We start from the raw sequence: 57,671 nt of genomic DNA, 5'->3' as shown, positions 1-57,671 counted from the left end.
TGCCCTGCGCGGCGCGACTCAGGAGTCCCAGGCTCTCTCCTATCGGTTGCAGACGAATATCGTGGGTCTTCAGCACGAGTTCAGCGCGCCGCCCCGTCTGACGCAGACCCTGCTTGAGTCTGACCACCTCAATGAGCAGAACCTGCGCCTCACGCAGAGATCCGCCATCGTGTGCGGAGGCTGGCCGGGGCATGTCCGCAAGGACACCTACGTGAGCGAGGTCGTCAGTGGCGCCTCCTCCCGACTGCGCGGCTTCGAACGCATCAACATCGTTTCTCGGCTCAGCGTCTCCAACATCGGCGTGGTCGGGCGCGCTGCCGAGCCTGTTGCCGTGGTCTGCGCCGAGCTGATGGCCAACGCGCTGGAGCACTCCCGTGACGACCTCATGGTGGACGTCAGCTTGATCCAGACCGGCAACGGCAGTGTGTGCATCACGATCGATGATGCCGGCAAGGGCATGACTTCAGAAGCGCTCGCTCGCGGCCGAGGTCTGATATCGGGTGAGCAGCAGGAGGTGATGCTCCTCGAGCTCGGTGACCCGCCGTCTATGGGCTTCGCCGCCATCGGCCGCCTCGTGGCCGACTACGGCCTCCACGTCTCCATCGACACTTCCTCTCCCTATGGTGGGGTGCGCGCTGTGGTGTCAGTTCCTGAGAACTTGCTGACCTCGATCGACGAAAACGCCACACCTCCGTCGGTCTTGGCTCCCCAAGCCGCCGTGGCGCCGCAGGCTCACAAGCGGCCCGCCACTGCCGACTCGTCCGCGCACCCACCCGCGCACCCGCCCGCGCCTACCGCCGCGGCGGAGCTGCCGCAGCGCCGCCGCCGTTTCTCAGCGACAGCCACCAATGATGATGACGCCGCCGCAGCGCCCCGCCCCTTGGACCCGGAGGACACCGGTGCCATCTGGAGCGATTTCCAAAGTGGCCTCACCAGCGGCCGGTCCGTCACCGATTCGGAGTAAACACTGTGACCATGCCTGAAGCTCACGAAGAGACCGGCCCGTCCGCCTGGGTCCTGAAACCCATCACCGAAATCCCTGGTGTTCGGCACGCCCTGACTATGACTCTCGATGGGATGGTCCAGGTCACCTCCGAGAACCTCACCAAGGACGAGGCTGACGGCATCGGTGCGATGACTGCCGCGCTGCACTCCGCCTCCCGTGCCGCCACAAACGCTGTTCTGGGAGTCCCTCCGAGCACTCCGCTCAGGACCGTCACCTCGCACAACGATCAGGGCACCTACATGGTCATGCCGGTCGGCGAGGGAACCAACACCCTGATCGCGGCAGCGGGCGATGAGGACATGCCCATGGGGGTGGTCGCGGCGACCATGGCCCGCCAGGCAATGAAACTCGGGGAACAGATCATGTCTGTTCCCGCCCGGACCAGCGACCGGGCGTCATGAGCCGCGGCCAGGAACGGCGACGTCTGCTTCCGGCCTACCTTGCCACCGGAACCAGCCCCGGCACCGGCCTCTCGGGCACCCTCGATTCGCTGGCCGCTCTGCGTGCCAGTGGTCTGCCCCTCGCCAGGTTCCACACGGCGGTGCACCAGCGTGTGGTCGAGCTCGTTACCGACGGATCTCTCAGCGTCGTCGAACTAGCCGGCTATCTCGGCCTCCCGGTCGGTGTGACGCTGGTGCTTTCCGAACAACTTGTCACTGACGGCCAGTTAAAAGCCAGCGTCCCGATTCCGGACGCTCTGCGCGCGTCGAACGATGGCCGACCGTCGAAAGAAGTCCTGGAAGAGGTTCTGAGTGGACTCCACGCTCTCCTTGCCGCCTAGCTCGCCTCCCGTCTACCTGCCTGAGGGAGAACACCGAAGGATCAAGATCCTCGTTGCCGGCCCGCTCGGTATCGGCAAGACGACTGTAGTCAAGTCGCTGTCGCAGATTCCGACACTGCACACCGACGAGGTCATGACGAACGCGGCGGTTGCTACCGACGACCTCGGCCACGATGTCCTGCGTGAAAAAACCACCACCACGGTCGCCATCGACTTCGGCCGTCTGACCCTGCCGGGCGACAAGATCGTTCTGTACCTGTACGGAACTCCCGGGCAGCGCCGCTTCCTTCCTCTGTGGGAAGGCATCGCGTACGGAGCACTCGGTGCCCTCGTCCTGGTCGACACCCGGCGGCTCAAAGACTCCTGGGAAGTGATGGAACTCATCGAGGAGCGCGGTTTGCCGTACGCCGTCGCTGTCAATGTCTTCCCCGACTCACCCAAATACGACCTGGCGCTCATCCGTTCGAAGCTCGACCTCGCCCCACAGACCCCACTTGTCACCTGTGACGCCCGGGAGAAGAACAGCGGCCTCAACGCCCTCATCCAACTGACCGCCCATTCCATAGCCCGTGCCGGAGTCGAAGCCTCGTGACGCTCACACCACCCGAAGCACCCGTGTCCCTGCATGGGGCCGAACACGCCGCGAACCCGCAGCGCAGCTATGAACTGCTGCGCCTGCAGGGGCCGGTCGCAGAAGCCGAGGTGGCCCCCGGTGTCGTGGTCCACCTGGTCACCGACTACCGGGCCGCCCTCGACCTCCTCCAGGACACCGATACGTGGACCAAGGACACCCGGAGCTGGCTGCCGCAGGTGCCGCAGGACAGCCCGATCCGGCCCCTGGTGGAGTGGCGGCCGAGTCTGTTCTTCGCCGACGGCGAGGCACACGCGCACCTGCGACGTGTGATCACGGACAGCTTCGGTCTCCTGGACCCCCATGATGTACGCGTCCTGACATTCCGCTATGCCGACACGCTGCTCCAGGAATTCGCTGATACCGGGACGGTCGACCTCGTCCGCCAATACGCGCAGCAGCTGCCCCTGATGGTCTTCAATGCTCTGTTCGGCATGCCGGACGAGGAGGGCCCGCGGCTTGTGTGGGCGCTCGGGGCGATGATGGACAGCGATCCGGAGACACAGGCAGCGGGCGAGCAGTCGTTCGGCGCCTACCTCGAAACCCTCTACGGGACCAAGGCGGCACAGCGCGGCCACGATTTGACCTCCTGGTTCATCGATCATCCCAATGGGCTGAACCAGGAAGAGGCCGTCAACCAGATCCTCATCACCCTCGGGGCCGGGAACGAGCCACTGGGCAACCTCATCGCCAACACGCTCGTCCGCATGCTCAGCGACGACCGCTATTTCGGCACCCTGACCACCGGGAGCCTGCCCATCCAGCACGCCATCGACGACGCGCTGTGGCACGACGCGCCGCTGGCCAACTACAGCGTCCACGTCCCCAAGAAGGACGTGACCTTCCACGGCACTCGCATCCCCACAGGCTCGCCCGTCATGGTGTCGTACGCCGCTGCCAACACCTGCCCCCACTCGGGCATGCCGACGGACGGCTATCGCTCTGGGAACAAGGCGCACCTGGCCTTCGCTGCAGGGCCCCATGCGTGTCCCGCCCGTGACGTGGCCATGCTGATCGCCACCGCCGCCATCGAGAGGCTCCTGACCTACCTGCCGGACATCGAACTGGACGTTCCCGCCGACAAGCTGACCTACCGCCCTGGAGCTGTCTACCGGACGCTCACCGCACTCCCGGCCCGGTTCACCCCGCTGACGCCCGACGCCGACGGGGCCACCCCCTGGAGCCGGAGCCCCTCCCGCCCCGAGCGGGACACGCCATTGGCCCCGACGTCAGTCAGGACTGAGGCGTAGAAGCCGTATCACCTGCCGTCGATCATCGCGTCGCGGTGGTGCCGACCGGCACCACCGCAACAGCCATGGGGAGAAGACGCGTGCCGGTGCTCCGTCCACCGCGAGAACGGAACCGCGACAACAGGTCTCGAACGAAGGAGGATCAACCGCCGGTGACACAAACACTGCGCACGGAACTGCCCGACCTCTCTTCCCTACAACAGAAGGTGGGAGCGGTTCTGACCGACTTCCTGGACACCAAGGAACATGTTGCGCCAGGAGCCGAGCTGCTCTACCTGACCACCACGCTGCGCAGACTCCTGACCGGCGGAAAACGACTGCGGTCCCTGCTGTGCCTGTACGGATGGCAAGCCGCCGGAGCAACAGGCGATATGACTGCTGCGGTTCGCGCTGCCGCCAGCCTCGAACTTTTCCAGGTGTTCGCCCTGGTTCACGACGACGTGATGGATGACAGCGACATCCGCCGCGGCCAGCCGTCCGCCCACCGTGCACTGGCCACCGCGTATACCGACGGCGGCGGCCCGGGCAGCAGGGCCCAGGCGCACGGTCTGGGCGCGGCCGTCCTCCTCGGAGACCTGGCCCTGGTGTGGTCCGATGAGCTCCTGCGCACAGCGGACCTCAGCCCGGTGCGGCTGGCACAGGTGCTGCCCCTGGTGGCCGAAATGCGGAGCGAGGTCATGTACGGCCAGCTCCTGGACTTGCAGACCACCGGCCGCCTTGTCGGCGACGTGGATACGGCATTGCACGTCATTCGATACAAGACGGCTAAATACACCATAGAGCGGCCCCTGCACATAGGGGCGGCAGTTGCCGGAGCGACCCCGCCCGTACTCGATGCCTGCACCGCCTTCGGCATACCGCTAGGAGAAGCGTTTCAGCTGCGGGACGACCTGCTCGGGGTCTTCGGTGATCCCGCCAAGACAGGCAAACCAGTACTGGATGACCTGCGCGAGAGCAAGGCCACCGTCCTGATGGCACTCGCGGTCCAGCGAGCCTCCACGGCCGAACTGAAAACGCTGCGCGAGTTCGTCGGCCGAAGCGACCTCAAAGAGGAGCACGCCGCCGCGGTCCGCACGATCCTGAACTCCACCGGCGCCCGGCAGACCGTGGAGGAAATGATCGCCACGCGACGGGCGGCCGCCCTCGCCGCCTTGGACAACGCTCCGTTCCCGGGAAGTGTCACAGCCTCCCTGCGCCGGCTCGCCCTGGACGCAACGGCCCGGCAGACATAGTGCGTCGCCGCACACCGCTAGTCAGAACCCCGAGAAGGAAGTCGCCCCATGAGCATCAGCACGCCCATCGGTACGTCCTACGCCGAACGAGCCACCAGTCTGGTGTCCAGGGCCGACCAGGACAGTTGGGGAAGCGTCGGTCCCTCCCTGTACGAGACGGCCCGCGTCCTGTCGGCGGCGCCGTGGCTGCCCGGGGAGCCACGGCGGATCACATACCTGCTGGAACAGCAGGCGCCTGACGGCAGTTGGGGGGAGGGGCCGCTGCCCTACCGGCTCCTGCCGACACTCAGCGCGGTGGAGGCCGCGCTGGCGGTCCTGCGAAGGGGCACCACGTCCGCAGAGGTCACCGGCCGGCTCACAGCCGCGGCGAACAGGGGCCTCGACGTACTGCGCGCACTGCCACCGGTATGCCCGTGGCCGGACACGGCTGCAGCAGAAATACTCGTACCCAGCCTGGTAGCCGAGATCAACGAGAAGTCGGGCTCCCAGACCACCGGCGAGGACCTGCCGGGTATCGGTAGCTTCCGGCTGCCGGTTCCGGGCGGCTTCCACGAGTCGGCACCTGCTTATGTGGCCAGACGGTACGAGTCGCAGGGCAGCCTGCCCGTGAAGTTTCACCACACGTTTGAAGGCATAAACAGCTACATACCGTCGGCTCTCGTCCCTGACGTCGAAGGCCTGCTGGGCAGCTCGCCGGCCGCCACCGCGGCACGGGCAACACGGTCACCTGCCACTACTGCTCAGGCCGTCGCCGACCTCACTGCAGTGGCGCAGCGCTACGACGGTCTCTTCCCTGAGGCCGCACCCCTCCAGGTGGTCGAACGGCTATGGGCCGCCGCCGCGCTGGCGCGCGCCGACCTGCCCGCCGCCGCCCTTCCCACAATCCGTGGGTGGGCCGAGGAGATCTACGATCTTCAAGGCGTGCGCGGTGCGCCCGGCCTCATGACCGATGCCGACGACACCGCTATGTCGGTGCTGGTTGCCTCGCTCGTCGGCCTGCCGTACGGCCCCGTACCGCTGGACCTGTTCCACAACGGCAGCCACTACGACTGCTACATCGGCGAGGACACCGGATCGGTCACCGCGAACGCCCATGCCCTCCGGGCCCTCGTGACTTACCTGCGGCACTGCCCGACGAAAGAGGCCACATACGGCCCCCGAGCGGCAAAGCTGTGTGACTGGCTGATTGGCCAGCAGCAACCGGAGGGACACTGGACCGACAAGTGGCATGCCTCCCCTTATTACGCCACCGAGCGGTGCGTCACTGCGCTCGCGCAGTACGGCGGCCACCACGCGTCCAGGGCCGTCCAGAGGGCCGCCGTGTGGACCACCGACACTCAGCGCGCCGACGGCTCCTGGGGCGTGTGGGGCAGCACCGTCGAAGAGACCGCATACGCCGTAAAAATCCTGCTGAGCGCCGCCACCCCCGCACCGCAGCCGCAGCGCACCCGGGCCCTGGATCTAGCTGAAACGTATCTGCACGCCGCCTCGCACCCCAGCCACCAGCACCCCGCCCTGTGGCACGACAAAACCCTGTATGCGCCCACCACAGTGATCGAAGCGGAGGTGCTCGCTGCGCGGGAGATGCTGCGGGCACGTCGCGCAGCCGCATGTACAGAAGCAGACGCAGCCGCATGTACAGAAACAGATGTGGAAAGGACGGACGCGTGACTCCTGACATAGATGTGACTGCCGGCACGGACGTTCCGCCGACCGCTCCGGGGCGGCTGCCGCTTATCGGACACGTTGTGCCCCTGCTCAAGGACCGCCTGGAGTTCGTCGAACGCCTGCGCACATACGGGCCGATCGTCCGTATGTCGGTCGGCCTCAAGAAGGTGACCGTGGTCAACTCTCATGAGCTGATCCACGAGATGCTCACCAGCAAGTCCGGCTCCTTCTCCAAGGGGTTGCTGGGCGAGAAGCTCAAGCTTTTCGGTCAGTCGGCCCTGCCGGTCGCGGAAGGCGAGCCCCACCTGCGTCGGCGCCGTCTGCTCCAGCCCGCCTTCCACCGCGAGCGGATCAGCGGGTACGTCAACACGATGCGGGAAACGGTGGAGCCGTCCATCACGGGCTGGAGTGAGGGGGAACTGCTCGACCTGAAGACCGAAATGGGGCTCATGGCCCAGGACGTGGCCATGTCGGTGTTGTGTTCCTTCCGCGCGGAGCAAGAGCGGGCTCGCGCGATCCTCGACGCCGTCGACACGGTCTTCACGGCCGCCATCTGGCGCACCATGGTGCCCGTGTCCTCGCTGGAACGGCTGCCCACCCGCAGCAACCGGCGGCTCAAGGCCGCCCGCAGCCTGCTGCGCAGCGAGGTGGCGGACATCATCGCGGAGCGCCGGTCGGCCCCCGACGCCCACGACGACCTCGTGACACTGCTCCTGGAGGCCCGGGACGAAACCGGTGCGCCACTGCCCGACAACGAGATCCTGTCGGAGATCATCGGGCTGCTGGCCGCGGGCTCCGAGACGACGGGAGTCATGCTGGCCTGGCTGTTCCACGAGCTGGGCCGCGACCCCGAGCTGGAGCGCAGGCTGCACGAGGAGGTCGACTCCGTGGTCGGAGAGGGCCCGATAACCGCCGAGCACGTCCCCCAGCTCGCCTTCACCCGCAGGCTGGTCAGTGAGACCCTGCGCCTGCACCACGCCGGCTGGCTGGTGACCCGGCAGGCCACCAAGCCCGTGCGCCTCGGGCAGGTCAGCCTGCCGGCGGGTGAGCAGGTGTTGTGGAGTCCCTACGCACTGCATCGGGACCCTGTCCTGTACCCCGACCCGCTGCGCTTCGACCCCGACCGCTGGCTGCCGGAGCGCCCCCAGCCGCCGCGAGGAGCCTTCATCCCCTTCGGGTCAGGAAAACGCATGTGCATCGGCGACGCGTTCGCCTGGACGGAGGCGATCGTCATCACGGCGTTCATCGCGTCCCGCTGGCGACTGCGGCCCGTTCCCGGCGCCACCGTGAAGCCGATCGGGCTGCTCACCGTGCACCCGTCGGACCCCCGTATGGTCGCCGAAACCAGGCAGCGGGCCGTCGCGGGGACAGCCGTATGAGCCACACCCACAGCTGGGACGCGCGTACCCTGCCGATGCCCGACCTCCGAGGCTCTTTCCCCGGCCCCTTCTCCACCAGCCCGCATGCCGACGCCATCGAGGAGCAGACCGCCCACTGGCTCCGGACCTTCCCCTTGATCAGTTCACCCGGCGAGGCGAAGGCCCTCTGCAACATCACGGCCCAGGGGGTAGCTCGTGTCCTGCCCACGGCGGACCGTGACGGCGTGTTCCTCTGCGCCGATCTCTTTCTCTGGCTCACCGCATTCGACGACGTACATGGCGAGGCGGTAGGAGGCCGTGACACCGCCCGTCTGGTCCGCCGCATCAGTCGCTGTGTCCACCTTCTGACCGGTCACGACGAGCCGACGGCCGATGACGACGCCTACATCGCCGCCCTGCGGGAGCTCCTGCACCGGTTCCGGGAACGGGCCACGCCCACGCAGTACCTGCGGCTCACCGCGCACCTGCGGGACAACCTCTTCGGCATCCTCTGGGAGGCCCATCACCTCGACAGGCCCGACCAGGTCACACTGAGCGACTATTGCGCGATGCGCCCACACACCGTCTTCGTCCGGACCGTGATGACGACCGCGGAAGTCGCGCTCGGGTACGAACTTACCGAGGACCAGCGAGCCTCGGCAGCCGTGCGGGAACTAGAGAAAGCCATTGCCGACCTTGCCGGGTGGATCAACGACCTTGCCTCGTACGCGAAGGAGACACATCGCGGCGGCCCGACCCCTCTGAGCCTGCCAACACTGCTGATCCGACACCACGAGTGCGACCTCGAAAGGGCGTTCCGCATGGCCTCCCGCATGTGTGAAGACCAAGCCTCCACCGCACGCCTTCGAATCACCGAACTCGCCGTCAACAGCAAGAACGCACTTGCGGATCACGCTCGCGCCATGGAAGCCGTCGCAGCCTCCTACGTGTGGCACATAGGGCACGCCCGCTACGAGCGTTAGCCGCGCCCCCTGTGCCCTCGGGCCGCCGTACTGCATCGTCATCGGGCGCCGTGGTGTGCCGCGTACGCCAGGTCCGGTAGTACGCGCGGTCCCAGCGGCACACCGGCGTCACCGCGCCCCGCCGACTGGTGGCGAGGACCGGCCCCTGTGAGCCCTCGTATCGCTCGTACGCCATCGGCGCGCTGTTCTTCCTGAGCTGCCTGCTGAGCGGTGAAGTCCGCGACTCCTCCACCCCGTGAACGGGGTGGCTTCTCGCTATACCTGGTTGGCGTTGCGACGGACCAGCCCGGCCCGTAGAACGTTGGTTGCTCCGACGATGTCGGCGTGGGCCGTGTGGCCGCAGCCGACGCAGTGGAAGGTCTCCTGTGTGGGCCGGTTCTCCTTGGCGGTGTGTCCGCATTCGGGGCACCGCCGGGAGGTGTGGCGGGGGTCCACGGCGATCACTTCCCGTCCGGCGCTTCCGGACCAGGGCGTGCTGGAACGTTCCTGGGCCGGCCCGGAACAGGTGACGGGGGCGCGGCGCGGGCGGGTCGTCGCGGAGGATGCCGCCGGGGATGTGGCCCGACGCGGGGACGGGCGGGTGTGGTTCGGGGAGGTCAGCCACACCCCGAACGGCAGCGGCACCGGGTATGCCGGGCTGGTCGGGTCCGGGTCTCCCCGTCTGCGGATGGGGCCGGCATGAGGAGGATGTCGGCGTCCGTGTCGGGGGCGGGCCATCCCGGTCCGGCCAGGACGGCGCGCCGCGCTGACGGACCTGCGGGCAGCAGGGCGTCGAGGGCGCGTTGGAACACTTCCGCGATCAGGCCGTCCGGACGATCACCGGCCGGCCTTCTGAGGCTGCCAGTACACGATTGTGTCCGCGCCGAGGCCCACCACCGCTCGACGGCACCGTGGACCCCCGCTGTCGAGCACGAGTTCAAGCGGGCGGAGTGACCGAAGACCACACGCCGAACCACTGCTCGGCGCCCCACGCCTCGTACCTCTCCACCTCGGTGCACCCCAGCTTCGCTGCGAGGCGCATCGAGCGGTCGTTGGCGGTCTGGGTGGTGAGCACCACCGGCTCGCCGGGCAGCGCGTCGGCGAACCAGTCGAGTGCCGCCGTGCACGCCTCGGTGGCGTACCCGTATCCCCACGCCTCCGGCATGAACAGGTAACCGAGTTCGGTCTCCCCGACCTCCGGACGGCGGTAACCCGGACGCTCGGGGGCGCGCCAGTTGAGCTCGATCGTGCCGATCATCGCCCCGTCGAGCTCGACCACGAAGAAGCCAGGGCGCCGCCCGGGTACCTCGGGCACCATGCGTTCGAGCTCGGCACGCGGTCGAGGGCCACCGAGGTAGGTGCCCACCTCTGGCGAGGCATTCAGCTCGATGACCGCCGCACGATCCCGGGACTCGGACTCGCGGAGCACGAGCCGCTCGGTCTTGATCGGGGCAGGTGGCCAGGCGAGGGGTCTGGGGTCGGTCATGCCGGCCAACCCAACCAGCAGGCTCGACAGCGATCAAGACGCGCGAACCGACCAATCCACCGGCCCGGAGCCTCATCCTCACCAACGGGGCCGGGCCCGACAAGCCAAACCTCCCTCCTCACCGATTGGTGTCCACTCCTTGCCCCACCCTGCGCGCATTCGCTCGAACCCACGTCCCCGACCCCGATATCCCGACCGCACACCGGCAAGTTCACCGCGGTGGGCCTTCAGGAATTGCGAACTTGCGGCGGAGACGCCGACACCGGAACGCCGCCACGGCGTGGAGCATCAGGTCCAGCGCGAATGGGTACAGAGCCGTGTACGGATGAACGTGCGGAGGTGCTACGGAGTCTCTTCAAAGTCCCGTCTGCCCGGCGCTGTGTGGTGCGCACGCTCCCTGGGGCATTCCGGGAGGGACGGGCTCCGCGGTACCGCGCCGCGCCACGAACACGAACTCCCCGCCCGGCCGGTCGGGTGCGTCGCGTACGTCCTCGACGACGAAGCCGTGCTCGTGCAAGTCCCTCTCGATCTCCGTACGTTCGCGGAAGCGAAGTGTCGATTCCGAGGTCAGTACGTCCCCGTCCGCAGCGAACACGTGCGTACCCCGGAAGCTCACCAGCGGCAGGCTCACGTCCGTCAGCTCGGCCCAGGTCTCGACGTGGCCGACGCCCGGGAGGTCCGTCATGCGGTACGTGGTCTCGCGCGTCCACTCCGCCCACTCCTCCCACACGCGCTGCGCCGGATCGCGCGTCTCGAAGACAAGCCGACCGCCGGGCCGCAGCGCCTCGTACGCGCCGCGCAGCGTCGTACGCCACGCCTGCGGATCGGCGATCGCCTGGGCAACGTTCCCGGTCATCGTCACCAGGTCAATCTGCATGGGCGGCAGGTCCCCCGCGTCGCCGTCGAGCCAGCGCACCCGCTCCGCGCCCGGCTTGCCACGCGCGACGTCGACGGACGCCCGCGCGGGATCGATCCCGGTGACCGTAATCCCGCGCTCGGCGAGCAGCAGCGCGAACACGCCCGTACCGCACCCGATGTCCAGCACGGACCGCGCGCCGAACTCCTCCGCCATCGCGAGATACGCGTCGAGATCGCTGCGGTCCGGATCGAGTGGGTCGTAGATGGCGGCGAGGCGCGGATGCCCGAAAGTTGCGTCAACCATGGAGGCGAACGTATGTGGCCCCGAGCCCGCGCCGCCACTGCTTTTTCGGGTTACGGCGCCAAGCGGGCGCGGCGAAGTGCGCCGCCCCACGGATGCTCGGCGAACACGTCGGCCATGAACGACGCGACCGGGAAGCCGTCGGCGTGGGCCAGCATTCTTGACGCCTTGACGGGGCCCTGTCAACGCCTGACAATCGAACCCACTTCACGCCCACCTGGAGGACCGTTGACTCACGGCCCATCTCGCCGCGCCGCGCTGCTGGCGGCAGCCGGCGGTGCGCTCGCGCTGCCCGTCATATGTTCCGGACCCGTGCGTGCCGCCACCCCCCTCCCGGCGGGGAGCCGCGAACTTCCCATCGTCACGCACCCTCGCCACGCCGGCGCCGTCTATGGCCCCGACGCAGCGCGCAACGCCCACGCCGAGCCGTTGAACGCCACCGTCAGTTGTGCCCTGGGCCGAGAAGGGCGGAGCTGATGGTCACGTTCGTCACCCGCTCCCAGTGGGGCGCCCGGGCGCCCAAGAGCGTCAGCAGCAACATCACCCCGGCACAGGGCGGCGTGGTCGTCCATCATGTCGACGCCGTGAAGGTGGCCGAGGCCAACCACGCCGACTGCGCCGGCCAGGTGCGGGGCATCCAGAACTTCCACATGGACTCCAACGGCTGGTCGGACATCGCCTACAGTCACCTCGCCTGCGTCCACGGCTACCTTTTCCAGGGCCGCGGCGAGAACGTCCGTACCGCCGCCCAGGGCACCACACAGGGCAATGACGACTGGTACGCGGTCTGTGCGCTGACCGGCGGCACCAGCAGCAACTACGACACCATCACGGCCGGGCTGATAGACGCCGTCCGCTACGGAATCAACCGTCTGCGGGTGTCGGGCGGTGCCGCGCAGGCCATCACCGGCCACCGCGACCACCACGCGACTGACTGCCCGGGCAACCTGTACTCCCGGGTGCTCAGCGGCGAGGTCAACCCCGGTGGCGGGCCCTTGCCTTACCCCGGGGTGAGTTTCCGCCAGCCACCGACCTTCGTGCACGCCAGCGTGGCGACCTGGCAGTACCGGATGAACAGCGTGCACGGCTACTCCCTCACCGTGGACGGCCAGTACGGGCTGGGCTCCGACTCCGCCTGCCGCAGCTTCCAGTCGAGCAAGGGCCTGAGCGTGGACGGCATCGTCGGGCCGGCCACCTGGGGCGCCACGTTTGCCTAGCCAGGACCAGGTGGGGCCGCCACTTCTGACGACGTACGCCCGTAACCAACGACCTTCACGGGGGACACATCACATGCGTTTGCCTCGCGTGCTCACAACCCTGGCGGCGGTCCTCGGCCTGCTCTTCGGCGCGGTCACCGCGCTGCCCGCCCACGCCGATGACGGCGCGGCGGCACCCGCCCAGTGGCGCAGCTACTGGGCGGACGCCTTCAACCCGGGTATCTACACACCCGCGCAGGTCACGTCCCTGGTCAAGGACGCGTTGGACGTCAACGCCAACGCTCTGATCGTCCAGACCGCCCGGCGTTACGACTGCTTCTGCAACAACGCCCTGTACCCGCGCACCGACGCCGCGATTTCCCCGGCGCCCTACGATCCTCTGGAGGAGATAGTCCGGCAGGGGCACGCGGCCGGACTGCAGGTGCACGCCTGGGTGAATGTCAACACCATGTGGAACAGCACTACCCCGCCCCGCTCCCCCGACCATGTCTTCAACCAGCACGGCCCGGGCGTCACCGGCGCCGACCGCTGGCTCAACAAGAAGGCCAACGGGCAGGAACTGGTGGGTGCCAACGCCTATGTCGACCCCGGCCATCCGGCGGCCGTCGACTACATCGTCCGCAGCATCCAGAGCATTGTCCGCAACTACGACGTGGACGGCATCAACCTCGACTACGTCCGCTACCCGGACGGCAGCTCCACCACCACCCACAGCGACTGGGGTTACAACGACGTGTCCGTCGCCCGCTTCCAACAGGCGACGGGCCGCACGGACATACCCCTCCCGTCCGACGCATCCTGGAGTGACTGGCGGCGCAGCCAGGTCACCAATCTGGTGCGCAAGATCTATCTCGGTATCTGGGAGGTCGACCCGCGGGCCCGCTTGTCGATGGACGCCATCACCTACGGGCACGGGCCGCAGGCGGTCGGCGGCTGGCAGGCCACACGTACCTACGCCGAGGTCCTGCAGGACTGGGCGGGGTGGCTGAACGAGGGGATCATGGACACCGCGGTGACCATGAACTACAAGCGCAACTGGAATCCGGACCAGGCGCTGATGTTCTCCGAGTGGTCCGAGTTCCTGGCCGACCACCAGGGCGAGCGGCAGGCGGTCAACGGACCCGCGCTGTACTTGAACGGTGTCGCGGACTCGCTCAGCCAGGTCAGGGAGGCGCTGCGGCCCACCGCGGCAGGCAATACCGCGGCCGGCTGGAGCGGCTACGCGTACGCCAGTCCCAGCGTGGATGTGGCGGCCAACGGCCTGGCGGTCGAGCGGGCCAAGCTGGTGCAGGCGCTGACGCAGGGCAAGGGCGCGCCGTTCAAGGACGAGGCGGCGGTGCCCGGCATGCCGTGGAAGGCGGCGCCCCAGGACGGGCATGTGGCGGGCCGGCTCGCGCTCGGGGGCGGCGGCCCGCTGGACCAGGTGCCGGTGACGCTCGACCCGCTCACCACCGGCGGTGAGAAGACCACCCGGCTCAGCGACGGCTCGGGCTGGTTCGGCTTCGCCCATGTGGAACCGGGCGTGTATCTGCTCACCCTGGACCTGCCGGAGGGTGTGATCGGCTCTCGGGCGACCGTGGTGAGGGTGTCGAAGGGCGATATCGCGAAAGCGGCGTTCCCGTTCCTCGAAGTGCCGTAACGAAGTATCGATGATGACGCGGGACCGGTCCGGGGCCGGGAGGAGGAAGTCCATGCGCTGTCGGTGCGGCGTGCCGGACTGCTGGTCGCTCCTGTGGGTGTACGGGTCGTGGTGGAGGTAGACCTGGGGATCAAAGTGGGCAGCTCGAAGCCGTCAGGCTCGGCCTAGGTGTTCTGTCCACAGAGGTTGGTGACAGTGATCACGGCTGGGTGATCTTGATCGAGTGAGGGCCTTCCGGGTTCGGTGTGGATTACGACATCTCCACCGGACGATCAGAAGGCCCTCATCCCCCACCGTAATGCGCCCCTGACCGAGACCGGCCGTTTGCGTCCGGCCCGCTGCGTGGTCGAGGACGGCTGCCCCTGCGCCGTGCTGCCGAACGCTTCCAGGTCTCGCCCACCACGGCTCAGCGGTGGGCGAGCCGTTACCGCGAACGGGGCGGGGCCGGGATGGCCGACCGCTCCTCCCGCCCGCACCACAGCCCGCGCCGAACGCCGACCCGTACCGAGCGGGCGGATCATCAAGGTCCGCGTCCTGCGCCGCTGGGGACCCGCCCGCATCGCCTGCCTGCTCGGGCTGAACCCGGCCACCGTGCACCGCGTCCTGACCCGCTGCAAGCCGGCCCGGCTGTCCCACCTGGACCGCGCCACCGGCCGTAACATCCGGCGCTACGAACACGCCGCCCCGGCGACCTCGTACACGTCGACATCAAGAAACTCGGCAACATCCCCGACGGCGGCGGCCACAAGGTCCTCGGCCGGCAGGCGGGCCGCAAGAACCGCGCGAAGGCCTCGTCCTGGGCGGTACGCAGCGGCTTGGCCGCCGGGCGGTGGCCGTCGCCGACCATCACACTGCGGAAGAAGTACCGCCACCCGGCACCCGGGGAGACCTTCGCTTTGCTGAGCATCCGGTCATGGAACACCGCCCGCGCTCGACTCGCTCCCGGCCGGTGCCGGCCGGTGCCGGCCGGGTCGCGCACCAGCCGGCCACGGACGACGGCGCCGGTGGAGATCGTGAACTCCCGCCCCTCACGGGCATGTAGGAACCCTTGCGCACTCGCCTCGGCGAAGATCGCGGCAATCTCCTCAGCGATGGCGTTCACCGGCTCACCCGCCGATCGGCCCGGCCGGTGTGCAGGAACTGCGCCCGCCCGCTCCCGTCGTCACCGACGAACGCGTGCACCATGTGCATGCCGTGCTGCGGCTCCGCCGGGATCAGCTTGTCGCCGTCGTACGCGACCAGTTCGATCCTTTCCGACGGACCGCCGTCGAGCTCGGCGAACACCCCCTTCGGGTTCCGCTGGACCCACAGCCGGCCGTCGGCGTCCTCACTGACCACGGTGTCGCTGACGGACGACGCGTACTCGCCCACGAACCTCGCCGTGTCGACACGTGGGGCGTGGAGGTCCGGCACCGGGAGTGCCGGCATTTCTATTCCGGCCAGCTCGCGAAGCACGCGCCCGACGAGCTCGGCGTAGAGCGGGAGCGGGTTGCCGCCGTTGGTCAGCAGTGCCACCGCGATGTCGTGGTCGGGAACCACCCGCAGGAAGGCGGACTGGCCGAGCGTGCCGCCGTCGTGGCCGATCACCGCGCCGCCGGGCCAGTCGAAGAGCGACCAGCCAAGTCCCCAGGCGTCGCCCATCAGACCGAGATCCAGCAACACCTCGCGGTGCCGCATGGCGAGCGCGCTCTCCGGCGTGAGCACCGCCCTCCCGTCGGGCCCCCTGCCCCCGTCAAGATGCATCCGCGCGAACGTCAGCAGGTCCCGCGGTCGCATCGCCAGCATCGATCCGGCGGGCGAGTTCGACCGGGGCAGTGCCCAGGCCTGCGCGGGCTGCGGCTCGGCGCCCCGCTCCGGCGAGAGGTGCCCCGACGCGGCACGGAACCTGACAGCCTCGTACGGGCTGGGGGCGACGTGGGTCAGCCCCAGTGGCGTGAACAGGTGGTCGCGCAGGCAGTCGTCGTAGGACTTGTCACGCAGCACCTCGACGATGCGACCGAGCACACAGAAGGCGGCGTTGTTGTACGAGAACATCTCGCCCGGCGCGAACAACTGGGGCACGTCAGCAAGGAGGGTGACGAGCTTGTGCACCGCGTCGTCGCCGCGTCCGGTGTCGAGGAAGATGTCGCCCTCGAAACCGGAGGTGTGGCACATCAGTTGGCGGGCGGTGATCTTCGCGGAGGCTGTCTCGTCGCCGACGGCGAATTCGGGCAGGTACGCCCGGACCGGGGCGTCGATGTCGAGCGCGCCCTCGTCGACGAGCTGCATCGCCAGCGTGGTCGTCCAGACCTTGGTGATCGAACCGATCTGGAAGACGGAGTCCGCTGTGGCCTCGACGCCGGTGTCCTTGTTCAGTACCCCGGCCGCACGGTCGATCATCTCGCCGTGTGCGTATACGGCGATCGATGCGGCCGGCACCTTGTACTCGGCCAGCAACTCGGGAAGGCGGCTTTCCAACCAGCCACGGATTTCATTGAGTTCGGACATGTGCACCTCTTGTCTCTGCGAGGGAGAACGGGGGATTCCGGGAGGGTATGATCTGCGCGCTCATGGTCGATTCGTGAGAAACGACGAGAACCGGCGAAACCTTCATCGGGGCCGGCGAAACACGCGGCCGCCGGTACGGGTTACCGCCGAAGCCAGTCCACCGCCTGGGCGGCGGCGAACCCGATGAAGGCGTCACGCTCGGGAACTCTCGATCGGGCGTCGACGGCTCTGGTGAAGACGCCGACCGCGTACCGGCCGCCGTCCGGGTACTCCACCACGCCGATCTCGTTGCGCAGCGAGGGCAGCGTTCCGGTCTTGCCGCTGATCCTGACGTCGTCGTCCGCGAAGCCGGAGCGCAGCCGGTGCGGCCACAGCTGCAGTTCCAGCCATCGCCGGACGTCGGCGCACGCCGCCGCGGGCGCTGCTTCGTCACGCCAGATCAGGCCCAGCAACCGGGTGCTCTCCGCGGCGGTGGTCCGGCAGGTCTCTTCGGGTGTCAACGCACGTAGCTTGGCGAGTTGTTCGGCCGGCAACGCGGCCAGGATCCGTTCGTCGTCCTGGTAGTCGATCCCGAGGTCCTCGCCGATCGTGCGCAACAGTTCCCCACAGTCGTGGGGGACGGCCGTGTGCGGGAGGTCGAGCCGCCGCAGCGTCCTGGCGACCGCGGCCTTTCCCACCTTCCCGAGGATCAGGTCTGTGGCGACGTTGTCGCTGATGCCGATCATCAGGACGGCCAGGTCGTACCAGGACATCGTGACGTCGTGGCGGAACGTCGCAAGGCCGTACGGGCTGGCGGTCGGATGTCCCGGTGCCACCGCGATCCGCTCGGCGAGGTCGAGTTCACCGTCGGCCGCCTGCCGGGCAAGTTCCACTGCCACGGGAACCTTGAACACGGAGGCGGTGACCACCGGCTCCTCGGCGTCGATGCCCACCTGTCGCGGGCCGTCCAGATCGGCCGCGTGCAGCCAGACCCGGACGCCGACTTCCGCCGCTCGGGCGGTGATTGTCGCGACCAGTTCCGATTCCGTAACCATGGGGGATCCCTTCTGTCTGTCCGGTGTGGACTTTCTGCCCGGACCGGATCTGTTTGCTGGATGCGCCGACCGACTACTTGGCGCCGGTCGACGGGAAGTTGAACTGTTCGGCGCGCTGCGGGACCCAGAACGCGATCACCGCGGTGAGCAGCGTGGTGCCGATCAGGAAGCCGAACGCCGCGGTGTAGGAGAACGCGTCCGCCAGCCAGCCCATCGCCAGCGGCGCGATGACGCCGGCGACCTGGCCGCCGAAGTTCGTCATCCCGGAACCGAGTCCGGCCACCGCCGTGGGAAGCACCCGCAGCGGAAGGCCGAAGACGCACATCGTCGCCATCCCGAACACTCCGACGGCCAACGTCTCGTAGACCGTGAATGTCACCGCGCTGCCCGCCGACACCATCAGGGCGAGCAGGACGGAGGTCACCGTCGCGATGGACGCCAGGTACCACCTGGCCTTGTCGTGGAAGTACCGGTCGAACAGCCAGCCGCCGAAGATGGTCGTCGCGAAGCCCACCAGACTCGGGATCGCCGACAGCACGCCGGTCTCGTTCAGCGACAGGTGTCTGGCCTCGAGCAGATAGCTGGGCACCCAGGTGACCAGGCCGTAGTTGAGCATGTTCATCACGCAGAACAGCACCGCGAACTTCCACACGGCCGGGGACTTCAGCACTTGCGCACGCGAGACTTCGGGCGTCGTCACCGCCGTTTGCGGGAGCCGGCTGAGCCGGTCCGGCAATGCCTTGGGCAGGAGCGCCCACAGCCCGATGCCGATGGCCGCGCCACAACCCGCCATCCAGAAGAAGGTGTGCCTCCAGCCGATGGCTGTCAGCAGTGGGGCGACGAGCAGGGGTGCAAGGCCGGCGATCCCACTGGCGGACAACATCACGCTGGTGGCGGTTCCCCGTCTCTCCGGTGTCGTCCGTTCCGCGATGGCTTTGAACGACGCCGCCGGGAAGGCGCCCTGACAAGCACCGAACAGGCCGCGGAACAGCAGGAGCAGACCGAAGGTGCCGGCCATCCCGGTCAGAGCGGTGAACAGCGACCACAGCAGGAGCGTGATCAGCATCGGTTTACGGGAGCCATACCGATCGGCCAGGTAGCCAGCCGGTATCTGGCAGATCATGTAGACCAGCGCGAATACGGTGACCAACGAGCCCTGCGCGGTCTTACCGAGATGGAACTCCTCTCCGATCGACGGCAGAGCCATGCTGATGGAGAACCGGTCGATGTAGTCGATCGACCAGGCGCACAGCATGACCACCATCGTGATCGTTGCTGTCCGGTTGACCCGCTCAGGTGTCCAGGTGTCCTCGGTGACCACCGCGGTCATGGTTGCCTCCGTACCGCTGCGTCGGGGTTGATGGCCCATCCTGGACATCAGGTGACGCAGCGGGTTCGTGGAGTTCCACAAACCTTCAGGTGGTGTTCGGGCGGTGCGGACGAATGTTGACTCGTTGCGGTGTCCGGCTGCTACTCAGGTGCCGGGCGGGTGGAGCCGGAGTTGCAGCATCGCCGCGAACCGCTCTCCAGGGTCGTCGAGGTTGAGCTCACCGACCTCTGCGACCCGTCGCAGTCGGTACCGGAAGGTGTTGGGGTGCACGTACGCCGCGGCGGACGCGGCGGCCACGTCGCCGAAGGCGTCCAGCCAGCACCTCAGCGTGTGGACGAGTTGCGACTGGTGCCGGGCGTCGTAGTCGAGCAGGCGGGCGACGGGCCCGGTCGCCATGTCCCCGCGCGCGGCGGCCAGATCGGCGAGGTCCAGCATGAGCGCGTCGACGTGGACGTCCTCCGCCGTGGCCACCCGCCGGGCGCCCCTGTTGGCGAGCAGCACCCGCAGCGCCCGGTCCGCGCCGTCGCGCGAGCGGCTGAGTCCGGAGCCGTCGAGTGCGGGCGGGCCGATGCCGATCGCCGCGTCCACGCGCTGCCCGGTGCGCTCCAGGAAGGTCGACGCGACGCGGATCGACCGCTCCTTGCAGTCCGCCTGGCTCCCCGGCATCGGCACGATGCCGTAGGCCACGTCGCCCACCAGTGCCACGGCCGAGCGCGCCTGGACCGCACTCAGGTGCATGGCCAGCGCGTCCGCGACCCGCTGGCGGTCCGCGACCCGGCGCAGACCGTCCTCCGTCGACGTATCGGCATCCGAACCACCGAACAGACCCAGTGCCAGCACGATCGCGGGCTGCCCCACCAGCCCGAGCCGCGCAATCGCCTGCGCCGCCCCCGTGCCGCCTTCGAGCGCGGTGCTCACCAGGTCGGCGCGCAGGCGGCGTTCGACATCTGCGCCCGCACGCAGACGCAACATGTGGAGCGCGACGAGCTTGCCGGCGTCGATCAGCGCCTGCGTCCGCTCTTTGGACAAGGGCCCGGGCACCGCCGCCCAGATCGAGCCGAGGATCTCGTCGCCGGCCCGCACCGCCAGCGCCACCCGGGGAACGGTCATCGTCTCGTCGTGGAGCGGATCGACGTACACGGGCGCATGGCCGCGATGGAGACGCTCGAAGACGCCGTTGCGCGCCAGGCCGAGCGTGAACCGTTCCGGTACCTGGCGGCCCAGGATCGTCTCCACTCGGGACTGGTCGGCCTCGTCCTGGCGGCCGGAGAAGGCGAGCACCCGTGAGCTGCGGTCCTCGATGGTGACCGGCGCGTCCAGCAGCGCGGCCACGGCGTTGGCCAGCGCGAACAGGTCGCCCGACGGCATGCCGCCCAGCGTCTGCGGTGAGATGTCGCCGATGTCTCCCTCGACGAGCAGGGTGCGGAGCATGGCGGCGACCTGCGCCCACGAGGCGCCTCGGGTGAGTCCGAGCAGTGCGACGCCAAACTCGTCGGCGGCCCGCCGGATTTCCACGGTCGCGGTGAAGGGTGACCGGACGACGAGCGCCGCAGCGCCCTTGCGGCCGAGTTCGTACAGAAGGCGGACCACGTCGTCCGGTTCGTGGACGCCCACCCCCAGGACGACGGCCCGGGCGGGGAACTGCGCCTCGTCGAGCGGGTCGTGGATGACTACGCCGCTCAGCTGCCGGCACGTGCTCCCGCCGTCGGCGATCGACTCCAGCAACACGTCCCCGAGGTCTTCGAGAACGCGCGCCAGGCTTGTGTGTGGCCTGCCAGACGTCGGTGTCAGCACCGCCCAAAGGTAACTCCGGCCGCACCGGAACCTATTGGTCCGATCCGACCGGATCTCACGGCGCGTTCGTCGCGTGCTACGAACCGAGCCACACCGTCGAGGTGGTGACCTCAGCCAGCAGGTCGGGAATCGGGGTGACACCGAGGCCCGGCCCCTGGGGCACGGGCAGGTGTCCGTCCTTCAGGACGAACGGTTCCGTGATGTCGGTCCGGTAGAACCGGTCCGACGCCGAGGTGTCGCCGGGCAGGGTGAACCCGGGCAGCGAGGCGAGCGCGACGTTGGCCGCCCGCCCGAGCCCGGTCTCGATCATGCCACCGCACCACACGGGGATCCCGTGGGCGGCGCAGACGTCGTGCACCCGCCGTGCCTCGAGGTAGCCACCGACCCGGCCGGGCTTGATGTTCACGATGCGACAGGCGCCCAGCGTGATCGCGTCGGCAGCGGAACGGGCGGACACGATCGACTCGTCGAGGCAGATCGGTGTGCGGATGCGACGGGCCAGCTCGGCATGGCCCAGAAGGTCCTCCTCATCCAGGGGCTGCTCGATGAGGAGAAGCTCGAAGGGGTCCAGACGGGCGAGCTGGGACACGTCGGACAGCGTGTACGCCGTGTTGGCGTCGACCTGCAGCAGCACATCGTCGCCGAAGCGCTCCCTCACTGCTCGCACCGGCTCGACGTCCCAACCCGGTTCGATCTTCAGCTTGATCCGCACGTAGCCGGCGTCGAGATAGCCGCCCACGACGTCCAGGAGTTGTGGGACGGAGTCCATGATGCCCACCGAAACCCCGCAGGGCACGGAGTCCCGAGTGGACCCGAGCGCGGTGGCGAAGGACAGGTCGTGTGCTCGGAGTTCAGCGTCGAGCACGGCCATTTCGAGTGCGGCCTTCGCCATCCGGTGACCCTTGAACCTGGCCAGGCGGGGCGCGACTCGGCTCGCGGTGACCCCGCCCTCCATCAGGGCCGGGACCAGGAAGCTCCGCAGCACGTGCTCGGCCCCGTCGACGTACTCCGAGGAGTAGAGCGGCTCTCCCATCGTGACGCACTCGCCCCAACCCTCGCCGTTCGGTGTCACGACTCGTATGAGCAGCAGTTCCCGTACGTTCTGCGTACCGAACGACGTCCGGAACGGTGCCACCAAAGGCATCCGGACACGCAGAAGTTCCACACCACTTGGCTTCATGACGACTTCTCCCTTGAGACCACGTACCAGCCGGCACGATCGAATCCGATGACCCTGGCTTCCTCCGCCATCAGGCCTCCCAACACCTCCCGCAGCGCGACGCGCCACGCCTGGCCCTGATCCGGGTCCGTGCGCCGGAGTGTCTCGATGTCGGGCGGCACGGCGACCAGCACGACCGGCCCGTCGGCCGCTGCGGTCAGCGGCCCCCCGTCAGGTGCGACCGACAGGGCAGGGGCCGCACCGCGCTCTCGCAGCGCGGCGGCGTCGACTCGGACAGCCTCACCGAGCGAAGCGGCGGACGCCGCCGGGCCGGAAAGCTCCCACCGGACCATCAGCCGGTCGGTGTCACCGGCGCCGTTGATGCCGTCGCGCATCGGCCCGTAGAAGTCGGGCAGGTAGCGCGTCGGGCCGGCGCCGAGTTTGGCCAGGTTGAAATACGCGTTGCGCCGCACCAGTGGATCGAACGTCCAGGTGACCAGCGAGACGTCCTGGCGCAACGCCCAGGCGCGCTGGTGCAGTTTGAGGGCGAATCCGATCCCGCGCCCGAGCCCTCGCGGCGCCACGCCGGCGATGTGGCTGTGCAGGCTCGCCTTGGCCGGGCTGCCGAAGAAGCCGAGGCAGGCTCCCAGCAACTCCTCCCCTTCGTACGCGCCCGCGACATAGTTCCCCGCCGCGGCCATCGCCCGCAGCAGCTCTGTCGTCACCGGCCCTGCACCGGCGCCCGGCTGCCAAATCGATGCGAAGAGCCGGCAGACATCGGCCAGGTCGGACACCTCGGTCAGGTCCCGGATTTCCACACGTGAGGCGGCGGCGGCAGCGGTCGTGGCGGCCAGCGCTGCTGCGCTCACGGCCGGGGAAACCAGACCTGACTCATATGTCGCAAGATCTGTCACGGGACTTTCCTTTCCGGGCTTACCGGGCGGATCACCGTGGTGCCGCACCAGGGTTGTCCGCCGCGTTCGTCGTAGCGCACGGAGTTCACTTCGCCAGCACGGCGTCGATCAGGGCGGTGAGCAGGGCGGTGCGTCGTGGCAGTTCGGCGATGACGACGTGTTCGTCGTCCGCGTGCGCACCGCCGCCCACGCCGCCGAGGCCGTCGAGGGTGGGGATCCCGAGGCCGGCGGTGAAGTTCCCGTCCGAGGCGCCACCGACAGCGGCGGCGGAGAGCGCTCCGAGGCCGAGTTCGGCAGCGATCGTTGCAGCGAGATCGAACAGCCCCGACGACGCGTCCGCCTGCAGCGGCGGGCGGTTGATGCCACCCGAGATCCGGATCCGCGAGCCCTCGAGTACGGGGCGGAGGTCCCGCACGGCCCGGTCGACCCGCCACTGCTCCGCCTCGTCCCACACACGTACGTCGACCGCCACGCTGGCGCCCGCGGGAACGGTGTTGGTCGTGGTGCCGGCGGAGAGGGCCGTCGGCACGACGGTCGTGCCCCGCTCGGCGTCGGCCAGTGCCGCGACTGCGAGGACCTGGTGCGCCGCCTCCACCCCGGCGTTCACCCCCTTCTCCGGTTCGAGCCCGGCGTGCGCGGCCCGGCCGTCCACTTCGATCCGGTACAGGGAGGCGCCTTTGCGGCGGCACTTCAGTGCTCCGCCGCCTGCCGACGCCTCCAACACGAACACCGCGTCGCAGCCGCGAGCCTCTTCCTCGATCAGCCGCCGCGACGACGGCGAGCCGATCTCCTCGTCACCGGTGACCAGGATCGAAAGACCCGACCGGTTCCCGGCGGCAGCGGCGGCGTGCAGCGCCATCACGACGCCCGCCTTCATGTCGAAGCAGCCCGGCCCGCGCAGCACTCCGTCCCGGACGGAATACGGGTGTGTCTCCAGCGATCCGGTGGGCCACACCGTGTCGTGGTGTCCGAGCAGCAGCACACGCGGCGCCTCGCCGAACCGCCACCTCAGGTGCGTGCACCCGTCGATCACCACGCGATCCGGTTCCGTGTCCAGCAGCCTGCGCCCCAGTGCCGCCACGACGTCTGCGCTGCGGGCGACGGCTTCGTGATCGGACGACGGCGACTCGCATCGCACCAGGGTCTCGATGTCCGCGAGGAGGGCCTCCACCGCCACCTCGGCGCGCGTCGCCGTCATCGTGGCTCACCTCGCAGCGGCTGTCCGGGAAGCGCGTCGGCCTGCAGCTCCCCCGCACTGACCACCGGGACACCACCGACAAACAAGTGCCGCACGCCCACAGACGGCCGCGTGGGGTCGAAGTAGGTCGCGCAATCGGTGATCGCCACGGGGTCGAGTACGACGATGTCGGCGTCCGCGCCGACCCCGAGGTGTCCCTTCGCCCGAGCCCCCGGCGCCACCTCGTCGAGGACCCGCGCCGGCAGGTGGGCACACCGGCGGAACGCCTCCGGCCAGTCCCAGGCGCCGCTCTCCCGCACCATCACGCGCAGCGTCCTGGTGAACGTTCCCGCGGTGCGCGGGTGCGTCGTTCCCCCGGGCGGCAGTGGCCACTCGGTGCTGTCGTTGTTGCCGTCGGGCCAGAAGACGGGCATCGCGTCGCTGGCGACAATCGCGTCCGGGAAGGCCAGCGCCCGGTGCAGCATCGCGAGCTCGCGCGGGTTGCCCTCGTCGAGGAACTCCAGAATGCAGGGCGCCCCGGGGTCGCTGTTCCGCAACTGCCGCAGGCGCCCCTCGTCGGCGATGCGCTCCCCCGATTCGAGCATCACGACGCTCGACGGGGACAGGCCCTTCATCCGCAGGCGTTCGGCGTCGAGGAAGGCCGCTCCGATCGCCGTGCTGCCGGCCCCGTACGGGTAGGCCTCGACCGTCACCCGAGATCCCGACCGCCGTGAACCGTCCAATGCGCCGAGTACCCGGTCGATGTGGTGGCCCGAAGTGCTGTTGACGTGGCAGTGGTGCATCGCTGCGCCGGTCTCGGCCGCGGCGACGACGATCTCCTCGGAGCCGTCTGCGGGAGTTCCGGGATCCACCTCGACCAGCTCGCGGACGTGGGTGTACGTCGGCACGCCGGCCTTCGCGGCAAGCCGGGCGACAGCAAGGAACTCGGCAGGCTCACTGTGGGGCGCGTACCCGAGGAGGACTCCGATGCCGAGCGCTCCGGCGCTCAGCTCCCCCTCGATCAGGGCCAGCCACTCGGCGAGTTCACGATCGGTGGAGGAGCGCTGCCATGCGCGGTTTCCCAGCACCGCGAGGCCGCTCCCGATCTGTGCGTCGGGCTGGATGCCGGCGAGCACCTGGGCCCGGGCACCGCCCCACGAGGCGGAAAAACCGTAGTGCAGCGGGCGTCCGGCCGCGGCGGCCTCGGCGTACGCACGCCCGATGGGCATGAGGCCCGCTTCCAGGTCGAGGGCCGTCGTCACGCCGTCCATGGCCTGCAGCCGCTGCCCCGCGATGGAGTGCACGTGGCTGTGCAGGTCGACGAACCCCGGACCGACGACCAAACCCGTGACATCGACGACCGCGCATCCTGGTGGCGCGTCGAGCCCTGCGGCGACGGCGCTGACCACGCCGTCGGACACGAGGACGTCGGCGATGCCGTCGAACCCGGTTCCCGGATCAATGACACGGCCGCCACGCAAAAGTGTCTGCATGCCTTCGTCTCCTCGTCGAGGACGCACTGGAGCACCTGCTGGTCTCCAGTGCGACCCTAGGAGGGAGATCAGGCACCGCTGTTGGTTCAGGTCGACGAATCCGTGACGGCCTGTTCATGCACCCCGACGAACCCGGCACGACGTACCGCTTCTTCTCCCGGCTGGACATGCTGGGACGACCCCGGTAGGCGTGCCGTGCGGGCGACCGCTCGGCCGTGATTGCCGTCGGTGGCGGTCACCAGGGTGGCCGGGCCCCATGCACTCGCGCTCGCGGTGCGCTCGGCAAGGCTGTGATGGACCGCCCAGGAGGTACCAGCGCCTTGAACGCGGGCAGCCCCAGACGCTACGGCTCAACCTCTTGCGGTATGCCCATACCACGTCAACGAGCCACATCACCGTAAGCAACACTCTCTGCGAGCCCTTGGCGGCTTCCCTGTACGACGGGCCCCGCGCACAGACCACGCTGGAACGCTGGCACCAGGTCCACGGCCTGCTCGACCAGGCCCAACACGTCCACGGCGATCCCGCGCTTGCGGCCCGGTACTCGTTTCGCGGCGTCCTTGCCGGTCGTCGCCGCGGGCACGTTCACCGCGGCGTGGACACTCTGGGTGTCCAGGACCACCAGGGACCGGTCCTCCAATCGACCAGCCCGCTCCCGAACCGAGCAGCGCAACAACTCGTTGATGGTCTGATCCGTGCCGTCGTCCCGCCACTTCGCGAAGTAGTGGTACGTCGCCCCGCGGGGCGGCAGATCGTGCGGCAGGTAGTCCCACTGACAGCCGGTCCGGCCCTGATAGAGGATCGCGTTCACAAGCGGTCATCATGCCGCCCCCACCGACGTAGCTGTCACTGGGACGACCTGGGCGGACGGGGATTCCGGCAGGCGCAGGGTCGTTGAACCGCACTGGTTACTGCCGAGGAACCTCAGATGTTCCGCAAAGATCTCCAAGATCCATTGCTGATGAGGCCGACTGTTGCCAAAGTGCCAGCAATCACCCTCGCCCGAGGCCCTCGGAGGCTCGATGATCGCCCGCCGTGCCCTGGTGTCTGCCGTGTCAGCGACAGCCCTCGCTCTCCCTCTGCTCCTCCCCACCGCAGCCGCCGGCTCATCCCCGGCAGGCGCTGCCGCAGCACCCTCCGGCTCACGTCTCCAGCCGCCGCCCAAACAGGCCGTCGCCACCGGCAGCGGGGGCGCAGTCTCCAGTGTGAACCCATACGCCTCGCAGGCCGGCATCGAGGTGCTGCGGCGCGGCGGCAACGCGGTCGATGCGGCGGTGGCGACCGCGGCCGCGCTCGGAGTGGTCGAGCCGTACTCGGCAGGCATAGGAGGCGGCGGCTACTTCGTGTACTACGACGCCGCCAAGAAGAAGGTGCACACCATCGACGGCCGAGAGACGGCCCCGGCCCGGATGCGCTCCGACTCCTTCATCGACCCGTCCACGGGCAAAGCCATACCGTTCCAGGAAGCGGTCAACTCCGGCCTGTCCGTGGGGGTTCCGGGCACCCCGGCGACCTGGCAGAAGGCCCTGGACGACTGGGGCACCGTCTCGCTCGGGCGCGCACTGCGCCCGGCCACCCGGATCGCCGACGACGGCTTCGTGGTCAACGACGAATTCCGCGCCCAGACGGCGATGAACGAAGCCCGCTTCCGGGACATCACCTCGACCTCCGATCTGTTCCTGCCGAACGGTGAACTCCCCGTGGTCGGCAGCCGTTTCCGCAACCCCGACCTGGCCCGTACGTACCGGGAACTGTCCCGCGAGGGCACAGATGCGCTCTACCACGGCGACATCGGGCGTGATGTGGTGCGCACCGCGCAGAACCCGCCGGTGGCCGCGGGCTCCGACCGTACGTTCCGGCCCGGACTCATGGAGCGGCGCGACCTCGCGAACTACGCGGTGGTGCGCCGGGACCCGACCCGCACCACGTACCACGGGCTGGACGTCTACTCCATGGCGCCGTCCTCCTCCGGCGGCACCACCGTCGGCGAAGCGCTCAACATCCTGGAGAACTTCCCTCTGTCGTCCGCCGACCGGGTCCAGGCGCTGCACCACTACCTGGAAGCCAGCCGGATCGCCTTCGCCGACCGCAACCGCTGGGTGGGCGACCCCGCCTTCTCGGACGTGCCCACGAAGGCACTGCTGTCCAAGGAGTTCGCGAAGGACCGGGCCTGCCTGATCCGGCCCGACGCGACGCTGACCAGCCCGCTGGCCCCGGCGGACCCGCGCGGCGCGACAACCGGCTGTGTCCGGGGGAAGGGCACTCAGGAGCCTTACGAGGGGCCCTCGACGACCCATCTGGTGACCGCCGACCGTTGGGGCAACGTGGTCTCGTACACCCTGACGATCGAGCAGACCGGAGGCTCGGCCATCACCGTGCCCGGACGTGGCTTCCTGCTCAACAATGAGCTCACCGACTTCGACTTCACCCCGCTCACCCCCGGGGTGCCCGACCCGAATCTGCCCGCGCCGGGCAAGCGCCCGCGCAGCAGCATGTCGCCGACGATCGTGCTGCGGGAGGGAAAGCCGTTGATCGCGGTCGGTTCGCCGGGGGGCGCGACCATCATCACCACGGTGCTCCAGACTCTCGTCAACCGTCTCGACCTGGGCATGTCGCTGCCCGATGCGGTCGCCGCTCCGCGGATCTCGCAGCGGAACCGGACCACGACCGACGCCGAACCCGCCTTCCTCGACTCACCCGAGCGCGCTGCGCTCGAAGGCCTCGGCCAGCACTTCGTCCTGGCCCCACAGACCTTCACCCCCTCCCCGGAGATCGGAGCGGTGGCCGCACTGGAGTTCCAGCGCGACGGGAATGTCACGGCGGTCGCCGAACCCAAGCGGCGAGGTGGCGGCTCGGCCATGGTGGTGGACGAGAGCCGTTGACACGGCGGACGTTGCATCACTCGGGCCCCGCGCAACGCCCCGGTGCTTACGACGACACCGCAGACTCCATCACCAGTCTCTTCGGCCCCACGCCGGAACGGTCGGCCTGACGGCTCACAATCGCAACGCGTCTTTGCCTCGCGATGAGCGCTGTAGTTGGCGAAATCTGTCAACTACAGCGCTCAGTGTGCGACACGAAGTCGCTCCACGTATGTAACCCCCGGTGTGCTGCTGCGCCGCGACACCTCCAAGGACGCCGAGTTACTCGTGCTCCGCCATGAGAGGGCGGTGCTACGGTGCCAGATCGCCGGCCCGGTCCCCTACGAGCCCGCAGATCGGTTCTGGCTGGCTGCACTCTCCAGCCTGATACCCCGCCGGCACGAGGTCTTCCCGGTCACGCCCGGGACCCTGCTGGCCTGACATCGCAGGTTCATCGCCGCGAAGTGGGACTACAGCGCCCGGCGTGCCCGCACCGGACGGCCACCGACCAAGGCAGCACTCAAGAAGCTGATCCTGCAGCTTGCCCGGGAGAACGCGCAATGGGGGCATAGGCGGATCCAGGGCGAGCCGACCCGACCCGGTCACCCCATCGCAACCTCCACAGTATGGGAAATCCTCCACGCGGCGGGCATCGACCCGGCCCCGCGCCGCGCCGGCCCGACGTGGAGGGAGTTCCTCACCCACCAGGCCGAAGGCATCGCCGTCGACTTCCTCCACCTCGAAACCGCCCTCGGTCACGGGCCCTACGCGCCGGCGTTCCTCGAACACAGCACCCGACGCCTGCACATCGCCGCCATCACCGCCATCACCGCCCACCCCACCCGCGACTGGGCTGTGCAGCAAGCCCGAAACCTGGCCACCGATCTCGGCACACGCATGGAGTCCCTGCGCTTCCTGCTGCGAGACCGCGACGGCAGGTACGGGCAATCCTTCGACGCTGTCTTCGACGCCGAAGAGATCAAGATCCTCAAGAGTGCCCCGCGAGCGCCTCGGGTGAACGCCCACTGCGAGCGGGTGATCGGCACCATCCGACGCGAGGCCCTTGGCCCTCGACCATGTCCTCATCTTGAACGAGGCCCACACCCGGCACCTCCTGGCCGCCTACCAGCGTCACTACAACGAACACCGCCCCCATCGGGCCCGCAACCAACTACCACCCGGCGCCGACCAGCAACCCACGACCGTGCACAGGCCCGAAAACCGCCGACTCCTGCGCACCCGCATCCTCGGCAGCGTCATCAACGAGTACCGCTACGCGGCTTGACCTGCAGCGACGCCTCTCCGAGCCCCACAGTCGTACGTGCTGTCGGTCGCACCAGCGTCTGTTCAGCGGCCAGACCTCGGGTGTCCTGCGGGCGCAGAACTGCGGTTTGACCTGCGCAAACGAGAACTTCCGCTTTCCGCCGCTCTTGATCGCCGCATGAGCTCCGGCCCGCTCCGGGACCCCCGGGATGGAGCCACCGAAAGATGGTTTAAGCTTCAATCAATGCGGGATGGCGTGGCCCGGAACACCAATTCTGGACGCGCCGAGGAGCAATCCGGAGACTGCGGCCAAACAGGCTGCCGTCGACATGGCTCCGCACCCGACCGCACAGTTCGAAGGAGTTTTCGCATGTCAACACGTAGCCCGAAGTCGCGGACGCTGAGGTCCGCAGTCGTGGGCGTGCCGATGGCGGCGACCGTCGTCGCCGCGGCGTTCGCAGGGACCGCCGGGACAGCCTCCGCCGCTGACCCGAAGCCGGCCACGAACTGGACTTCCGCGGGCCAGGACTCCCACAACACCCGCAACGCCGCGTCCGAGCACATCCTGAACGCGAAGAATGTCAAGAACCTGAAGGCGCGTTGGACCTTCACGGCCGGCGGTGACATCTCCGCCACGCCGACCGTGGTGGACGGCGTCGCGTACGTGCCGGACTGGAGCGGCAAGCTCAACGCTGTGAACACCGACACGGGCAAGGCCGTCTGGTCCAAGCCGGTGAGCACGTACAGCGGGATCCAGGGCGACGTCTCCCGGACCAGCCCCGCCTACGAGGGCGGCAAGCTGGTCTTCGGCGAGGGCGTTCCGGCCATGAAGACCACTGCCGGCGCCTACCTCCTGGGCGCCGACGCCAAGACCGGCGCCCCGCTGTGGAAGACGCAGATCGACGACAACCCGGCAGCGGTTGTCACCGGCTCGCCGGTGATTGCCGACGGCGTGGCGTACGTGGGCGTGTCGTCCAAGTCCGAGGGGATGCCCGGCGAGCCGACCTTCCGCGGCAGTGTCGTCGCAGTGAGCGTCGACACCGGCGAGATCCTGTGGAAGACCCACACGGTGCCGCAGGGGTACACCGGTGGCTCGGTGTGGGGCAGCCACCCCGCGGTGGACCTCGAGCGCGGCCTGGTGTACGCGGCCACCGGCAACAACTACTCGGTGCCGGAAGGCGTCTGCGAGACCCCGGACGCGACCGGATGCACCCCCGCCTCCCCCGACAACCACCAGGACTCGATCGTCGCGTTCGACCTGGATGACGGCAAGGTCGCTTGGGCCCGCCACACCCTCGAGGGCGACCAGTGGACGATCGAGAAGCCGAGCGGCCCGGACTACGACTTCGGGTCGGGCCCGAACCTCTACACGACCACGGTGGACGGCAAGCGCACCGACCTGCTCGGTGTGGGCCAGAAGAGCGGCGTCTACTGGGCGCTCGACCCGGCCACGGGCAAGGTCGTCTGGCAGACGCAGGCGGGCCCCGGCGGCCTCGGGGGCGGCATCCAGTGGGGCTCCGCGACCGACGGCAAGCGCATCTACACCGCGGTCACCAACTACGACAACGTCCCCACCACCATCACCTCGGCGACGGGTGAGAAGTCGACCACCACGGGAGGCTTCTGGGCCGCGCTCGACGCCGCCACCGGCAAGATCCTGTGGCAGACGGCCGACCCGCAGGGTCACAAGGCCCATGGCTTCGTGACCAGCGCCAACGGCGTCGTCTACGGGGGCTCCATGGCTCCCAAGGGCAACAACATGTACGCCCTCGACGCCGCCACCGGCAAGGTGAAGTGGGGCTTCGCCAGTGGTGGTTCGGTCGTCGGCGGTGCCGCGGTGGTCAATGGCTCGGTCTACTGGGGCTCCGGCTACACCTCGGCGATGTGGCCTGACAAGGGCACGAACAACAAGCTGTACGCCTTCTCCGTCGGCAAGGGCAGCAAGAACTAAGCGTCTCTAATCAGCTAAGCGATCCCATGTCAGACGTGGTGTCTGCGGTGCCGCGCTGGCGAAGCCGCACGCCGAACATCTACGGCGGCCACCCCGAGTCAGGAGCGGGCCTTGCGGGCTGGAACACCCAGGGCCAGACGACCTGGGCCCCTTCGGGACGGCTGCCCGCCCGGTCGAGTCGTCATGCGCTGCGGCCAAGGCCGCGACGGTTCCCTCTGGCTCCGCGCAGGCAACACCTGGCTGCGCATAGGAGCTTGAACACCCCGGCAACAGTTGCGATGGCCGTCACAGAGCACAGTCCCGAAGCGCAGGCGGGCACCACGCCCCGACGGCGCCATCAGACACTCACACACCCAACAACGTGACAACGTCATTCAGTTTGTTGATCAGGTGCTCGGCGGTGTTCATCTGCGACATCGTGTGCTTTGGTCTTGCCGTTGACCCGGTGGGGCCTGGTTTTCAGGTCGAGGGATCTCGGGGACCATCACCAGCCTGAGGAGCGTGGGGCTGGAGCACGTGAATGCGACGCCCGGTCATGCGCGTGGGGGTGATGGTCAGCCACACATCCTGCCGGTCGCCCGCCCACGGCGTGGTGTAGGCGAGTTCGTCCAGCCTGTGCGCGGCTTCGGGATCCGTGACGGCTGCTGCCGTACCGACCATGAGGACGCTCCACCCTTGACTCAGAGCTTCATCAATGTGATCCACTTCGAAGGCGACCGGGAGGTCCGCGGCGGTGGCGGGCACAGTGTTGTGGGCGCTGCGATACGCGACCCGGTCACCATCCATGACGTAGTTGACCGGCAGGATGGCCGGCCCGTTGTCCGTCGTCACACCGATCCGGCCCACTCCGTGGGTGGACAAGAGTCGGCGGCACTCCTGGGGGCTGAGTTCGAGCAACTCGGTGCGATAGCCAGCGCGGCCAATAGCCGGAGGAAGCTCCGTCGTGCTGCCGATCAGCTCGGCCACAGTGGTTTCCAGCGCCTGGGCCAGCCGCAGCAGAAACCCTATGCCGGGTGTGGCCTGCCGCTCTTCGACGTACTGGATGTATCCGGGTGCCGAACCGGCCCGCTCGGCCACTGCCTGCCGGCTGAGTCCGAGCTGCTCGCGGCGCGTCAGCACCCGTCGGCCCAGGTCTCCCGACGCCCTGTCCGGCATGCTGTCCGATGAATGGCTTACTCCGTGCGCCATGCTGCCCACATCCTTCGTGGGATCCCCGGTCCGTCGTCGGGCCCGCCGCTGTTCCGCGTGCTCTTCGTCCACTCCATCGTGTGCCGCTGGGGTTGCATGGCGCTTGGGCCGACCGGCCCGGTCTCGCGCCCGCTCAGCCCATGCCGCGAGGCGTGCGGGGTGTGCAGGATGGTGGCACGCGCTCCTGCCCGCACGTTTCGCTGCGCGATGCACTGCGGGCGGGGTCCGTTGTCGCAGCGGAATGAGGCCGGACCATGGCTGGAGAAACGCACCCCGGAGAAGGACAGGAAGACGACGCGCCCAGCGCGCGCGGGCTGCCGATCCGAGTCCCGGATCGCATCCAGCGCTGGGGCAGGGTGCTCTTGGTCGTGGTTTTCCTGATGGCGGCACCCCTGGTATCGGCTGCCACGGGCCGTGCGGTGCACGACGCCGAGACACATCGTGTCAACACACTTCCCCATATGAGGAAGGTGGAGGCGCGGCTGATTTCCGACGCGGGTGTCCCCGCTACAGCTGTCATGGCACAGACAACGGTGCGTGCCCCCGTCCGGTGGACACAGCCGGACGGTACCGAGCGCACGGCAGTGGTCAGTGTCTGGGCGGGCAGCTCGGCCGGCACGACCGTACCGATCTGGACCACTGCTCAAGGCGTGGTCACCACCAGGGCACCCACAACGCGTGGTGAGGCCGTTGCATCTGCATGGCTGGCGGCAGCAGGGACCTTCGCAGTGGCGACGGGACTATTCGTCGCCGTGTGGAAAGGCTTCGCGAAGCTGGTGGACAGCCTCAGGTACATGGGATGGGAGAAGGAGTGGGACGAGGTGGAGGCCGAACTGTCCCAGCAATTCCGGGACCGGTAGCAAGTCGGTGCTCCCTTCGCCTCGGGCGCAGAACATTCAGGAGAGACCACGGACAGCAGTCGATCAAGCGTGACCATGACGGGACCGGTCGTGGTCGGCACCGACGGATCCCACCGCGCGATGCGGACCGTGCGGTGGGAAGCACCCCTGAGGACCGAAGGTGCGATCAGCGGGTGTCCGGGACCACGGCCACTGGACAGGGTGCATAGTGCAGCACCGCGTGGTTCACCGCACCAAGGTGCAGCCCATGGTGTCCGTCGGAACGGCGTGCGCCGACGACCAGCAGTTCCGCGCCGGTGGCCGCTTCGATCAGTATCTGGTGTACAGGCCCCTGTTCCACGGAACGGTGGACAGCGGCCTCGGAGCTGGTCCGGTCGAGTACCGCCAGGACGTCTTCGAGGTGGTCCTCAGCCCGCTGGCGGTGTGCGGAAGCCGGGGAGCCCGAGAGGAGCGGATGGTCCGCAGCCTCGTGGGCGGGGCAGCGCCAGGCCCGTACGGCGATCAGTTCGCCGTGGCGCGACACCGCCTGGTCGAGTGCGAAACGGGCGGCTGCTGTCGGTCTTTCGGCATCACCGATCCCGACGACAACGCGACCCTGCTTCGGGGGAGCACCCGGTGTGGTCGCCGGGATCACGACGACCGGGCAGTGTGACCGGCCCGCGAGGGCGAGGCTGACGGATCCGAGGAGCATCCCGGCGATCCGGCCCCGGCCACGGGAGCCCAGGACGACAAGGGCCGCCTCATGGCTCTCGCGCACAAGTGCTTTCACCGGGTCTTCGGGCCGTACATCGGCGACCACGTCTACCTCTGCGTGGAGGCGCTGTGCACGTTCCTGAGCGGAGGCGACGAGGTGCTCGGCGAGGATCTGCTCGGCCGGGCGCTCGGTGTCGAAAGTGGGCAGCCTGCCTTCGTAGCGTTCCCACAGAGAGGCGTGGACGACGCGCAGGGGGTGCTGTGAGCGTGCCGCTTCCGCCGCTGCCCAGTCCAGGGCGCGAAGACTGCCCTCTGATCCGTCTACTCCAACAACTATGGGGAACTGCATCGCTCCCACCGCCTTTCCGCCGCGTTCCTGCTGGGGTTTGATCGTTTCTACGGTTCGATCGTCAGCACTTGCTCGACAGGGCGGCGAGGCGTGCGCGGCCCCGTGGGCCCGTATCCCAGGCGGATGATCATTTGTGGGTGTCCCGTGCCGAGGACCGGGTCGCGCAGGATCCATCGCAGGTCCGGCCATTCGAGGGGCTGTGTGGCGAACGAGGTGGACACCGAGTGGAGTGTGGCAGTGAGCAGCACGCGTTCCAGGGCCTGACCGGCGCGCAGCCAGTCCTGCGGGTGGTCGCCCGGGGTGCTCAGCAGGGCAAGCTGCGGCCGGTTCTCGAACAGGACGCGGGCCCGGCCGGCGAGGACGGCGCTGCCCGCGAAGTCGCGGACGGTCGCTCTTTCGGACGCGTCGCGGGGGCCGAGGGCGTAGTCCGGAATTCCGTCCATGGGCGACTCGGTCTTCGTGTCGCGGACCCAGTGCCGCTGCTCGGCTTCGCGTGCCGGATCCCTGCGGTCGTACCCCTCGGCGTCCCGGATCAGTTCGAGCACCGTCTCCAGATGAGTCGCGGTCAGAAACGCGAAGTCCGTGCTCTCGGTACGGGCCGCTTCGGCGAGGCGTGCGCGGATGTCCTTCGGGATCGCCTGTTCGTCGAAGGGGTACCGGCTGGTGTGCCGGTCACGGATCGCGGGGTGGAGAGCGGCGAGCGCTTCGTCTGCAGGCCCACCGTGGGCATCGGGGCGAATGCTCAGGCGTACGGCGGCCAGCAGGGCCGGGTCCGATGGGGCAGGCAGTAGCCTGGTAACCGCGTCCAGGCCGTGGTGGGCGGCGGACACGCGCAGATTCAGCAGGGCCGCGCCGCAGCCTACGTGCAGTGCGCGGGTGGAGGGGTCTTCCTCCGGCATCGCGCGTTCGAAGTCCGCCAGAAGAACGAGGGTGCGACTACGGCGTCCGTAGCGGAACTGCCAGGGCTGGGCGTTGTGCATGGACGGTGCGGCGATGGCATCGGTGACGAGGTCGGCCAGCGTGGCGTCGTCGAGCGCTTCGGTGAGCATCGCGGGTCTCCCGGGGAGTCGGGAAGGTTCGATGTCTTCAGCATGGAGTCGGCCGTTGCCCGGTACGTATGGGCCGTTCGTCCCTTGAGCCGGACCGGATGGGTTCCTCAGCGGGGGCACGTCCGTTGCCGGGCTCAGTCGGATGCTTCTCCTTCGAGCCGGCAGTCCACGCCGACCACACCTTCCACGGACTGAGCGAGACGGGCGGCGACGGGAATGAGGGTGACGTCGCGGACACGACCGGTGAGGGTGGCCACGCCCCAGGTGACACTGGCCTTCACGGACGAGGCGGGGAAAAGCCGGTTGACGACCTCGCGGCGTATTTCGGCAGCGAGGTCGTCGTCGGAGCGCAGGAAGACCTTGAGGAGATCGGCGCGGCTGACGATGCCCTTGAGGCTGCCGTCGGCGTCGACGACCGGGAGGCGCTTGATGCGCTGGTCGGCCATGAGCCGGGCGGCCTGCGGGAGGGGCACGTCGGGCTTCACCGTGATGGCGGGACTCGTCATCAGTTCCTCGGCGCGGACCGCTCCGGCCTTGGCGGTGTCGCCCGGGCGGTACATCTGCTCAATCAAGCCGATCCTGTGCGCGTGGAATTCCTCCTTGGGGAGCAGATCGGCTTCGGAGACGACGCCGACGACATGGCCCTTGCTTTCGATGACGGGCACGGCGGCGACCTTCCACTGCTTCATGGCGGCAGCGATCTCTTTGAATTCCGTGTCAGGCGTGACGGTGACGACGTTCTTCGTCATGACGTCGTTGACGGTGTACCGGGCTGAGGTCATGGCAGGTTCCTCGGTGAGGGCTCGCTCGGGTTCGTGACGGCGGATGCCGTACGTCGGCTCCATCAGCAGCACGTCAGCGCCGGTGAACGGCTCTGGCGGCAGCAGCAGCGGGTGGCCGGGGCGGCCTAGGTCTCCGCTGGTGGCGAGGGTGTGGCCGTCCTCAAGGGTCAGTTGGGCCCAGGCAGAGCCGAGGATGTGTCCACCGTGGAGCGGCGTGAGCCGTGTGCCGGCCATGGTCTCGACGTGGTTGCCGACCGGGACGGCATCGAAGAATTTCACGGTGGTGTCGACATCGGTTTCGTCATGGAGCGGTCTGGCGGGCCGGTGCGTGGACCAGCCGTGTTCGTTGGCGTGCCGGGCCGTCTCCATCTGGAGGCGCGCGCTGTCACGGAGCACGATCTCGGCGAGCCGGGCGGTGTGGGCACTGGTCAGGATCGGTCCCCGGAAGCCGTGCCGGACCAGGCGGGGCAGGTAGCCACAGTGGTCCAGGTGGGCATGGGTGATGACCACGGCGTGGATGGACGAGGCGTCGTACGGCAGCTTCGCCCGGTTGCGGCGGCGCAGGTCCGTGAAGCCCTGGAAGAGGCCGCATTCGAGGAGGACCCGGGCGTGGTCGCTCTCGATGAGGAACGTGCTGCCGGTGACGGTCCGGACGTCGCCGGGGAAGCGCAGCAGCGCAGGTCTCGACGCGGCCGTGGCCGGACCGAAGTCCGTCACGGACATGGCCGTCCCTTCTCCGATGGGTGGCAATCGTCTTCACCATCGCACTCCCGGCGCCGGAGGCGCGATGGGCCCGCCCGGTCCCGGCAGGGACCGACTGGCCCCATGCGCGACGGGCCGATGCGGGGTCAGCCTGAGGAAGAGCCTCACCGGAGGAGACACAGGAAGAGGACGACGTTGTGAAGGCACTCGTTCACCAAGGACCGGGGAAGACCGCATGGCAGGGCGTTCCGGACCCCGTCGATGTCGTCACCATCTGCGTCCGCGCCGGCTACAGCCCGGGAGACGACCTCACCGAGGGCCTCGGCGCCGATGTCGTCATCGAAGCCGTCGGCGTGCCCGAAGCCTTCGAAGTGTGCACCCGCGTGGTTCGTCCGGGGGGCCGTGTCACGAACATCGGCGTCCATGGAAGGCTGGCGACGCTGCACCTCGAAGACCTGTGGATCACGGCCGGGGATACCGGTGTCCTCGAGGTGGCGCTGGGCGGACCGCAGCACAACGAGAATCTCCTCCCCGGCTCAGTCGTGAGCCCTGGTGGGTGGGAAGACTACGAGAGGGACCGGGCCCGGCCCCGCCGCCGTCGAGGTGCCCGCCGGGCCGACCGATCCGGGGCTTTCGGCCGCCGCTCGCCACGACCCCAGGTCTCACAGTCGTGGGTGGGGCTGTACCGCGGCGGGGTCGGTGCTTCACATGCCGGCCGACCCGGAGAGCATCGCGGTGTCCGTGACCGACTCACTCGTATGGAACGCCGGAGAACTACGGAGAGTGGTCATGAGCACGGAATGGACTTGGGACTTCAGCGGCTACGACCCCAAGAAGGAGCGCGCTGTCGAGGCTCTGTGCACACTCGGCAACGGCAGGTTCGCCACCCGGGGGGCCGCGCCTGAGTCAACCGCCGGCACCGCCCACTACCCGGGGACTTACGCTGCCGGGTGTTCCAACCGGCTTTCCTCGGACATCGCAGGAGAACAGGTCTGCAACGAGGACATGGTCAACCTGCCCGACTGGTCGCGCCTGCGCTACCGCTGCTTGCCGGACGACGGGCCGGCAGGGCAGTGGCTCACCCCCGACGACCCGAGCGTGCGGCGCTGCAGTGTCTCGCTCGACCTGCGAGGCGGCGTTCTCACTCGCCACTTGTTCTTCCAGGACGGTCACGGCCGCCGACTCGGCGTCACCCACACCAGGTTTGTCCACATGAGTGATCCGTATCTCGCCGTCCAGAGGACCGCTTTCCACGGGTACGGCTGGAGCGGGGTGATCGAGGTCGAGTCCATCATCGACGGCAACGTCATCAACGCCGGTGTCGAGCGTTACCGCGGCCTGAACGGCCGTCACCTCACGGGCCACCGCGCCGGGGTGGAAATGGACGGCGTGGCCTGGTTGTCCTGTCGTACCCGTTCGTCCCGGATCCGGATCGCCATCGCCGTCAGGACGTCGTCGCGGCCACTCGTCGCCGTGGGGGCGAGCTGCACGCAGGCCGAAACGGCCCAGAGACTCAGGCTGCCGCTCTCTCGCGGGCATTCCGTGGCCGTCGTGAAGTGCGCCGCCTTGTACACCTCGCTGGATCGGCCTCCGGGCGATCCCCTCTCACTTGCCGTCGAGCACGTGTCACATGCGCCGGCGTTCACCGCACTGCTCGCTTCCCACCGTGCCGCTTGGGAACGTCTGTGGAGCCAGGGCGAACTGAAGGTGCCCGGCGAGCCGGGTCGCATCCTCCGGCTTCATCTCTTCCACGTCCTGCAGACCCTTTCCCCGCACACGGCTGAGCTGGACGTCGGAGTGCCCGCCAGGGGCCTGCACGGCGAGGCCTACCGAGGGCATGTCTTCTGGGACGAACTGTTCGTGCTGCCGTACGTCACCCTGCACTTTCCGGAGGTGGCGCGGGGTCTTCTCATGTACCGGCACCGTCGGCTGCCAGCGGCCCGTTCCGCGGCCCAGCAGGCGGGCTTTCGAGGAGCGATGTTCCCCTGGCAGAGCGGTAGTTCGGGTGTGGAGGAGACACAGACGCTGCACCTCAATCCCCGATCCGGCCGTTGGCTGCCCGACCACTCGCACTTGCAGCGCCACGTCGGCTCGGCCATCGCCTGGAATGTCTGGCGGTACGGGCAGAGCACCGGCGACACCGGGTTCGTCCAAGGCCCAGGGGCAGAGCTGTTGCTCGACATTGCGCGATACTGGGGCGCCGTCGCCACGTACGACGCCGATCGCGACCGCTACCGTATCCGCGGTGTGGTGGGCCCCGACGAGTACCACGACGCCTACCCCAAGGCCGCTGCTCCCGGGATCGACGACAACGCGTACACCAACGTGACCGCCGCCTGGTCGCTCGCACGTGCGCTTGAGGTGTTCGACGGACTGCCTGCAGCTCGTCGGCGGGAGCTGGCTGAGCGAATCGGCCTGGACGACGAGACGTTGAGCCGCTGGGACGTCGTCTCCCGCCGCGTGTACGTGCCGTTCCACGACGGTGTCATCAGCCAGTTCGAGGGCTATGGCGAGCTGGCCGAACTGGACTGGGATGCCTATCGCTCCCGCTACTGCGACATCCGCCGCCTCGACCGGATCCTGGAGTCCGAGGGGGACACGGTCAACCGCTATCAGGCGACCAAGCAGGCCGACACACTCATGCTCGGCTATCTCTTCCGCCCCGCCGAGCTGCGGGCCCTCTTCGACCGTCTTGGTTACCGCCTCGATGACGACGTGTGGCGCCGGACGGTCGGCTACTACCTGGCTCGTACCAGTCATGGTTCGAGTCTCAGCAGCCTGGTGCACGGCTGGGTGCTCGCTCGTGAGAGAGGCCCGGACGCCTGGAGATACTGCGAGGATGCCCTGCTCGGCGACGTGGCTGACATTCAGGGCGGCACCACCGGCGAAGGTATCCATCTCGGTACCATGGCCGGCACCCTCGATCTCGTCGAACGGAGCCTCGCGGGTCTGGAGGCAGGCCCGGACGGACTCCGTATCGACCCCACCCCGCTCTGCGAGATGCCACGCTGCACGTTCACGTTCTGTTACCACGGGCACCGGGACATCCGTGTCCGCCTCCTTCCGGGCCGGTTGGGGATCCGTGTTCCGCACTCCCGGCTCACACCCTCTCTGCGCGTATGCCTGCCCGGTGAGCGGCTGGTGACCGTGGCCGCGGGCGAGCAACGTTGGTTCCGCCTGCCCGTGCGCTGACCTCCGACGAATTTCGCACGGCCCGCCGCGACGACGAGGCCGGCGCAGCGCCCGACGGCCACAAGGCCGAGAATGAAATAGCCCTCAGCTGGTTCCGGAGGTACATGGTGTGAATGCCGTACACGGACAGCAACAGACCTCGAGCATGGGCCCCGAGTGGCCGGCCAAGCCCGATCGCCTCTTCGACAGGGATGACGAATGGGCAGCCCTGATGTCCTTTTCGAGCGATCCGCATCCGGGAACGGGGCTGGGCGTCGTCATGGGGCGCCCTCGCCAGGGCAAGACGCTCCTGCTGGAATCGGTGGCACGAGCCACGGGAGGATTCTATTCCTGTGGTCAGCAAGCCACCGAAGCCGAGGCGCTGCGCAGGGTGGGCGAGGAGTACGCGCGATACCGGCGGGTCGCACGGCCCAGCCACTGGCGTGATTGGAAGGAGGGCCTCGACGCCTTGCTGGCGTTGAGCGACACCAGGCCACTGCCCGTCATCCTCGACTCGTTCCCCGACCTCGTTGCGGCGAGCCCAGACTTGCCGTCCGTCATCCACGGTGCCCTCCGGTACCTCGACAGGTCGCCGCTGGACAACCGTGCGCGACTGCTGCTCGGCGGTGAGACCGCACCGGTGATGACCCGGCTGTTCGCCTCCTCCTCACCGTTGCGCGCCCTTGCCGCGCTGAAGCTCGACATCCAGCCCCTGGACTTCCGCAAGGCAGCACGCTTGTGGGGCATCGACGACGCGAGGCTCGCCTTTCTCGTTTACACGGTCGTCGGCGGTACGCCCGCCTACCGGCACGACTACGTGGGCGACGACGTTCCCGTCGATCGTGACGACTTCGATGCCTGGGTCTGTCGCACCGTCCTGAATCCACGAACGCCGCTGTTCCACGAGGCCCGCCACCTGCTCGACGAGGAGACCGGGCCCTGGACCCGCGGGACTTGCCACTCCGTACTCGCCGCCCTGGCCAGAGGCTGCACGACCTGCGGCGAAATCGCCACCTTCCTGGGACAGCAGCTCACTGACGCCTCGCGCGCTCTGGCCGTCCTCCGTGACCACGGTCTGCTCCAATCGCAGACAGACGGACTGCAACCGGGGATCACACGTCACCACATCGCGGACCCGCTCCTCGCCTTCGAGCACGCCGTGGCACGTCCGCGCAGGGCGGCTCTCGAACAGAGCAACGCCGAGACGGTGTGGGAGGACGCGCGAACCGATTTCAACATTCTCGTCGCCGAGCCCCGGTTCGCTCAGGTCTGCCGGGACTGGGCGGCCTGCTTCGCCGACCCGGCCACCTTCGGTGCCGAACGTGGCACGGCGTCGTACGGCTCCCTCGGCGACCCGTCGGCGACTGCCAGGCTCGACGCCGAGGTCGTGGTCCGCCGACGGGACGGCCACATGAGAGGCCCCCTCCTGTCGGTGGGGCTCGCACGATGGCACACCGGCATGGACATCCACCATCTGCAACGCCTGAAGCACATACTGGACGCGCTCGATTCCCGTGAAGATCTCAGCCACGTTCGCCTGGCCCTCTACGGTGGTTCGGGATTCAGTCCCGAGCTGCATGCGGCGCACGCTCGCGGTGAGGTCCTGCTCGTTGATCTCGAGCACCTGTACGGAGGTGTTTAGGGGGCCTTGTCGCGAAGCGTCGTGGTCCGGCGGCCACCAGATCCGAGCCCACCTCGGCCATGGGCCGTTCGGTCCCTCTCAGTTATGGCCCACTCGGCACTGCGGTGACGACGTTTCCGGGGCGATCGTGGAAGTCGGACGCTTTCCGGGCTCCGCCTCCCGAAGAGGTGACAGCGATGCGGCGCATCCGGACCCAGATCAGGCCGAGACAGCCCCGCAAGCCCGCGCAGCTGGATCTGCGCACCCCGTCCCGGTCGGCCGATGCCCTACTGAAAGTCCGCAGACCTCGCACATACGGCGGAGGACATCATGGCAGTGACTCGACGCGTCGTACCCTTCGCGGAGTTCGGCCGGCAGGATGTCGGCCGTGTCGGTGGCAAGAACGCCTCGCTGGGGGAGATGACCGCGCACCTGGCCGCTGCGGGGGTGCGGGTGCCTCCTGGCTTCGCGACGACGGCGGACGCGTACGGGGAGTTGCTCGACAGGCACGGACTGCGTGCACGGATCGCAGCGCAGATAGGACGCCTGCACGCAGGGGCCGCGCTGAACGAGGTGGGGGCGGCGATCCGGTCGATGATCATGGCCGAGCCGCTGCCGGCCGGATTGCGGACCGAACTCGCCTCCGCGTACGAACAGCTCGCGCGCGACCAGGGCCGTGACGATCCCGAGGTCGCCGTGCGAAGCAGCGCCACCGCCGAGGACCTGCCCCAGGCGAGTTTCGCCGGCCAGCAGGAGACCTACCTGAACGTGCGCGGGCCCGCCCAGCTGCTGCAGTCCTGCCACCGCTGCTATGCCTCCCTGTTCACCGACCGCGCGATCGACTACCGGGAACGGATGGGCTTCGACCACCTCTCGGTCGCTCTCTCCGTCGGCGTCCAGATCATGGTCCGCTCCGACCTCGCGGGTGCAGGCGTGATCTTCACCCTCGACCCTGAGAGCGGCTTCCCCGAGGTCATCGTGGTCAGCGCGGCGTGGGGTCTGGGCGAGACCGTCGTCAGCGGCCAGGTCGACCCCGACGAGCACACGGTCTTCAAGCCGAGCCTGAAGGATCCGGCACTGGACCCCGTGATCGATGTCCGGATCGGAGTGAAGCGGAAGAAGGCGGTTTATGGAGAGCGCGGGCTCACCAGGACCGTCGACACGTCCGTTGAGGAGCGCGCGCAGCGTGTTCTGACAGACGCGGAAGTCCGACTGCTGGCCGAATGGGCCATGGTCGTAGAAGAGCACTACGGCTGCCCCATGGACCTGGAATGGGCCAAGGACGGCCTGACCGGAGAACTGGCGATCGTCCAGGCCCGCCCCGAAACCGTGCAGTCCCGCCGCCGTACGACGACGTTGCGTCGCTGCCGCCTGACCACCACTCCGAGGGAGAGCCTCGTCGAAGGCAGCGCGGTCGGTGAGGCCATCGGTTCAGGCCCGGTCATCGTCCTCGACGCGCCTGTGGATCTCGACCGTTTCCCGACCGGCGGGGTGCTCGTCACCGGCATCACCGACCCGGACTGGGAACCGGTCATGAGGCGGGCCGCCGCGATCGTCACCGACCACGGCGGCCGGACCTCGCATGCCGCCATCGTCAGCCGCGAACTCGGCGTACCCGCCGTCGTCGGCACCGGCCGGGCCACCGAGGTACTGCGCAGTGGCCAGGACGCGACCGTCTCCTGCGCCGAAGGTGCCCGGGGCCGGGTCTACGCAGGGCTGCTGGCCTACGAGGAGCGCGAGACCGATCTCAGCGAACTCCCCGCCACCCGGACCCGCGTGATGCTCAATCTCGCCGACCCGTCCGCCGCCTTCCGCTGGTGGCGTCTGCCCGCCGACGGGGTCGGGCTCGCGCGCCTGGAGTTCATCGTCGCCCACCAGGTCAAGGTCCACCCCATGGCGTTGCTGCACCCCGAACGAGTGGACCAGCACGACCGCTGCGTCATCGAGCAGCTCACCAAGGGCCACCCCGACCGCGGCCAGTACTTCGTCGACCGACTGGCTCACGGCGTGGCACGCATCGCCGCATCCCGCTGGCCCGACCCGGTTGTCGTACGGACCAGCGACTTCAAGACCAACGAGTACGCGCGTCTGCTCGGTGGCAAGGCCTTCGAACCGGTCGAGGCGAATCCGATGATCGGCTGGCGCGGCGCGAGCCGCTACTACAGCGACGGCTACCGCGAAGGATTCGCTCTGGAATGCCGGGCGCTGCGCCGGGTTCGCGACGAGATGGGCCTGACCAACGTCATCGTCATGATTCCCTTCTGCCGGACCCCCGAAGAGGCCGACCGGGTTCTGGACGTCATGGCCGAACAGGGGCTGCGCAGGGGCGAGCACGGCCTCAAGGCGTACGTCATGGCGGAGATCCCCTCCAACATCATCCTGGCCCAGGACTTCGCCGAGCGCTTCGACGGCTTCTCCATCGGGAGCAACGACCTGACCCAGCTCACCCTGGGCGTCGACCGCGACTCCGAAGCCCTCGCCCATGTCTTCGACGAGACCAACCCCGCGGTCACGCAGAGCATCCAGTCGCTCATTTCGCGCGCTCAGACCATCGGCCGCACAGTGGGCCTCTGCGGCCAGCGCCCCAGCGACGACCCCGCCTTCACGGAATTCCTGGTGAAGGCAGGCATCGACTCGATCTCAGTGACACCGGACAGCTTCGCCACGGTGAAACAGCACGTGGCTGCTGCCGAACTGAACCTGTGTGGGGAAAACCGAACGGCCCCGCTCGGTACCCAACAGCCCCAAACGGGCCTGTCGCCCCGCGACGTCACATAAGACCGGACACAGCACAGGGGCGCCGCTATCAATGCGTCAGGTCGTCTTTTGTCGACGGGTGTCCGTTCGTTCGTCGGCCGGCAGGTCGTCCTGCTCGTAGTCGAGCCGATTGGTCACATCCACGACTCCGTCGACACTCCGGCACAGGCGCAGGACGACGGGGACGAGGCTGTGTCGGCTCACGGTGCCGCTGAGGGTCACGAAACCGTCGGCGACCTCGACAGTCAGCGACGAGGGACTGAGCCGGAGTGTGTGGGTCAGGACGTCTTCGAGGATCTCCTCCTGAATCGCGCGGTCCCTGCGCAGGAAGAGTTGCAGGAGATCGCTGCGGCTCAGGACTCCGATCAGATGCCCTCCGGCGTCGACGACGGGGAGCCTCTTGACCTTGTAGTTCTCCATGGTGCGGGCGGCGCGGACGGCGCTCCATTCGGGCGCCGCGGTGATCGCAGGGTGGCTCATGAGGTCGGCTGCGGAGTTCGCGCCGCCCCCGGAGTCGCGTCTGTGGAGCAGGTCCGTTTCGGAAACGACGCCCACGGGGCATCCGTTCTCGTCCACGACGGGCACGGCGGTGACACCGAACTCGTCGAGGAGCCGGGCGATCTCCTTGAACGTCGTGCCACGCTGGACGCTGACAGCTGTGGGCGTCATGAGGTCGGAGACGCTGCGATGCCTCATCGTCGTTCTCCTTCACGCCGGAGCTTCGGCGTCGAACCGGGCCGTCACGTTCACGACTCCTGGCACCGTGTGCGCAATCCGAACCAGCACGTCACTGAGTGACGGGTCGGGGATGGTGCCGTTCAGGTGGACGATGCCGTCGGACACGTGAACGTACACGATCGCCGAGCCCGCCGGCATGAGCCGAGTCAGGATCAGCTCGCGCAGCTCCTGGGCGATGTCCTTGTCCGGGCGGAGGTAGATCTTCAGCAGATCACCCCGGCTGACCACTCCCACCAGGCTTCCGTCGTCGTCAACGACCGGTAGCCGCTTGAGGTGGCCGCGAGCCATCAGCCGAGCGGCACTCGCGATGCCCGCATTCCGGGTCACCGTCACGGCGGGTACGGTCATCAGCTGGCCGGCGGAGACGGCGCGGGACTCATCGCCTTGCGCTTTGAGCAGAAGGTCGGCTTCGGAGATTACGCCGACGACCCGTCCCTCGTCCGACATGACGGGCAGGGCGCTGATCCGCCATTGCCGCATGGTCTTCACTACGTCCTTGAACGGCGTTCCGCGGTTGACCGTGATGACGGCATGCGTCATCACGTCGTCGACGGTACGCAGATGTTTCATAGTTCCTCCAGGAAGAAGAGGCCCTGTATGTCCGAGCGTCGGCATCCTTCTCCGCCGGCGGTAGGACCACCCGGGGTCCGCCGGGGACTGTTCGGCCCTGTTGCCCGGGCATGAACAGGTACTTTCGTGGAATCGACGTGCGGAGCCATTTCGAGGATGCGGAGAAGCGGCTGATGACCGCGCACCGCACGATCAGGAACCGCGAGAAGCAGTAGGCGCTTTTCGTCCCATTGCGTGAGCGCTCAGGAGTTGCCGGTGCTGCGCGCCGGATCGGAATCCGATGCCAGATCGTCTACGGCGTATTCGAGGGACTGGTCGACGCTGACGACGCCGTCGACAGAGAGGCACAGGAGTTCGATGACGGGAATGGTTGATCGATCGTCGACTCCGCCATCGAGAGTGACGACTCCGTCCTCAACAGTCACGGTCACGCCTCCGGGCGTCATGCGGAAAGTACGGCCCAGTACCTCGTCGATGATTTCATCGCGTATGGCGTCGTCTCGGCGGAGCATGGGGCGCAGCAGCTCGCCGACTGTCACGAAGCGCGGCATGGCGGAGACCTCCGGTGTGCTGCACTTCTGCGATCTGTTCTCAGCCTGGCCTGTGGGGCAGGAGCGCAGGAGAGGCCATGTGGCCCCTGGCGAGGCCGCTCAGCCCCGTCTAAGCGGTCGGCGTGTGCGTGGCTACATAGTTCGCGCAGCCGTTCAGTGTGTTCAGCGAGGGGTAGTCCGCCTCGGGAAGGGGAAGGCCCGTGCGCCCGCTCAGCGCCTCGATGAAGTTGAGGAAGTCCAGCGAATCCATCTCCAGACTGATCCGGAAGTTCTCGTCGGGTGAGAGGAGGGCTGGGTCGGCGCCGGGCACCACGTCTGTCAGGACCTGCTTGATCAGTTCGAGCGCCTCGTCGTGGTTCACAGTTCCTCCGGTCGTTGGAGCAGTCGGTCGAGTGCTGTCAGGAAGCGCGCGCCGGTCGCACCGTCACTCGCCCGGTGATCGGCGGAGAGCGTGGCGGTCACGGTCGGGTGCACAGTGAGCATCCCGTCCACGGCCACCGGATGCTCGATGACACACCCCAGTCCCACGAGCGCGACCTGCGGTGGGTAGATCACCCCGAAGACTGTCTCCACACCCTGATCGCCGAGGTTCGTCACCGTGAGCGTGGGGTCAGCGGTCTCCGAGGCACGCAGGCGCCCTCTGCGGGCCCGCGAAACCAGATCTCTGAGGGTCTCCATCAGCTCAGGCAGGAGCATGCTGTCGGCGTTGGCCAGCGCCGGTGCCGCCAGGCCACCGCCGCGCAGGGACACGGCGACGCCGAGTCGCACCTCATTGGCCGGGACGAACTCGTCATCCGTCCAGTGGCCGTTCAACTCCGGGACTTGCCGTGCGGCCAGAGCGACGGACTTCAGTAGCAGTGCCGCAGGCACGAGCCGCTCCCCCACGGGGCTGTTCGCGTTCCGGTTGAGCATCCACGTCGTGGCGGCCGCGAGGTCGATCGTCGTGGACAGGTAGTAGTGGGGGATGTCGCGGTTGGCGCGTGTCATCAGCGCGGAGATCGCCGAGCGTGCGGCCGGTTCCCTCGTGCTGGGGGCGCTGGGGCCGGTCCTGACCGACGGGCGGTCCCGGGGCGTGGCTGGGGCTCCTGCCGCAGGCGGGCGGCGACCGAGGGTACGGGGCGCACGGCCCGCCGCGGCACGCACGTCGTCGGCTCTGACCGTGCCGTTTCGCCCAGTTCCCCGGACCCTCCCCAGATCCACGTCCAACGACTGCGCCAGACGTCGGGCCAGCGGCGATGCCTGTACCCGGAGCGGCGGCCGAGATGCTGTCCTCTCGACGTCGGCCCGGGTGATCCGGCCGCCCTTGCCTGAACCGTGCACGGTGGACAGGTCGATGTCGTTCTTCTGCGCCAGGTGCCTCACCAAAGGTGTCGACACGACTTCGTCGGCCGGAGCGGCCGCGCGAACGGAGGCGGGGTGGGGGCCGGGAGCCGGCCCGGCCGGCTGTTGCGCGACGGTGTGGGCTGAGGGCTCGGCCGCGGGACCGATGACCGCCATGGGGGCGCCTACCGGCACAATGGTCCCCGGCCTGACGAGGAGAGTGCCGACGGTACCCGAGTCGAAACACTCCACCTCGATGGTTGATTTGGCCGTTTCCACGACCGCGACCACATCCCCCTTCGCCACGGTGTCGCCCGGGCTGACCAGCCATTCGACAAGAGTGCCCTCATCCATGTCCGCGCCCAGGGAAGGCATGGTGAACTCGGCCATGTCAACTCACCGCCAGGCGCACCGCGTCCACGATCGATGCGGGTTGGGGCAGCGTCGCCTCTTCGAGCTGCCGGGCATAGGGAATGGGCACTTCTGCGCTGCATACCCGCTGCACGGGAGCGTCGAGCTCGTAGAAAGCCTGCTCGGTGATGCGGGCCGAAATCTCCGCGGCGAGGCTGCCGCTGCGCCATGCCTCGTCCACGACCACGGCCTGGTGAGTGCGGCCCACGGATTCCATGATGGTGGCATCGTCCAGCGGGCGCAGGGTACGCAGGTCGAGGACTTCCGCGCTGATGCCGTCCCCCGAAAGGTCATCCGCGGCGGCCAGGGCCTTCGGCAGCGATCCACCGTACGTGATGATGGAGATGTCCGTGCCGGGCCTGCGCACTGCCGCACTGTCGAGGTCGACGGCGTCGATGGTGGGATCCAGGACGCCTTCGGCGTTGTAGAGGCTGCCGTGCTCGAAGACCAGTACCGGGTCCGGGTCGGCGAGGGCGGCCGCCAGCATGTGCCGCGCGTCGTCCAGGGTCGCCGGGGCGAGTACACGAATGCCGGGGATGTGGGCGTACCAGCCTTCCAGGCTGTGGGAGTGCTGGGCACCGAGCTGCCGTCCCGCTCCAGTGGTCATGCGGATCACCATAGGTACGCTCAGCTGTCCGCCGGACATGTGCAGCAGGGTGGCCGCGTTGTTGAGGATCTGATCCAGCGCGAGGAGGCTGAAGTTGACGGTCATGATTTCGACCACCGGCCGCATCCCGCCGAGCGCGGCACCGATGCCCGCGCCGACGAACGCTGACTCCGACAGCGGAGTGTCCCGGATCCGGTCGGGTCCGAACTCCTCCAGGAGGCCCAGGCTGACACCGAAGCATCCGCCGTATCTGCCTACGTCCTCACCCATGAGGAAGACCCGCTCGTCGTGCAGGGCGTCGCGCAGGGCGTCGCGCAGGGCTTCCCGATAGGTGGTCGTCGAGGGAGCCTTGGTGGATGACCGCCGCGTGTTCACGGGGAGCCCCCGGGTTCACTCGTCACGAAACGGAGCAGGTCTGCGACGGGCTCCTCCGGTGCGTCCTCCGCCGACCGGACGGCCCGTTCGATCACACCGAGTACATCCTGCTCCAGCTGTTCCATCGTCTGGTCACCGAGCTCTCCCTCGGAACGCATCCGGTCGGCCAGCCCTCGGATCGGGTCACGCCCTTTCCACTGCTCGATTTCGGACTTGGCACGGTAACGGTCCGGGTCGTACATGGAATGGGCGCGGAACCGGTAGGTCTGCGCTTCGAGGAAGTGCGGTCCGATGCCCGCGCGTATGGACTCCGTGGCCTGGTGGGCGGCGGCTTCGACGGCGAGCACGTCCATGCCGTCGACGCTCCAGGCGGGCATACCGTAGGACGAGGCACGCATCGCGAGGTTGGTCTGCGCGTGTTCACGAGCCAGGCTCGTTCCCATCGCGTACAGGTTGTTCTCACAGACCATCAACAGGGGCAGCCGCCACAGTGCCGCGAGGTTGGCCGTTTCGTGGAACTCACCTTCCGCGAAGGCGCCGTCGCCGAAGAAGCAGCAGGTGACACGTGTGCTGCCGCGCATCCGGTCGGCGAGTGCGAGCCCGGCTGCCAGGGGCAGTCCGCCGGCCACGATCGCGTTGCCACCGTAAAAGCGGCGGTCTGCGTCGAACAGGTGCATGGAACCGCCGTGTCCACGGCTGCAACCAGTGACCTTGCCGTACATCTCTGCCATCACCGCGTCGGCGGGCACCCCACGGGCCAGAGCGTGTCCGTGCTCGCGGTAGGTGGACACCACGGCGTCCTCCTGGCGCAGAGCCTCGTTGACCCCCACGGCGACGGCCTCCTCACCGATATAGAGGTGGACGAATCCGCGGATCTTCGTGCTGCTGTACAGCTCGACGCACCGTTCTTCGAATCGGCGGATGACAAGCATCCGCCGGAGGAGGGAAAGGCGGTGATCGGATGCGGGTGTGCTGTGGGCAGTGGTGGTGGATACCTTCTTGCGGGCGCCTTTGCGGGCTGCCGGACGGGTTCGTCCGTCGGTCCGCGTGGTGGTGGTGCTCATGGTCGGGCCTTCTCTCGCGCGTGTGTGTCATCCCGGGTTCTCGACCGTGGACAGGTCTCCTTCGGGCAGTCCCATTTCCCTGGCGCGCAGCACACGGCGCATGACCTTGCCGCTGCGGGTCCTGGGGAGGTCCTGCTCGAACTCGATCTCTCGGGGAGCCACTGCCGGGCCCAGCCGCCGCCGTGCGAACGCAAGAAGTTCTCGCTTCAGGTGCGTGTCGGGTGCGCGGCCCGGCCGCAGCGACACGAATGCCTTGACGACTGCTCCCACGACAGGGTCCGGACGGCCGATGACGCCCGCTTCCGCGACGGCGGGGTGTTCCATGAGTGCGCTCTCCACCTCGAACGGGCCGATCAGGTGTCCTGCCGATTTGATGACGTCATCAGCGCGGCCCACGAACCAGAACCAACCGTCCTGGTCCCGTTTCGCGAGGTCGCCCGTGAGGTACCAGCCGTCCGCGAAGCACGCCGTGTAACGGGCTTCTTCGTTCAGGTAGCCCCGGAACATGGATGGCCAGCCCTGACGCAGCGCCAGCTCTCCTTCGGTGTCCGGTTCGCCGATCACGCGTACGTGGCCGTCGGTGACCTCGGCGCGGCCGTCCTCGCCACGCTCGAGAAGACCGGCCTCGACTCCGGGCAGTGGGCGTCCCATGGAGCCCGGGCGGATGTCGCTGGAGGCGAAGTTGGCGATCATGATGGCGCCCGTCTCCGTCTGCCACCAGTTGTCATGGATCGGCAGGCCCAGGACGTCCTGCCCCCAGAGGACGGCTTCGGGGTTCAGCGGCTCGCCCACGCTGGCGATGAAACGGAGGGCCGACAGGTCGTACGGGCCCGGCAGTTGGCGTGTCCCTTCCCGGGGGGTTGCGCGCATCAGCATGCGGATCGCGGTCGGCGCCGTGTACCAGACCATGACCCTCTGGTCGTCCAGGATGCGGTACCAGCGGTGTACGTCGAAGTCGCCCTCGTCCACCACGAGGGTCACCCCGTGCGTGAGCGGAGCGATGATTCCGTACGAAGTGCCGGTCACCCATCCGGGATCCGCGGTGCACCAGTAGACGTCGCCCGGGCGAAGGTCGAGTGCGAAGGCCGCTGTCGCGTGATGGGCGACGACAGCCTCGTGGACGTGGACCGCGCCTTTGGGCGCCCCGGTTGTGCCACTGGTGAAATGGAGCAGCGCCATGTCCTGCGGTTCGGTGGGAGGGACGGTGTATTCCTGCGATGCCTGCTTCATGATCTCGTCGAACGAAGCCGTCCCGGTGGGCGGATCCTTGACGGGGCCGACGAGCAGGACGTGGTCCAGGTGCGGCAGGCGGTTCCTGTTCTCTTCCACCTTGCGCCGGTACAGCTCCTCCGTGGTGACGAGAACCCGGGCGTCGCCCAGTTCCAGTCGCTGGCGTACGGGCTCTGGGCCGAACGCGGAGAACAGCGGGCACAGCACGCGGGCGCTGCGCAGCGTGCCCAGCACCGTGGCGTAGAGCTCGGGGCAGCGGCCCAGGAGCGTGAACACCATTTCCTGCCGGGCCACCCCCATGGACGTGAGTGCGTTGGCGAAGCGCCCTGTGAGGCCGGCGAGCTCGCCATAACTGATACGGGTGACTGTGTCGTTCGCTGCGACGCAGCGCAATGCCTCCCGCCCGCCAAGGCCTGCGGCCACCTGACGGTCCACTGCTTCATATCCCATGTTCAGCCCGCCACCGGGCAGCCCGGCCAACTGCGACCGGGCCTCGTCCCAGGTGAATTCGGCGCGGATCCGCTCATAATCCTGGAGCATGAAGGCGGCGCCGGACCTGGGCTGCTTGTGGATGACGCGGTGGTCCATGGCCGAGTCCTTGTCCTCGCTCCGGATTCCTCAAGGAGACACTCCGGCTTCGTGGTGACGGTGATGCCGGCAGTGCGGCCTCACGGCGCTGCGGACGGTCCGTGCGCGGCACTCGGCGGGCCATCCACGTGTGCGGTCACATGGCTCACCACCGCGACCACCCCGTCGAGTTGTTCGGCAAGGCGTGTCAGGACCGAGATCTGGCTCCGGTTCTCCAGTCGGCCTTCCAGGGTGACGACGCCGTCCACCACGTGGACGGTGACTGCGGCGGGTCCGAGTCCCATGGTGTCTTCGAGTACGTCCTCGACGAGACGTCGTCGTATCTCCGCGTCGGGTCGCAGGAAGAGGAGCAGCAGATCCCGGCGCGTGACGATGCCGACAAGCCGGCCCTCATCGTCCACGACCGGGAGCCTCTCCACGCCACGGCGGGTCATCAGCCGGGCGGCTTCCGGTGCGGTCTCCTGCGCGTGGACGGTCACGGCTGGCGTCGACATGACCTCGGCAGCGGTGAATTCGGCCCCGGACGAGGTCCTGGTGGCGGCGTCAGGAGCGTCGCCCGTCACCGGATGTCCCGTCGCCTGTCGGCTCAGCAGGTCGCTCTCGGAGATGACGCCGACAACCCGGTCCTCGTCGTCGAGCACGGGAAGTCCGCTGATGTCGTGCTGCGCGAGCAGCTTCGCGACTTCCTTGAAGGAGGTGACCGAGACGACCGAGACGACCTCGTCGGTCATCAGGTCTCCCACTTTGATGTGCCTCATGGAGGCACCTCCGGCTCTCTCGCGGAGACCCGCACGGACGCAATGCGGGCGGCTCGTTCAGAAACCACGATCCACTGGGCCGCACGGGGATGAAGAGGGCCGAATGGGCCTGCGCCGGGACCGGTCGGACCCGGCTCGGACGCTCGGACACGGCAGGATTCTCCCGACCGGGACCATCGGGGCCCTCGGGCGCCCCCGACGGCCCCTCTCCGAGCGGGGCTCGCGGTGCCAGCGTGAGAGGTGTCCCCTGTCAGTGGCCCTTGGTGAGGAGGAACCATGAAAGGCACCACCGGCAGCCCGGAACTGGGCTCCGTCATCGTCGGCGTCGACGGCTGCGAGTCGGCCCGCCGGGCAGCGCTGTGGGCGGCGGCCGAGGCCGCACGCCGTGACGGCCCGCTGCGCATCGTTCACGCGGCCGACACGGACTGCCGGACTCCCCACCTTTCGGCGGAGAGCGTCGCGCGGGTTTGCGGCGCGGGTCGCGACCTGCTGCGGGACACCGCCGCCGCCATCGGGGAACAGAGCCCCGGCCCGCACATCACCACGGAGTTCAGCACCGGCTCACCCGTCCCCAGCCTGCACGGGACCGCCGGCCTCCGCGGCACTGTCGTGGTGGGCAACCGTGGTCTCGGCGGGTTTCCATACCTCATGCTCGGATCCGTCGGTCGGCAGGTCGCCCCAGGTGCCACGACGCCTGTCATCGTGGTCAGGGGCGTTGACGACGGGGCCGAGACCGGGGTGGTGCTCGTCGCGGTCCGTGACGAGCACGACGCCGAATGCGCCCGCTACGCGGCGCGCGAGGCGGAGATTTGTAAGGCCTCGCTGCGGCTGCTGCGCGCGTGGAACGTTTTCGAGTCCGCTGGAATCGCCGTGACCATGCTCGACGACGTCGAGACGCTCGTCGGCGAACAGGTCCACCACCTGACCGCCGAGGCGAACCGGATCCGTGACGAATTCCCGGCCCTGACCGTGCAGGCGGATACCGAGAAGAGCCTGACCGTGGCCGGAGCACTGGTGGAGGCATCGTGGCATGCGGATCTTCTGGTGACGGGCGGGTGGCGGTCGCCCGGTTACATCGGCCCCACTCCCGGGCGGGCGACGCACAGCCTTCTGCACCACGCGTACTGTCCCGTGCAACTCATTCCGCGGCCGGGTTCCGGACACGGGAGTGAGCCGTGATGGGCGCCGTCGAACATCGTGAACTCGTCGTCGGTATCGACCCGTCGAGGAACTGGCACCTGTCGTTGGCCTGGGCGGCGGACGAGGCACAGCGGCGCGGGCTGGAGCTCCGGCTCGTGGTGGCCGTACCTCCACTGCGCGACCCGCATCCCCGCGATGACAGCCCGCGCAGAACGTCCATGCTCCAAGCCGGGTCGAACGCTCTCCGGGAGGGGGCCGACTGGGTCCGGGCGCGCCATCCGCAGCTGCAGCCGGCCACCAGTCTGCTCGACGGATACCCGGCTGCCGTGATCGGCCGGCTGTCCGGGCGGGCCCGGATGGTCGTCCTCGGGTCCCGGCATCTGAGCCGTACGGCCGAGTACCTCAGTGCCGGCTCTCTCGTGGTCCCCGTCACAGCCCAGGCACGATGTCCCGTGGTGGTCGTGGGCGACGCAGAACACATCACTCAGCAGCCGACCTACCTGGTCGTGGGAATCGACGGCAGCGAGTCCTCGAAGGCGGCGCTGGGGCTGGCGTTCGAAGAGGCCGACCTCCGCGGAGCCGCGCTCCGCGCCGTCTCGGTGTGGCAGCCGCCCGTCTTCACGCTCCACGACGAGAGGGCCGCCGTGCAGGCTCAGCGACGACTGCTCTCCGAAACCACGACGGGCTGGTCGATGAAGTACCCGGACGTGCACCTGACCCACGAGGTGCCGACCGGGCATCCGGTGGAAGAGCTGGCCCGTGCGTCCGAGCACGCCCTGGCCGTCGTGGTGGGGCGCCGCGGCCGGGGTGGCTACACGGGCATGCGGCTCGGCTCCGTCGTCCACGGACTGCTGCACCGGGCGCACTGCCCGGTGATCACAGTTCCCCTCGTGTGAGCCCACTGTGACGACCGCCCCGGCAGCGGACAGGGAGCCCGGGCAGGAGCCCTGCGGACTGGCCGGGCCGGAGGCCGAACGCCGTCTGGCTCTGCTGGCCCACGGTGGGCCGCATGAGGAACGTGTACGCACAGATCTGATCATGCGAGGTCTGCGGCACTTTCGAGGCGGAGCTGCGGGAGTTCAACGGCGAAGCCGACCACGTCCACCTGCTGGTGCACCACCCGCCGAAGGTCGCCCTGTCGAAGCTGATCAACAGCCTCAAGGGCGTCAGCTCCAGGTACCTGCGGGCGGAGTACACGGGCCGGATCAACCGCATCGGCGTGGGACCGGTGTTCTGGTCCCGCTCCTACTTCGCGGGATCCTGCGGCGGAGCACCGCTGACCGTGATCCGCCAGTACATCGAAGAACAGAAGCGACCTGCCTGACCGTCACCCCGAAGGCGCAGCGAACTCCGGCGCTTCGCGCCTCCGGACCAAGGACGCGTTTCCCTCCCCGGCTGAAGCCGGGGATACCCACGCAAGATCAGGGATGACGATGCGTCGGCCGATGTCGCCGGGGGCTGGGGGTCCCGTCGGACCCGGTCCTGGTGGACTGGGCACCAGGATCGTTCGCGCCCGGCCGGGATGACTCGTGGGTTCTCCCGGCCCCGTGCTCAAGGTGACGGACATGGGCGTCGGGCCCTGGGAACACGAGCGACACATGGTCGGTGTCCGACCAGTGCACGTCGTAGGGAGGGGTCCCATCCTCATGGCGGAGTCCGACGATCTCGCCGTCGCGCCTGCTGGCGCCAGTGGCCGGACTTTCGACAACAAGATGATCGCCGAGGTGAGCTCGCATGATCGTCACCGTTTCCTCATTATGTTGCTGTATTCAAACTGCCACGCACAGCGTGCCGCTGCCATGGGGTCCAGTAGCCCGTTTTTGGGCCCACTGGACCCCAAAAACGGGCCCGGCCAGCTCAACCGTGGACGTCTGGTTCCTGATCCGCTCGACACATGACCACTACTGGCCGTCACACCCCCGAAGGGGAAGTCACATGCATCACCGAACCGTTGCAGAGCTCATGACGCGAGACGTCGTCCGGGCGCGGCGTGACCTGCCGTTCAAGGAGATCGTCAAACTGTTGGCGGAGAACGATGTCACCGCGGTGCCCGTGGTGGACGAACTGGACCGGCCCATGGGTGTGGTGTCGGAGACCGACCTGCTGCGCAAGTCCTCCGACCAGGCCGATCCATCCGGGCTGACGCCGATTCCGCATGTCGAGGCGTGGGAGCGGGCCAAGGCCGAGGGGGCCAGAGCGGAGGAGCTGATGTCGGCTCCCGCGGTGTGTGCGCGTCCGGAGTGGAACGTGGTCGAGGCAGCCCGCCTCATGGAAGTACAGGATGTGAAACGTCTGCCCGTTGTGGACGAGACGGACAAGCTGCTGGGCATCGTCAGCCGCAGCGACCTGCTACGGATCTTCCTGCGCCACGACGATGCCATCCGTGAGGAGATCAACCGGGATGTGTTCCAGCAGACGATGGGCCTCGCTCCCTCGACGGTGACGGTCGAGGTCCGGCAGGGGGAGGTGGTCCTCAGCGGATCAGTCGAGTTCAAGAGCCTGATCCCCATCATCGAACGATTGTGCCGGAGCGTCGACGGTGTGGTTTCCGTCGCCGATCACCTGAATTACCGGACCGACGATGTACCGGGTTCACCCGCCGGCACGTGAGGCTGCCGTGCCGCTGTTGTCTGACCACAGGGCCGGCGACCGCCCCGCCGCACGCCTGTTCCGAGATCACTTCACCGCCCTCACGACGCGAGGCCGGAGCAGTCCCGTCCGACGGAGTCCGCCCTCCGTGCCGGAGTGTTTCGACGGCGGATTCTTCCACCGGCCGGGGCCGTCGATGCACAACCGCCGGAGCATGTGCCACCTCCTGTCCGCCGCGCGCGGACCGGGTTCCTCCCAGAGCGCCACGCGGGGTTGCGAGCTGCTGTCGGTTTGCTGCATTGAAGTGAGTTGTAGCGAGCGGGAGTGAGTCCTGTGGGTGGGTTTGTGGGGGTGGGAACGGGGGTTCTGGGGTCGAATGGGTGACCTTGGTGGCCGCTGCTCGTTGGACTGGGTGGCAGGTGTCCGGCCTTGAGGGTGGGGGGTGATGTGGTGGGCGGTCTGCGGAAGCTGGCCGTGCCCTTCGTGGTGCCCGGGCCTTGCGGGGTGGCGGTCCGGGACCGCCTGGGGCACCTCACGCCCCAGGACGAGAGGGTGCTGCGTGCGGTCGGTGCGCACCAGGGTGCGCTGGCTTCCGGTGATCTCAGGGCTCGCTGTGCGGATGGTCTGGAGCACAGCACGGACGCGTGGGCGGCGCGTAAGCGGGAGCTGACGGCACGGTCGTCGTCGCGGATCGCGGGTGCGATCA

The 57,671-nt window shown here is 68.4% G+C and carries 47 protein-coding genes and 7 pseudogenes (1 of these 54 running past the window's edge); 27 read left to right on the top strand and 27 right to left on the bottom strand.

Going from position 1 to position 57,671, the window contains the following annotated elements; all coding sequences use genetic code 11:
- The 9 genes in view from AB0I23_RS32810 to AB0I23_RS32770 are tightly spaced (at most 48 nt apart) and all read left to right on the top strand, a layout consistent with a single transcriptional unit that may run on beyond the window.
- Positions 1–964, top strand: the 3' portion of a protein-coding gene (locus AB0I23_RS32810) for an ATP-binding protein (protein ID WP_359114799.1). Its footprint begins 296 nt before the window's first position; the window shows 964 of its 1,260 coding nt (coding positions 297–1,260); the start codon falls outside the window, past its left edge; the stop codon is at positions 962–964.
- Positions 965–975: 11 nt separating this feature from the next.
- Positions 976–1,407 carry a roadblock/LC7 domain-containing protein gene (locus tag AB0I23_RS32805; protein ID WP_359114797.1) on the top strand — a complete coding sequence of 144 codons (432 nt, stop codon included), beginning with the start codon at positions 976–978 and terminating at the stop codon, positions 1,405–1,407.
- Complete coding sequence (locus AB0I23_RS32800) at positions 1,404–1,787, top strand: DUF742 domain-containing protein (protein WP_359114795.1); 384 nt, start codon at positions 1,404–1,406, stop codon at positions 1,785–1,787. Before AB0I23_RS32805 ends, AB0I23_RS32800 begins: the two co-directional genes overlap by 4 nt.
- Entirely contained in the window at positions 1,759–2,379 is a 621-nt protein-coding gene (locus AB0I23_RS32795; protein WP_436847039.1) for a GTP-binding protein, read from the top strand. Before AB0I23_RS32800 ends, AB0I23_RS32795 begins: the two co-directional genes overlap by 29 nt.
- Entirely contained in the window at positions 2,376–3,668 is a 1,293-nt protein-coding gene (locus AB0I23_RS32790) for a cytochrome P450 (protein ID WP_359114793.1), read from the top strand. The genes AB0I23_RS32795 and AB0I23_RS32790 overlap by 4 nt, the downstream gene beginning before the upstream one ends.
- Before the next feature lie 35 nt (positions 3,669–3,703).
- Positions 3,704–4,900 carry a polyprenyl synthetase family protein gene (locus AB0I23_RS32785; RefSeq protein ID WP_359114792.1) on the top strand — a complete coding sequence of 399 codons (1,197 nt, stop codon included), beginning with the start codon at positions 3,704–3,706 and terminating at the stop codon, positions 4,898–4,900.
- Between the two features lie 48 nt (positions 4,901–4,948).
- Positions 4,949–6,571 carry a prenyltransferase/squalene oxidase repeat-containing protein gene (locus AB0I23_RS32780; protein ID WP_359114790.1) on the top strand — a complete coding sequence of 541 codons (1,623 nt, stop codon included), beginning with the start codon at positions 4,949–4,951 and terminating at the stop codon, positions 6,569–6,571.
- Positions 6,568–7,947 (top strand): cytochrome P450, encoded by a 1,380-nt coding sequence (locus AB0I23_RS32775; RefSeq protein ID WP_359114788.1) that lies wholly within the window; start codon positions 6,568–6,570, stop codon positions 7,945–7,947. The genes AB0I23_RS32780 and AB0I23_RS32775 overlap by 4 nt, the downstream gene beginning before the upstream one ends.
- A complete protein-coding gene (locus tag AB0I23_RS32770; RefSeq protein WP_359114787.1) occupies positions 7,944–8,909 on the top strand; it encodes a terpene synthase family protein in 966 nt (321 codons plus the stop codon). Before AB0I23_RS32775 ends, AB0I23_RS32770 begins: the two co-directional genes overlap by 4 nt.
- 255 nt (positions 8,910–9,164) lie before the next feature.
- On the opposite strand, the gene AB0I23_RS32765 is transcribed toward AB0I23_RS32770, so the two are convergent.
- The 4 genes and pseudogenes from AB0I23_RS32765 to AB0I23_RS32750 form a co-directional block, all read right to left on the bottom strand.
- Positions 9,165–9,353 (bottom strand): zinc ribbon domain-containing protein, encoded by a 189-nt coding sequence (locus AB0I23_RS32765; RefSeq protein WP_436847038.1) that lies wholly within the window; start codon positions 9,351–9,353, stop codon positions 9,165–9,167.
- 16 nt (positions 9,354–9,369) lie between these two features.
- Positions 9,370–9,756, bottom strand: a pseudogene (locus AB0I23_RS41815) (hypothetical protein); the annotation flags it as partial.
- A 69-nt stretch (positions 9,757–9,825) separates the two neighbouring features.
- Positions 9,826–10,374, bottom strand: coding sequence for a GNAT family N-acetyltransferase (locus AB0I23_RS32755; RefSeq protein WP_359114785.1), 549 nt, complete (start codon positions 10,372–10,374; stop codon positions 9,826–9,828).
- A gap of 355 nt (positions 10,375–10,729) precedes the next feature.
- Positions 10,730–11,536 carry a class I SAM-dependent methyltransferase gene (locus AB0I23_RS32750; RefSeq protein ID WP_359114784.1) on the bottom strand — a complete coding sequence of 269 codons (807 nt, stop codon included), beginning with the start codon at positions 11,534–11,536 and terminating at the stop codon, positions 10,730–10,732.
- Between the two features lie 473 nt (positions 11,537–12,009).
- Between AB0I23_RS32750 and AB0I23_RS32745 the strand changes: the two genes are divergently transcribed.
- The 3 genes and pseudogenes from AB0I23_RS32745 to AB0I23_RS32735 all read left to right on the top strand — a co-directional run.
- Positions 12,010–12,750, top strand: coding sequence for a peptidoglycan recognition protein family protein (locus tag AB0I23_RS32745; protein ID WP_359114782.1), 741 nt, complete (start codon positions 12,010–12,012; stop codon positions 12,748–12,750).
- A gap of 73 nt (positions 12,751–12,823) precedes the next feature.
- Positions 12,824–14,389: a glycoside hydrolase family 10 protein gene (locus AB0I23_RS32740; protein WP_359114781.1), complete on the top strand. Its 1,566-nt coding sequence runs from the start codon at positions 12,824–12,826 to the stop codon at positions 14,387–14,389.
- A 285-nt stretch (positions 14,390–14,674) separates the two neighbouring features.
- Positions 14,675–15,177, top strand: a pseudogene (locus AB0I23_RS32735) (helix-turn-helix domain-containing protein); the annotation flags it as partial.
- A gap of 310 nt (positions 15,178–15,487) precedes the next feature.
- Here the strand turns inward: AB0I23_RS32735 and AB0I23_RS32730 are convergent.
- The 9 genes and pseudogenes from AB0I23_RS32730 to AB0I23_RS32690 form a co-directional block, all read right to left on the bottom strand.
- On the bottom strand, positions 15,488–16,876 hold the full coding sequence (locus tag AB0I23_RS32730) for a serine hydrolase domain-containing protein (protein ID WP_359114779.1): 1,389 nt from the start codon (positions 16,874–16,876) through the stop codon (positions 15,488–15,490).
- Positions 16,877–17,016: 140 nt separating this feature from the next.
- Positions 17,017–17,910 carry a serine hydrolase gene (locus AB0I23_RS32725; protein WP_359114777.1) on the bottom strand — a complete coding sequence of 298 codons (894 nt, stop codon included), beginning with the start codon at positions 17,908–17,910 and terminating at the stop codon, positions 17,017–17,019.
- A gap of 73 nt (positions 17,911–17,983) precedes the next feature.
- Complete coding sequence (locus AB0I23_RS32720) at positions 17,984–19,240, bottom strand: MFS transporter (RefSeq protein WP_359114776.1); 1,257 nt, start codon at positions 19,238–19,240, stop codon at positions 17,984–17,986.
- A 144-nt stretch (positions 19,241–19,384) separates the two neighbouring features.
- Positions 19,385–21,034 carry a PucR family transcriptional regulator gene (locus AB0I23_RS32715; RefSeq protein WP_359114774.1) on the bottom strand — a complete coding sequence of 550 codons (1,650 nt, stop codon included), beginning with the start codon at positions 21,032–21,034 and terminating at the stop codon, positions 19,385–19,387.
- A 76-nt stretch (positions 21,035–21,110) separates the two neighbouring features.
- Positions 21,111–22,214 carry an o-succinylbenzoate synthase gene (menC, locus tag AB0I23_RS32710; protein WP_359114772.1) on the bottom strand — a complete coding sequence of 368 codons (1,104 nt, stop codon included), beginning with the start codon at positions 22,212–22,214 and terminating at the stop codon, positions 21,111–21,113.
- The gene (locus tag AB0I23_RS32705; RefSeq protein WP_359114770.1) at positions 22,211–23,107 is read right to left on the bottom strand and encodes a GNAT family N-acetyltransferase; all 897 of its coding nucleotides are present in this window, start codon (positions 23,105–23,107) and stop codon (positions 22,211–22,213) included. Before AB0I23_RS32705 ends, menC begins: the two co-directional genes overlap by 4 nt.
- Before the next feature lie 85 nt (positions 23,108–23,192).
- Positions 23,193–24,305: a M20 family metallopeptidase gene (locus tag AB0I23_RS32700; protein WP_359114769.1), complete on the bottom strand. Its 1,113-nt coding sequence runs from the start codon at positions 24,303–24,305 to the stop codon at positions 23,193–23,195.
- A complete protein-coding gene (locus tag AB0I23_RS32695) occupies positions 24,302–25,777 on the bottom strand; it encodes an amidohydrolase family protein (protein ID WP_359114767.1) in 1,476 nt (491 codons plus the stop codon). The genes AB0I23_RS32700 and AB0I23_RS32695 overlap by 4 nt, the downstream gene beginning before the upstream one ends.
- Positions 25,778–26,273: 496 nt before the next feature.
- Positions 26,274–26,591, bottom strand: a pseudogene (locus tag AB0I23_RS32690) (transposase); the annotation flags it as partial.
- A gap of 208 nt (positions 26,592–26,799) precedes the next feature.
- Here AB0I23_RS32690 and ggt point away from each other — a divergent pair.
- From ggt to AB0I23_RS32670, 4 genes are all read left to right on the top strand, one after another.
- Positions 26,800–28,659: a gamma-glutamyltransferase gene (gene ggt, locus AB0I23_RS32685; RefSeq protein ID WP_359114765.1), complete on the top strand. Its 1,860-nt coding sequence runs from the start codon at positions 26,800–26,802 to the stop codon at positions 28,657–28,659.
- A gap of 156 nt (positions 28,660–28,815) precedes the next feature.
- Positions 28,816–29,079, top strand: coding sequence for a hypothetical protein (locus AB0I23_RS32680; protein WP_359114763.1), 264 nt, complete (start codon positions 28,816–28,818; stop codon positions 29,077–29,079).
- 646 nt (positions 29,080–29,725) lie between these two features.
- The gene (locus tag AB0I23_RS32675) at positions 29,726–29,923 is read left to right on the top strand and encodes a hypothetical protein (protein ID WP_359114762.1); all 198 of its coding nucleotides are present in this window, start codon (positions 29,726–29,728) and stop codon (positions 29,921–29,923) included.
- Between the two features lie 348 nt (positions 29,924–30,271).
- A complete protein-coding gene (locus tag AB0I23_RS32670; RefSeq protein WP_359114761.1) occupies positions 30,272–31,852 on the top strand; it encodes an outer membrane protein assembly factor BamB family protein in 1,581 nt (526 codons plus the stop codon).
- 459 nt (positions 31,853–32,311) lie between these two features.
- Here the strand turns inward: AB0I23_RS32670 and AB0I23_RS32665 are convergent, their stop codons facing one another.
- Entirely contained in the window at positions 32,312–33,007 is a 696-nt protein-coding gene (locus AB0I23_RS32665; RefSeq protein ID WP_359114808.1) for a helix-turn-helix domain-containing protein, read from the bottom strand.
- Between the two features lie 287 nt (positions 33,008–33,294).
- On the opposite strand from AB0I23_RS32665, the gene AB0I23_RS41810 reads away from it, so the two are divergent.
- Positions 33,295–33,900 (top strand): Rv1733c family protein, encoded by a 606-nt coding sequence (locus tag AB0I23_RS41810; protein WP_436847037.1) that lies wholly within the window; start codon positions 33,295–33,297, stop codon positions 33,898–33,900.
- 166 nt (positions 33,901–34,066) lie between these two features.
- Here the strand turns inward: AB0I23_RS41810 and AB0I23_RS32655 are convergent, their stop codons facing one another.
- From AB0I23_RS32655 to AB0I23_RS32645, 3 genes are all read right to left on the bottom strand, one after another.
- On the bottom strand, positions 34,067–34,942 hold the full coding sequence (locus AB0I23_RS32655; RefSeq protein ID WP_359114759.1) for a universal stress protein: 876 nt from the start codon (positions 34,940–34,942) through the stop codon (positions 34,067–34,069).
- A gap of 47 nt (positions 34,943–34,989) precedes the next feature.
- Positions 34,990–35,991 (bottom strand): Acg family FMN-binding oxidoreductase, encoded by a 1,002-nt coding sequence (locus AB0I23_RS32650; protein WP_359114757.1) that lies wholly within the window; start codon positions 35,989–35,991, stop codon positions 34,990–34,992.
- Between the two features lie 134 nt (positions 35,992–36,125).
- Positions 36,126–37,496: a CBS domain-containing protein gene (locus AB0I23_RS32645; protein WP_359114755.1), complete on the bottom strand. Its 1,371-nt coding sequence runs from the start codon at positions 37,494–37,496 to the stop codon at positions 36,126–36,128.
- A gap of 284 nt (positions 37,497–37,780) precedes the next feature.
- Here AB0I23_RS32645 and AB0I23_RS32640 point away from each other — a divergent pair.
- The 4 genes and pseudogenes from AB0I23_RS32640 to ppsA form a co-directional block, all read left to right on the top strand.
- Positions 37,781–37,939: pseudogene (locus tag AB0I23_RS32640) on the top strand (zinc-binding dehydrogenase); the annotation flags it as partial.
- A gap of 325 nt (positions 37,940–38,264) precedes the next feature.
- Positions 38,265–40,667, top strand: coding sequence for a glycoside hydrolase family 65 protein (locus tag AB0I23_RS32635; protein ID WP_359114753.1), 2,403 nt, complete (start codon positions 38,265–38,267; stop codon positions 40,665–40,667).
- A 211-nt stretch (positions 40,668–40,878) separates the two neighbouring features.
- Positions 40,879–42,288 carry an AAA family ATPase gene (locus AB0I23_RS32630; protein WP_359114751.1) on the top strand — a complete coding sequence of 470 codons (1,410 nt, stop codon included), beginning with the start codon at positions 40,879–40,881 and terminating at the stop codon, positions 42,286–42,288.
- 309 nt (positions 42,289–42,597) lie between these two features.
- Positions 42,598–45,045 (top strand): phosphoenolpyruvate synthase, encoded by a 2,448-nt coding sequence (gene ppsA / locus AB0I23_RS32625; protein WP_359114749.1) that lies wholly within the window; start codon positions 42,598–42,600, stop codon positions 45,043–45,045.
- A gap of 36 nt (positions 45,046–45,081) precedes the next feature.
- Here the strand turns inward: ppsA and AB0I23_RS32620 are convergent, their stop codons facing one another.
- The 9 genes from AB0I23_RS32620 to AB0I23_RS32580 all read right to left on the bottom strand — a co-directional run bounded on the left by AB0I23_RS32620 (position 45,082) and on the right by AB0I23_RS32580 (position 53,236).
- A complete protein-coding gene (locus AB0I23_RS32620) occupies positions 45,082–45,720 on the bottom strand; it encodes a CBS domain-containing protein (protein WP_359114747.1) in 639 nt (212 codons plus the stop codon).
- Between the two features lie 12 nt (positions 45,721–45,732).
- Positions 45,733–46,332 carry a CBS domain-containing protein gene (locus AB0I23_RS32615; RefSeq protein WP_359114745.1) on the bottom strand — a complete coding sequence of 200 codons (600 nt, stop codon included), beginning with the start codon at positions 46,330–46,332 and terminating at the stop codon, positions 45,733–45,735.
- Between the two features lie 242 nt (positions 46,333–46,574).
- A complete protein-coding gene (locus tag AB0I23_RS32610) occupies positions 46,575–46,883 on the bottom strand; it encodes a BON domain-containing protein (protein ID WP_359114744.1) in 309 nt (102 codons plus the stop codon).
- Between the two features lie 109 nt (positions 46,884–46,992).
- On the bottom strand, positions 46,993–47,244 hold the full coding sequence (locus AB0I23_RS32605; RefSeq protein WP_359114742.1) for an acyl carrier protein: 252 nt from the start codon (positions 47,242–47,244) through the stop codon (positions 46,993–46,995).
- A complete protein-coding gene (locus AB0I23_RS32600) occupies positions 47,241–48,593 on the bottom strand; it encodes a dihydrolipoamide acetyltransferase family protein (RefSeq protein ID WP_359114740.1) in 1,353 nt (450 codons plus the stop codon). Before AB0I23_RS32600 ends, AB0I23_RS32605 begins: the two co-directional genes overlap by 4 nt.
- A gap of 1 nt (position 48,594) precedes the next feature.
- Complete coding sequence (locus tag AB0I23_RS32595) at positions 48,595–49,596, bottom strand: alpha-ketoacid dehydrogenase subunit beta (protein ID WP_359114738.1); 1,002 nt, start codon at positions 49,594–49,596, stop codon at positions 48,595–48,597.
- Positions 49,593–50,660 (bottom strand): pyruvate dehydrogenase (acetyl-transferring) E1 component subunit alpha, encoded by a 1,068-nt coding sequence (gene pdhA, locus AB0I23_RS32590; RefSeq protein WP_359114737.1) that lies wholly within the window; start codon positions 50,658–50,660, stop codon positions 49,593–49,595. Before pdhA ends, AB0I23_RS32595 begins: the two co-directional genes overlap by 4 nt.
- Positions 50,661–50,687: 27 nt before the next feature.
- A complete protein-coding gene (gene acsA, locus AB0I23_RS32585; RefSeq protein ID WP_359114735.1) occupies positions 50,688–52,478 on the bottom strand; it encodes an acetate--CoA ligase in 1,791 nt (596 codons plus the stop codon).
- 80 nt (positions 52,479–52,558) lie between these two features.
- Complete coding sequence (locus AB0I23_RS32580; protein ID WP_359114733.1) at positions 52,559–53,236, bottom strand: CBS domain-containing protein; 678 nt, start codon at positions 53,234–53,236, stop codon at positions 52,559–52,561.
- 276 nt (positions 53,237–53,512) lie between these two features.
- Here AB0I23_RS32580 and AB0I23_RS32575 point away from each other — a divergent pair, with 276 nt between their 5' ends.
- The 3 genes and pseudogenes from AB0I23_RS32575 to tnpA form a co-directional block, all read left to right on the top strand.
- On the top strand, positions 53,513–54,415 hold the full coding sequence (locus AB0I23_RS32575) for a universal stress protein (RefSeq protein ID WP_359114731.1): 903 nt from the start codon (positions 53,513–53,515) through the stop codon (positions 54,413–54,415).
- A complete protein-coding gene (locus AB0I23_RS32570) occupies positions 54,415–55,272 on the top strand; it encodes a universal stress protein (protein ID WP_359114729.1) in 858 nt (285 codons plus the stop codon). The genes AB0I23_RS32575 and AB0I23_RS32570 overlap by 1 nt, the downstream gene beginning before the upstream one ends.
- A 146-nt stretch (positions 55,273–55,418) precedes the next feature.
- Positions 55,419–55,700: pseudogene (gene tnpA, locus AB0I23_RS32565) on the top strand (IS200/IS605 family transposase); the annotation flags it as partial.
- A gap of 108 nt (positions 55,701–55,808) precedes the next feature.
- On the opposite strand, the pseudogene AB0I23_RS41805 reads toward tnpA, so the two are convergent.
- Positions 55,809–56,112: pseudogene (locus tag AB0I23_RS41805) on the bottom strand (DUF1918 domain-containing protein); the annotation flags it as partial.
- Here AB0I23_RS41805 and AB0I23_RS32555 point away from each other — a divergent pair.
- The 3 genes and pseudogenes from AB0I23_RS32555 to AB0I23_RS32545 form a co-directional block, all read left to right on the top strand.
- The gene (locus AB0I23_RS32555; protein ID WP_359114811.1) at positions 56,023–56,274 is read left to right on the top strand and encodes a hypothetical protein; all 252 of its coding nucleotides are present in this window, start codon (positions 56,023–56,025) and stop codon (positions 56,272–56,274) included. The pseudogene AB0I23_RS41805 and the gene AB0I23_RS32555 overlap by 90 nt on opposite strands.
- Positions 56,275–56,311: 37 nt before the next feature.
- Positions 56,312–56,986: a CBS domain-containing protein gene (locus AB0I23_RS32550; protein ID WP_359114806.1), complete on the top strand. Its 675-nt coding sequence runs from the start codon at positions 56,312–56,314 to the stop codon at positions 56,984–56,986.
- Between the two features lie 414 nt (positions 56,987–57,400).
- Positions 57,401–57,671, top strand: a pseudogene (locus tag AB0I23_RS32545) (IS200/IS605 family accessory protein TnpB-related protein); the annotation flags it as partial.

Source organism: Streptomyces atratus, from assembly GCF_040655115.1.
GTDB classification, from domain to species: Bacteria; Actinomycetota; Actinomycetes; order Streptomycetales; family Streptomycetaceae; genus Streptomyces; species Streptomyces atratus_D.
The sequence above is the reverse complement of the archived record's forward strand: the minus strand, read 5'-3'. Positions and strand labels throughout refer to the sequence as shown.

Excerpts from the sequence above, each read along its gene's own strand:
- AB0I23_RS32805 (WP_359114797.1), top strand. The coding sequence starts at position 976 with ATGCCTGAAGCTCACGAAGAGACCGGCCCGTCCGCCTGGGTCCTGAAA.
- AB0I23_RS32800 (WP_359114795.1), top strand. The coding sequence starts at position 1,404 with ATGAGCCGCGGCCAGGAACGGCGACGTCTGCTTCCGGCCTACCTTGCC.
- AB0I23_RS32780 (WP_359114790.1), top strand. The coding sequence starts at position 4,949 with ATGAGCATCAGCACGCCCATCGGTACGTCCTACGCCGAACGAGCCACC.
- AB0I23_RS32770 (WP_359114787.1), top strand. The coding sequence starts at position 7,944 with ATGAGCCACACCCACAGCTGGGACGCGCGTACCCTGCCGATGCCCGAC.
- AB0I23_RS32755 (WP_359114785.1), bottom strand. The coding sequence starts at position 10,374 with ATGACCGACCCCAGACCCCTCGCCTGGCCACCTGCCCCGATCAAGACC.
- AB0I23_RS32750 (WP_359114784.1), bottom strand. The coding sequence starts at position 11,536 with ATGGTTGACGCAACTTTCGGGCATCCGCGCCTCGCCGCCATCTACGAC.
- AB0I23_RS32745 (WP_359114782.1), top strand. The coding sequence starts at position 12,010 with ATGGTCACGTTCGTCACCCGCTCCCAGTGGGGCGCCCGGGCGCCCAAG.
- AB0I23_RS32740 (WP_359114781.1), top strand. The coding sequence starts at position 12,824 with ATGCGTTTGCCTCGCGTGCTCACAACCCTGGCGGCGGTCCTCGGCCTG.
- AB0I23_RS32730 (WP_359114779.1), bottom strand. The coding sequence starts at position 16,876 with ATGTCCGAACTCAATGAAATCCGTGGCTGGTTGGAAAGCCGCCTTCCC.
- AB0I23_RS32725 (WP_359114777.1), bottom strand. The coding sequence starts at position 17,910 with ATGGTTACGGAATCGGAACTGGTCGCGACAATCACCGCCCGAGCGGCG.
- AB0I23_RS32720 (WP_359114776.1), bottom strand. The coding sequence starts at position 19,240 with ATGACCGCGGTGGTCACCGAGGACACCTGGACACCTGAGCGGGTCAAC.
- menC (WP_359114772.1), bottom strand. The coding sequence starts at position 22,214 with ATGAAGCCAAGTGGTGTGGAACTTCTGCGTGTCCGGATGCCTTTGGTG.
- AB0I23_RS32700 (WP_359114769.1), bottom strand. The coding sequence starts at position 24,305 with ATGACGGCGACGCGCGCCGAGGTGGCGGTGGAGGCCCTCCTCGCGGAC.
- AB0I23_RS32695 (WP_359114767.1), bottom strand. The coding sequence starts at position 25,777 with ATGCAGACACTTTTGCGTGGCGGCCGTGTCATTGATCCGGGAACCGGG.
- ggt (WP_359114765.1), top strand. The coding sequence starts at position 26,800 with ATGATCGCCCGCCGTGCCCTGGTGTCTGCCGTGTCAGCGACAGCCCTC.
- AB0I23_RS32670 (WP_359114761.1), top strand. The coding sequence starts at position 30,272 with ATGTCAACACGTAGCCCGAAGTCGCGGACGCTGAGGTCCGCAGTCGTG.
- AB0I23_RS32665 (WP_359114808.1), bottom strand. The coding sequence starts at position 33,007 with ATGCCGGACAGGGCGTCGGGAGACCTGGGCCGACGGGTGCTGACGCGC.
- AB0I23_RS41810 (WP_436847037.1), top strand. The coding sequence starts at position 33,295 with ATGGCTGGAGAAACGCACCCCGGAGAAGGACAGGAAGACGACGCGCCC.
- AB0I23_RS32655 (WP_359114759.1), bottom strand. The coding sequence starts at position 34,942 with ATGCAGTTCCCCATAGTTGTTGGAGTAGACGGATCAGAGGGCAGTCTT.
- AB0I23_RS32650 (WP_359114757.1), bottom strand. The coding sequence starts at position 35,991 with ATGCTCACCGAAGCGCTCGACGACGCCACGCTGGCCGACCTCGTCACC.
- AB0I23_RS32645 (WP_359114755.1), bottom strand. The coding sequence starts at position 37,496 with ATGTCCGTGACGGACTTCGGTCCGGCCACGGCCGCGTCGAGACCTGCG.
- AB0I23_RS32635 (WP_359114753.1), top strand. The coding sequence starts at position 38,265 with ATGAGCACGGAATGGACTTGGGACTTCAGCGGCTACGACCCCAAGAAG.
- AB0I23_RS32630 (WP_359114751.1), top strand. The coding sequence starts at position 40,879 with ATGTCCTTTTCGAGCGATCCGCATCCGGGAACGGGGCTGGGCGTCGTC.
- ppsA (WP_359114749.1), top strand. The coding sequence starts at position 42,598 with ATGGCAGTGACTCGACGCGTCGTACCCTTCGCGGAGTTCGGCCGGCAG.
- AB0I23_RS32620 (WP_359114747.1), bottom strand. The coding sequence starts at position 45,720 with ATGAGGCATCGCAGCGTCTCCGACCTCATGACGCCCACAGCTGTCAGC.
- AB0I23_RS32615 (WP_359114745.1), bottom strand. The coding sequence starts at position 46,332 with ATGAAACATCTGCGTACCGTCGACGACGTGATGACGCATGCCGTCATC.
- AB0I23_RS32610 (WP_359114744.1), bottom strand. The coding sequence starts at position 46,883 with ATGCCGCGCTTCGTGACAGTCGGCGAGCTGCTGCGCCCCATGCTCCGC.
- AB0I23_RS32600 (WP_359114740.1), bottom strand. The coding sequence starts at position 48,593 with ATGGCCGAGTTCACCATGCCTTCCCTGGGCGCGGACATGGATGAGGGC.
- pdhA (WP_359114737.1), bottom strand. The coding sequence starts at position 50,660 with ATGAGCACCACCACCACGCGGACCGACGGACGAACCCGTCCGGCAGCC.
- acsA (WP_359114735.1), bottom strand. The coding sequence starts at position 52,478 with ATGGACCACCGCGTCATCCACAAGCAGCCCAGGTCCGGCGCCGCCTTC.
- AB0I23_RS32580 (WP_359114733.1), bottom strand. The coding sequence starts at position 53,236 with ATGAGGCACATCAAAGTGGGAGACCTGATGACCGACGAGGTCGTCTCG.
- AB0I23_RS32575 (WP_359114731.1), top strand. The coding sequence starts at position 53,513 with ATGAAAGGCACCACCGGCAGCCCGGAACTGGGCTCCGTCATCGTCGGC.
- AB0I23_RS32570 (WP_359114729.1), top strand. The coding sequence starts at position 54,415 with ATGGGCGCCGTCGAACATCGTGAACTCGTCGTCGGTATCGACCCGTCG.
- AB0I23_RS32555 (WP_359114811.1), top strand. The coding sequence starts at position 56,023 with ATGGCGGAGTCCGACGATCTCGCCGTCGCGCCTGCTGGCGCCAGTGGC.
- AB0I23_RS32550 (WP_359114806.1), top strand. The coding sequence starts at position 56,312 with ATGCATCACCGAACCGTTGCAGAGCTCATGACGCGAGACGTCGTCCGG.